The organism is Prochlorococcus marinus XMU1406 (assembly GCF_017696055.1).
GTDB classification, from domain to species: Bacteria; Cyanobacteriota; Cyanobacteriia; order PCC-6307; family Cyanobiaceae; genus Prochlorococcus_A; species Prochlorococcus_A marinus_W.
The window spans coordinates 287,785-341,895 of record NZ_JAAORG010000001.1 but is presented as its reverse complement, the minus strand read 5'-3'; the positions used below and the strand labels follow the sequence as shown (position 1 = coordinate 341,895).

At 33.0% G+C, this 54,111-nt stretch carries 69 protein-coding genes, 4 tRNA genes and 3 rRNA genes (2 of these 76 cut by a window edge); 41 read left to right on the top strand and 35 right to left on the bottom strand.

Features of this window, described 5'->3' with window-relative positions; all coding sequences use genetic code 11:
• From pip to HA149_RS01910, 3 genes are all read right to left on the bottom strand, one after another.
• Nucleotides 1-413: the 5' portion of a prolyl aminopeptidase gene (gene pip, locus HA149_RS01920; protein ID WP_209112523.1), read on the bottom strand. Its footprint begins 538 nt before the window's first position; 413 of the gene's 951 nt are visible here — the first part of the coding sequence; it begins with the start codon at nt 411-413; the stop codon falls past the left edge of the window.
• Nucleotides 414-919: 506 nt separating this feature from the next.
• Nucleotides 920-1,102 (bottom strand): hypothetical protein, encoded by a 183-nt coding sequence (locus HA149_RS01915; protein WP_209112521.1) that lies wholly within the window; start codon nt 1,100-1,102, stop codon nt 920-922.
• Nucleotides 1,103-1,104: 2 nt separating this feature from the next.
• Nucleotides 1,105-1,245 carry a hypothetical protein gene (locus HA149_RS01910; protein WP_209112519.1) on the bottom strand — a complete coding sequence of 47 codons (141 nt, stop codon included), beginning with the start codon at nt 1,243-1,245 and terminating at the stop codon, nt 1,105-1,107.
• A gap of 379 nt (nt 1,246-1,624) precedes the next feature.
• Here HA149_RS01910 and HA149_RS01905 point away from each other — a divergent pair, with 379 nt between their 5' ends.
• Both HA149_RS01905 and HA149_RS01900 read left to right on the top strand, forming a co-directional pair.
• Entirely contained in the window at nt 1,625-1,822 is a 198-nt protein-coding gene (locus HA149_RS01905; protein ID WP_209112517.1) for a hypothetical protein, read from the top strand.
• 29 nt (nt 1,823-1,851) lie between these two features.
• Nucleotides 1,852-2,700 (top strand): CPBP family intramembrane glutamic endopeptidase, encoded by an 849-nt coding sequence (locus HA149_RS01900; protein WP_245154648.1) that lies wholly within the window; start codon nt 1,852-1,854, stop codon nt 2,698-2,700.
• A 256-nt stretch (nt 2,701-2,956) separates the two neighbouring features.
• Here the strand turns inward: HA149_RS01900 and HA149_RS01895 are convergent, their stop codons facing one another.
• Together HA149_RS01895 and arfB are read right to left on the bottom strand one after the other, a co-directional pair.
• The gene (locus tag HA149_RS01895; protein WP_209112512.1) at nt 2,957-3,205 is read right to left on the bottom strand and encodes a DUF1651 domain-containing protein; all 249 of its coding nucleotides are present in this window, start codon (nt 3,203-3,205) and stop codon (nt 2,957-2,959) included.
• Between the two features lie 72 nt (nt 3,206-3,277).
• Nucleotides 3,278-3,706, bottom strand: a complete 429-nt coding sequence (gene arfB, locus HA149_RS01890) for an alternative ribosome rescue aminoacyl-tRNA hydrolase ArfB (RefSeq protein ID WP_209112510.1) — start codon at nt 3,704-3,706, stop codon at nt 3,278-3,280.
• A gap of 203 nt (nt 3,707-3,909) precedes the next feature.
• Here arfB and HA149_RS01885 point away from each other — a divergent pair, with 203 nt between their 5' ends.
• Nucleotides 3,910-4,146, top strand: a complete 237-nt coding sequence (locus tag HA149_RS01885; RefSeq protein WP_209112508.1) for a hypothetical protein — start codon at nt 3,910-3,912, stop codon at nt 4,144-4,146.
• A 229-nt stretch (nt 4,147-4,375) separates the two neighbouring features.
• Nucleotides 4,376-4,720, top strand: a complete 345-nt coding sequence (locus HA149_RS01880) for a hypothetical protein (protein ID WP_209112506.1) — start codon at nt 4,376-4,378, stop codon at nt 4,718-4,720.
• Nucleotides 4,721-4,819: 99 nt separating this feature from the next.
• On the opposite strand, the gene HA149_RS01875 is transcribed toward HA149_RS01880, so the two are convergent.
• From HA149_RS01875 to HA149_RS01865, 3 genes are all read right to left on the bottom strand, one after another.
• A complete protein-coding gene (locus HA149_RS01875; RefSeq protein ID WP_209112504.1) occupies nt 4,820-5,092 on the bottom strand; it encodes a small RNA NsiR4-regulated ssr1528 family protein in 273 nt (90 codons plus the stop codon).
• A gap of 66 nt (nt 5,093-5,158) precedes the next feature.
• A complete protein-coding gene (locus HA149_RS01870) occupies nt 5,159-5,608 on the bottom strand; it encodes a peroxiredoxin (protein ID WP_209112502.1) in 450 nt (149 codons plus the stop codon).
• Between the two features lie 316 nt (nt 5,609-5,924).
• On the bottom strand, nt 5,925-6,164 hold the full coding sequence (locus HA149_RS01865) for a non-structural protein (NS2)-like protein (RefSeq protein ID WP_209112500.1): 240 nt from the start codon (nt 6,162-6,164) through the stop codon (nt 5,925-5,927).
• A 389-nt stretch (nt 6,165-6,553) separates the two neighbouring features.
• Between HA149_RS01865 and HA149_RS01860 the strand changes: the two genes are divergently transcribed.
• Both HA149_RS01860 and HA149_RS01855 read left to right on the top strand, forming a co-directional pair.
• The gene (locus tag HA149_RS01860) at nt 6,554-6,820 is read left to right on the top strand and encodes a TatA/E family twin arginine-targeting protein translocase (protein ID WP_209112498.1); all 267 of its coding nucleotides are present in this window, start codon (nt 6,554-6,556) and stop codon (nt 6,818-6,820) included.
• A 4-nt stretch (nt 6,821-6,824) separates the two neighbouring features.
• Nucleotides 6,825-7,217 (top strand): hypothetical protein, encoded by a 393-nt coding sequence (locus HA149_RS01855; RefSeq protein WP_209112496.1) that lies wholly within the window; start codon nt 6,825-6,827, stop codon nt 7,215-7,217.
• A gap of 6 nt (nt 7,218-7,223) precedes the next feature.
• Here the strand turns inward: HA149_RS01855 and HA149_RS01850 are convergent, their stop codons facing one another.
• Nucleotides 7,224-7,541, bottom strand: a complete 318-nt coding sequence (locus tag HA149_RS01850) for a hypothetical protein (RefSeq protein ID WP_209112494.1) — start codon at nt 7,539-7,541, stop codon at nt 7,224-7,226.
• Between the two features lie 91 nt (nt 7,542-7,632).
• Here HA149_RS01850 and HA149_RS01845 point away from each other — a divergent pair, with 91 nt between their 5' ends.
• Nucleotides 7,633-7,848: a Nif11-like leader peptide family natural product precursor gene (locus tag HA149_RS01845; RefSeq protein ID WP_025957575.1), complete on the top strand. Its 216-nt coding sequence runs from the start codon at nt 7,633-7,635 to the stop codon at nt 7,846-7,848.
• A gap of 1 nt (nt 7,849) precedes the next feature.
• On the opposite strand, the gene HA149_RS01840 is transcribed toward HA149_RS01845, so the two are convergent.
• A complete protein-coding gene (locus tag HA149_RS01840) occupies nt 7,850-8,335 on the bottom strand; it encodes a hypothetical protein (protein WP_209112492.1) in 486 nt (161 codons plus the stop codon).
• A 321-nt stretch (nt 8,336-8,656) separates the two neighbouring features.
• Here HA149_RS01840 and HA149_RS01835 point away from each other — a divergent pair, with 321 nt between their 5' ends.
• The gene (locus HA149_RS01835; protein WP_209112490.1) at nt 8,657-10,186 is read left to right on the top strand and encodes a phytoene desaturase family protein; all 1,530 of its coding nucleotides are present in this window, start codon (nt 8,657-8,659) and stop codon (nt 10,184-10,186) included.
• 114 nt (nt 10,187-10,300) lie between these two features.
• Nucleotides 10,301-10,504, top strand: a complete 204-nt coding sequence (locus HA149_RS01830) for a hypothetical protein (RefSeq protein ID WP_025922916.1) — start codon at nt 10,301-10,303, stop codon at nt 10,502-10,504.
• 11 nt (nt 10,505-10,515) lie between these two features.
• On the opposite strand, the gene HA149_RS01825 is transcribed toward HA149_RS01830, so the two are convergent.
• Together HA149_RS01825 and HA149_RS01820 are read right to left on the bottom strand one after the other, a co-directional pair.
• Nucleotides 10,516-10,806, bottom strand: coding sequence for a TIGR03894 family protein (locus HA149_RS01825; protein WP_209112488.1), 291 nt, complete (start codon nt 10,804-10,806; stop codon nt 10,516-10,518).
• A gap of 89 nt (nt 10,807-10,895) precedes the next feature.
• Nucleotides 10,896-11,102: a hypothetical protein gene (locus HA149_RS01820; RefSeq protein ID WP_209112486.1), complete on the bottom strand. Its 207-nt coding sequence runs from the start codon at nt 11,100-11,102 to the stop codon at nt 10,896-10,898.
• A gap of 299 nt (nt 11,103-11,401) precedes the next feature.
• Here HA149_RS01820 and HA149_RS01815 point away from each other — a divergent pair, with 299 nt between their 5' ends.
• Complete coding sequence (locus HA149_RS01815) at nt 11,402-11,710, top strand: hypothetical protein (RefSeq protein WP_209112484.1); 309 nt, start codon at nt 11,402-11,404, stop codon at nt 11,708-11,710.
• A 274-nt stretch (nt 11,711-11,984) separates the two neighbouring features.
• Here the strand turns inward: HA149_RS01815 and HA149_RS01810 are convergent, their stop codons facing one another.
• The gene (locus tag HA149_RS01810) at nt 11,985-12,125 is read right to left on the bottom strand and encodes a hypothetical protein (RefSeq protein ID WP_209112482.1); all 141 of its coding nucleotides are present in this window, start codon (nt 12,123-12,125) and stop codon (nt 11,985-11,987) included.
• Between the two features lie 156 nt (nt 12,126-12,281).
• On the opposite strand from HA149_RS01810, the gene HA149_RS01805 reads away from it, so the two are divergent.
• Complete coding sequence (locus HA149_RS01805; RefSeq protein WP_209112480.1) at nt 12,282-12,791, top strand: alternative oxidase; 510 nt, start codon at nt 12,282-12,284, stop codon at nt 12,789-12,791.
• Here the strand turns inward: HA149_RS01805 and HA149_RS01800 are convergent.
• On the bottom strand, nt 12,788-13,222 hold the full coding sequence (locus HA149_RS01800) for an NADH-quinone oxidoreductase (RefSeq protein ID WP_209112478.1): 435 nt from the start codon (nt 13,220-13,222) through the stop codon (nt 12,788-12,790). The two genes, HA149_RS01805 and HA149_RS01800, sit on opposite strands and share 4 nt — an antisense overlap.
• Nucleotides 13,223-13,587: 365 nt before the next feature.
• On the opposite strand from HA149_RS01800, the gene HA149_RS01795 reads away from it, so the two are divergent.
• Together HA149_RS01795 and HA149_RS01790 are read left to right on the top strand one after the other, a co-directional pair.
• On the top strand, nt 13,588-13,725 hold the full coding sequence (locus HA149_RS01795; RefSeq protein ID WP_209112476.1) for a hypothetical protein: 138 nt from the start codon (nt 13,588-13,590) through the stop codon (nt 13,723-13,725).
• A gap of 463 nt (nt 13,726-14,188) precedes the next feature.
• A complete protein-coding gene (locus HA149_RS01790; RefSeq protein ID WP_209112474.1) occupies nt 14,189-14,437 on the top strand; it encodes a DUF3104 domain-containing protein in 249 nt (82 codons plus the stop codon).
• 71 nt (nt 14,438-14,508) lie between these two features.
• Here HA149_RS01790 and HA149_RS01785 read toward each other — a convergent pair whose 3' ends face one another.
• A complete protein-coding gene (locus HA149_RS01785) occupies nt 14,509-15,399 on the bottom strand; it encodes a GNAT family N-acetyltransferase (protein WP_209112472.1) in 891 nt (296 codons plus the stop codon).
• Nucleotides 15,400-15,555: 156 nt separating this feature from the next.
• Here HA149_RS01785 and HA149_RS01780 point away from each other — a divergent pair, with 156 nt between their 5' ends.
• The 4 genes from HA149_RS01780 to HA149_RS01765 all read left to right on the top strand — a co-directional run bounded on the left by HA149_RS01780 (nt 15,556) and on the right by HA149_RS01765 (nt 18,954).
• Nucleotides 15,556-16,947: an aldehyde dehydrogenase family protein gene (locus HA149_RS01780; RefSeq protein ID WP_209112470.1), complete on the top strand. Its 1,392-nt coding sequence runs from the start codon at nt 15,556-15,558 to the stop codon at nt 16,945-16,947.
• 72 nt (nt 16,948-17,019) lie between these two features.
• Nucleotides 17,020-17,781: a muramidase family protein gene (locus HA149_RS01775; protein WP_209112467.1), complete on the top strand. Its 762-nt coding sequence runs from the start codon at nt 17,020-17,022 to the stop codon at nt 17,779-17,781.
• 80 nt (nt 17,782-17,861) lie between these two features.
• Nucleotides 17,862-18,071 (top strand): photosystem I reaction center subunit IV, encoded by a 210-nt coding sequence (locus HA149_RS01770; protein ID WP_011817817.1) that lies wholly within the window; start codon nt 17,862-17,864, stop codon nt 18,069-18,071.
• A gap of 4 nt (nt 18,072-18,075) precedes the next feature.
• Entirely contained in the window at nt 18,076-18,954 is an 879-nt protein-coding gene (locus tag HA149_RS01765; RefSeq protein ID WP_209112465.1) for a DNA-formamidopyrimidine glycosylase, read from the top strand.
• Between the two features lie 43 nt (nt 18,955-18,997).
• On the opposite strand, the gene rrf is transcribed toward HA149_RS01765, so the two are convergent.
• The 5 genes from rrf to HA149_RS01740 all read right to left on the bottom strand — a co-directional run bounded on the left by rrf (nt 18,998) and on the right by HA149_RS01740 (nt 24,079).
• Nucleotides 18,998-19,114: ribosomal RNA gene (gene rrf, locus HA149_RS01760) — 5S ribosomal RNA — on the bottom strand.
• A gap of 64 nt (nt 19,115-19,178) precedes the next feature.
• Nucleotides 19,179-22,054, bottom strand: a 23S ribosomal RNA gene (locus tag HA149_RS01755).
• Between the two features lie 256 nt (nt 22,055-22,310).
• Nucleotides 22,311-22,383: transfer RNA gene (locus tag HA149_RS01750), tRNA-Ala, on the bottom strand.
• A gap of 12 nt (nt 22,384-22,395) precedes the next feature.
• Nucleotides 22,396-22,469: transfer RNA gene (locus HA149_RS01745), tRNA-Ile, on the bottom strand.
• A gap of 125 nt (nt 22,470-22,594) precedes the next feature.
• Nucleotides 22,595-24,079: ribosomal RNA gene (locus HA149_RS01740) — 16S ribosomal RNA — on the bottom strand.
• The 16S, 23S and 5S rRNA genes sit together here with 2 tRNA genes alongside, the layout of an rRNA operon.
• A 602-nt stretch (nt 24,080-24,681) precedes the next feature.
• On the opposite strand from HA149_RS01740, the gene HA149_RS01735 reads away from it, so the two are divergent.
• Complete coding sequence (locus HA149_RS01735; protein WP_209112463.1) at nt 24,682-26,121, top strand: glycoside hydrolase 100 family protein; 1,440 nt, start codon at nt 24,682-24,684, stop codon at nt 26,119-26,121.
• 2 nt (nt 26,122-26,123) lie between these two features.
• Here HA149_RS01735 and petD read toward each other — a convergent pair whose 3' ends face one another.
• Together petD and petB are read right to left on the bottom strand one after the other, a co-directional pair.
• On the bottom strand, nt 26,124-26,606 hold the full coding sequence (gene petD, locus HA149_RS01730; RefSeq protein ID WP_002808353.1) for a cytochrome b6-f complex subunit IV: 483 nt from the start codon (nt 26,604-26,606) through the stop codon (nt 26,124-26,126).
• A gap of 33 nt (nt 26,607-26,639) precedes the next feature.
• Nucleotides 26,640-27,296 carry a cytochrome b6 gene (gene petB / locus HA149_RS01725; protein WP_209112461.1) on the bottom strand — a complete coding sequence of 219 codons (657 nt, stop codon included), beginning with the start codon at nt 27,294-27,296 and terminating at the stop codon, nt 26,640-26,642.
• 71 nt (nt 27,297-27,367) lie between these two features.
• On the opposite strand from petB, the gene ctpZ reads away from it, so the two are divergent.
• From ctpZ to HA149_RS01695, 6 genes are all read left to right on the top strand, one after another.
• On the top strand, nt 27,368-28,657 hold the full coding sequence (gene ctpZ, locus HA149_RS01720) for a carboxyl-terminal processing protease CtpZ (protein ID WP_209112459.1): 1,290 nt from the start codon (nt 27,368-27,370) through the stop codon (nt 28,655-28,657).
• 37 nt (nt 28,658-28,694) lie between these two features.
• A complete protein-coding gene (locus HA149_RS01715; RefSeq protein ID WP_209112457.1) occupies nt 28,695-29,951 on the top strand; it encodes an HD domain-containing protein in 1,257 nt (418 codons plus the stop codon).
• Between the two features lie 10 nt (nt 29,952-29,961).
• Nucleotides 29,962-30,624, top strand: coding sequence for a septum site-determining protein MinC (locus tag HA149_RS01710; RefSeq protein WP_209112455.1), 663 nt, complete (start codon nt 29,962-29,964; stop codon nt 30,622-30,624).
• A gap of 110 nt (nt 30,625-30,734) precedes the next feature.
• A complete protein-coding gene (gene minD / locus HA149_RS01705) occupies nt 30,735-31,550 on the top strand; it encodes a septum site-determining protein MinD (protein WP_209112453.1) in 816 nt (271 codons plus the stop codon).
• Nucleotide 31,551: 1 nt separating this feature from the next.
• A complete protein-coding gene (gene minE / locus HA149_RS01700) occupies nt 31,552-31,887 on the top strand; it encodes a cell division topological specificity factor MinE (protein WP_209112451.1) in 336 nt (111 codons plus the stop codon).
• Nucleotides 31,888-31,951: 64 nt separating this feature from the next.
• A tRNA-Thr gene (locus HA149_RS01695) sits at nt 31,952-32,023 on the top strand.
• 178 nt (nt 32,024-32,201) lie between these two features.
• Here the strand turns inward: HA149_RS01695 and HA149_RS01690 are convergent.
• The 4 genes from HA149_RS01690 to HA149_RS01675 all read right to left on the bottom strand — a co-directional run bounded on the left by HA149_RS01690 (nt 32,202) and on the right by HA149_RS01675 (nt 34,305).
• Entirely contained in the window at nt 32,202-32,783 is a 582-nt protein-coding gene (locus HA149_RS01690; protein ID WP_209112449.1) for an L-threonylcarbamoyladenylate synthase, read from the bottom strand.
• 23 nt (nt 32,784-32,806) lie between these two features.
• Nucleotides 32,807-33,676 carry a peptide chain release factor N(5)-glutamine methyltransferase gene (gene prmC, locus HA149_RS01685; RefSeq protein ID WP_209112447.1) on the bottom strand — a complete coding sequence of 290 codons (870 nt, stop codon included), beginning with the start codon at nt 33,674-33,676 and terminating at the stop codon, nt 32,807-32,809.
• A gap of 10 nt (nt 33,677-33,686) precedes the next feature.
• Nucleotides 33,687-33,839, bottom strand: a complete 153-nt coding sequence (gene psbM, locus HA149_RS01680) for a photosystem II reaction center protein PsbM (RefSeq protein WP_209112445.1) — start codon at nt 33,837-33,839, stop codon at nt 33,687-33,689.
• Between the two features lie 103 nt (nt 33,840-33,942).
• Complete coding sequence (locus HA149_RS01675) at nt 33,943-34,305, bottom strand: 2Fe-2S iron-sulfur cluster-binding protein (RefSeq protein WP_209112443.1); 363 nt, start codon at nt 34,303-34,305, stop codon at nt 33,943-33,945.
• Nucleotides 34,306-34,527: 222 nt separating this feature from the next.
• On the opposite strand from HA149_RS01675, the gene psbB reads away from it, so the two are divergent.
• The 7 genes from psbB to HA149_RS01640 all read left to right on the top strand — a co-directional run bounded on the left by psbB (nt 34,528) and on the right by HA149_RS01640 (nt 40,742).
• Nucleotides 34,528-36,051, top strand: a complete 1,524-nt coding sequence (gene psbB, locus HA149_RS01670; protein ID WP_209112441.1) for a photosystem II chlorophyll-binding protein CP47 — start codon at nt 34,528-34,530, stop codon at nt 36,049-36,051.
• Between the two features lie 23 nt (nt 36,052-36,074).
• Nucleotides 36,075-36,173, top strand: a complete 99-nt coding sequence (locus HA149_RS01665) for a photosystem II reaction center protein T (RefSeq protein WP_032527597.1) — start codon at nt 36,075-36,077, stop codon at nt 36,171-36,173.
• A gap of 101 nt (nt 36,174-36,274) precedes the next feature.
• On the top strand, nt 36,275-36,754 hold the full coding sequence (gene nrdR, locus HA149_RS01660; protein WP_209112439.1) for a transcriptional regulator NrdR: 480 nt from the start codon (nt 36,275-36,277) through the stop codon (nt 36,752-36,754).
• Nucleotides 36,755-36,863: 109 nt separating this feature from the next.
• Nucleotides 36,864-37,955 carry a 30S ribosomal protein S1 gene (locus tag HA149_RS01655; protein ID WP_209112437.1) on the top strand — a complete coding sequence of 364 codons (1,092 nt, stop codon included), beginning with the start codon at nt 36,864-36,866 and terminating at the stop codon, nt 37,953-37,955.
• A gap of 138 nt (nt 37,956-38,093) precedes the next feature.
• On the top strand, nt 38,094-39,332 hold the full coding sequence (gene metK / locus HA149_RS01650; RefSeq protein ID WP_209112435.1) for a methionine adenosyltransferase: 1,239 nt from the start codon (nt 38,094-38,096) through the stop codon (nt 39,330-39,332).
• 15 nt (nt 39,333-39,347) lie between these two features.
• Complete coding sequence (locus HA149_RS01645; RefSeq protein WP_209112433.1) at nt 39,348-40,577, top strand: FGGY-family carbohydrate kinase; 1,230 nt, start codon at nt 39,348-39,350, stop codon at nt 40,575-40,577.
• A 92-nt stretch (nt 40,578-40,669) separates the two neighbouring features.
• Nucleotides 40,670-40,742: transfer RNA gene (locus HA149_RS01640), tRNA-Phe, on the top strand.
• An 89-nt stretch (nt 40,743-40,831) separates the two neighbouring features.
• Here HA149_RS01640 and HA149_RS01635 read toward each other — a convergent pair.
• Nucleotides 40,832-41,251 (bottom strand): hypothetical protein, encoded by a 420-nt coding sequence (locus HA149_RS01635; RefSeq protein WP_209112431.1) that lies wholly within the window; start codon nt 41,249-41,251, stop codon nt 40,832-40,834.
• Nucleotides 41,252-41,398: 147 nt separating this feature from the next.
• Here HA149_RS01635 and HA149_RS01630 point away from each other — a divergent pair, with 147 nt between their 5' ends.
• The 3 genes from HA149_RS01630 (at nt 41,399) to HA149_RS01620 (ending at nt 42,857) form a co-directional block, all read left to right on the top strand.
• Nucleotides 41,399-42,034 carry a TVP38/TMEM64 family protein gene (locus HA149_RS01630; RefSeq protein ID WP_209112429.1) on the top strand — a complete coding sequence of 212 codons (636 nt, stop codon included), beginning with the start codon at nt 41,399-41,401 and terminating at the stop codon, nt 42,032-42,034.
• A gap of 117 nt (nt 42,035-42,151) precedes the next feature.
• Nucleotides 42,152-42,331, top strand: coding sequence for a hypothetical protein (locus HA149_RS01625; protein ID WP_011375871.1), 180 nt, complete (start codon nt 42,152-42,154; stop codon nt 42,329-42,331).
• The gene (locus tag HA149_RS01620; RefSeq protein WP_209112427.1) at nt 42,306-42,857 is read left to right on the top strand and encodes a phycobiliprotein lyase; all 552 of its coding nucleotides are present in this window, start codon (nt 42,306-42,308) and stop codon (nt 42,855-42,857) included. Before HA149_RS01625 ends, HA149_RS01620 begins: the two co-directional genes overlap by 26 nt.
• Here HA149_RS01620 and HA149_RS01615 read toward each other — a convergent pair.
• On the bottom strand, nt 42,841-43,353 hold the full coding sequence (locus HA149_RS01615) for an R-phycoerythrin subunit beta (protein ID WP_209112425.1): 513 nt from the start codon (nt 43,351-43,353) through the stop codon (nt 42,841-42,843). The genes HA149_RS01620 and HA149_RS01615 overlap by 17 nt on opposite strands.
• Before the next feature lie 178 nt (nt 43,354-43,531).
• On the opposite strand from HA149_RS01615, the gene HA149_RS01610 reads away from it, so the two are divergent.
• The 3 genes from HA149_RS01610 to HA149_RS01600 are packed head-to-tail and all read left to right on the top strand — an operon-like array spanning nt 43,532 to nt 47,422.
• A complete protein-coding gene (locus HA149_RS01610; protein ID WP_025955192.1) occupies nt 43,532-43,738 on the top strand; it encodes a hypothetical protein in 207 nt (68 codons plus the stop codon).
• A gap of 22 nt (nt 43,739-43,760) precedes the next feature.
• Complete coding sequence (locus tag HA149_RS01605; RefSeq protein ID WP_209112423.1) at nt 43,761-46,169, top strand: UvrD-helicase domain-containing protein; 2,409 nt, start codon at nt 43,761-43,763, stop codon at nt 46,167-46,169.
• A gap of 5 nt (nt 46,170-46,174) precedes the next feature.
• The gene (locus HA149_RS01600; protein ID WP_209112420.1) at nt 46,175-47,422 is read left to right on the top strand and encodes a CCA tRNA nucleotidyltransferase; all 1,248 of its coding nucleotides are present in this window, start codon (nt 46,175-46,177) and stop codon (nt 47,420-47,422) included.
• Here the strand turns inward: HA149_RS01600 and selD are convergent, their stop codons facing one another.
• Nucleotides 47,423-49,594, bottom strand: coding sequence for a selenide, water dikinase SelD (gene selD, locus HA149_RS01595; RefSeq protein WP_209112418.1), 2,172 nt, complete (start codon nt 49,592-49,594; stop codon nt 47,423-47,425).
• 10 nt (nt 49,595-49,604) lie between these two features.
• On the opposite strand from selD, the gene mtnP reads away from it, so the two are divergent.
• Nucleotides 49,605-50,498, top strand: a complete 894-nt coding sequence (gene mtnP, locus HA149_RS01590; protein ID WP_209112416.1) for an S-methyl-5'-thioadenosine phosphorylase — start codon at nt 49,605-49,607, stop codon at nt 50,496-50,498.
• A 43-nt stretch (nt 50,499-50,541) separates the two neighbouring features.
• Here the strand turns inward: mtnP and HA149_RS01585 are convergent, their stop codons facing one another.
• From HA149_RS01585 to HA149_RS01560, 6 genes are all read right to left on the bottom strand, one after another.
• Entirely contained in the window at nt 50,542-50,739 is a 198-nt protein-coding gene (locus HA149_RS01585) for a photosystem II reaction center protein J (RefSeq protein WP_011375864.1), read from the bottom strand.
• A gap of 9 nt (nt 50,740-50,748) precedes the next feature.
• Nucleotides 50,749-50,868: a photosystem II reaction center protein L gene (locus HA149_RS01580; RefSeq protein WP_209112414.1), complete on the bottom strand. Its 120-nt coding sequence runs from the start codon at nt 50,866-50,868 to the stop codon at nt 50,749-50,751.
• 11 nt (nt 50,869-50,879) lie between these two features.
• A complete protein-coding gene (psbF, locus tag HA149_RS01575) occupies nt 50,880-51,026 on the bottom strand; it encodes a cytochrome b559 subunit beta (RefSeq protein ID WP_011375863.1) in 147 nt (48 codons plus the stop codon).
• A 2-nt stretch (nt 51,027-51,028) separates the two neighbouring features.
• Nucleotides 51,029-51,277, bottom strand: coding sequence for a cytochrome b559 subunit alpha (gene psbE / locus HA149_RS01570; protein ID WP_002806020.1), 249 nt, complete (start codon nt 51,275-51,277; stop codon nt 51,029-51,031).
• Between the two features lie 136 nt (nt 51,278-51,413).
• Entirely contained in the window at nt 51,414-52,430 is a 1,017-nt protein-coding gene (locus HA149_RS01565; RefSeq protein ID WP_209112412.1) for a photosynthesis system II assembly factor Ycf48, read from the bottom strand.
• Nucleotides 52,431-52,439: 9 nt separating this feature from the next.
• Nucleotides 52,440-52,868, bottom strand: coding sequence for a rubredoxin (locus HA149_RS01560; protein ID WP_209112410.1), 429 nt, complete (start codon nt 52,866-52,868; stop codon nt 52,440-52,442).
• Between the two features lie 77 nt (nt 52,869-52,945).
• Between HA149_RS01560 and HA149_RS01555 the strand changes: the two genes are divergently transcribed.
• The 3 genes in view from HA149_RS01555 to HA149_RS01545 are tightly spaced (at most 31 nt apart) and all read left to right on the top strand, a layout consistent with a single transcriptional unit that may run on beyond the window.
• Nucleotides 52,946-53,308 carry an NAD(P)H-quinone oxidoreductase subunit 3 gene (locus HA149_RS01555; RefSeq protein WP_011817786.1) on the top strand — a complete coding sequence of 121 codons (363 nt, stop codon included), beginning with the start codon at nt 52,946-52,948 and terminating at the stop codon, nt 53,306-53,308.
• A gap of 31 nt (nt 53,309-53,339) precedes the next feature.
• Nucleotides 53,340-54,047: an NADH dehydrogenase subunit K gene (locus HA149_RS01550; protein ID WP_348535637.1), complete on the top strand. Its 708-nt coding sequence runs from the start codon at nt 53,340-53,342 to the stop codon at nt 54,045-54,047.
• On the top strand, nt 54,047-54,111 hold the beginning of the coding sequence (locus tag HA149_RS01545; RefSeq protein WP_209112406.1) for an NAD(P)H-quinone oxidoreductase subunit J. It continues 466 nt past the right edge of the window; the window shows 65 of its 531 coding nt (coding positions 1-65); the start codon lies at nt 54,047-54,049; its stop codon lies off the right edge, out of view. The genes HA149_RS01550 and HA149_RS01545 overlap by 1 nt, the downstream gene beginning before the upstream one ends.

The window sequence follows — 54,111 nt, the reverse complement described above, 5'->3', positions numbered from 1 at the left end:
AATATTCCTCGCAAAGTTAAGCTCCTAACTCTTGAGGGATTTTTAATTGCATATATAAGTGAAAGTGTTGAGCCCCAAGATCCACCAAACAAATGCCAACTATCTATTTTTAATAGAATCCTTAATTTCTCAATATCATCAACTAAGTGATTAGTCGTATTTTCTTTTAATTCGGAGAAAGGAGTTGAAGAACCGCAACCTCTTTGATCAAATTGAATAATATCGAATTTATCTGGATCAAAGTATCTTCTATATCTAGGTTGACTTCCTCCTCCTGGCCCTCCATGAATAACTAGTATTTTTTTTCCATTTGGATTGCCAGATCTTTCCCAATAAATCCTGTGAATATCACTTACTTGTAAAAAACCCTTTTCACGAACTTCAATTTTAGGAAACAAGACTTGATCTTTCATTGTGCAATATTTTTAAACACTTAATAAATCCATATTATCCAAAAAGAAGTCAAGTTTAGAATTAGATTATTAAAAAAAAGGACTGGTGGTACAGTCCTTTTTGATATTTGATTTCCTTCTAACAGGATATAAAATTACATATTTTAAAGTCTATTTACTCATAAACCTAGAATACGTGAATTCGGGGATTTCTCTCGATAATTTAAGTCCCTATTGTCGCTAGTAATTATAAAGCGAAGTCTTATCAGACTAATTGATTGAACTTGAATTTTCGAATAATCCCATTCTCAGGAATACGCTTCCTATATTTTGGAATTTGCTAAATTTCAGGCGGACTATCAATCATTTAGATTGCCTCCGAACTCAACATTTATAAATTACTCCTTTTTATATTTTCAGTAAATCCGTAAATATGCTGATTTACTTATTTCTTAATTTGTAAGAGGATTTTAATGATCCTTTGTTTTTTATAGATAAATATAAAAGTTAAATTCTATAATACATAGTTATTCAGATTCATAGAGCAAAATAGATTCGATTATTCTTTTATCACTATCAGAAAGTTTATAATCTTCCAATTTCCACTCAACAAATTTTACACACTCATCAATAGAAGGATTCTTATACCGGCACTTACGCCACTCTCTAATCAAATCTGCCAAGGCAAAATTTATTTTTGTAGTAAGCATATTTACCAATCAGGGTAATTAAAATCTCGGCCAATAGGTTCTTCATAAAATTCCCCTTCTTTTATACCTTTATCATATTTTTCAATAATCTTTTTAGAAGAAGCTATTGAGGGAAATAAATCTCCTACATATATTGGCTCCATCGTAATTGATATAATGATTTTAATTATTTATTATTCTATATAAGAATTTAATAAATAGATTATTAATATTCATTATGGATTTCATCAAAAAGAACAAGATCTTAACACTAATGGCATTAATTGCAGTTTTATCATTTGCATTAGAAAAAGTAGGCATAATACACCCTTAAATTAATTAAGTTTATTTTATAAATACTTCCTAATGAAATAAGTAAACAGATAATATTACTGCAAAAATAAGTAATGGAGATAATAATGTAAAAATTAAAGTTGAAAGATTAATCAGCATAAATTTTAAATAAATACACAAATTTAATAAACATCACTTTTAAGCATTTGCAATATGTAAAATTTAAATTATTAGGATATAAAAAAACATTTGATTAAAGAAAGATATAAAGAAGAATATGAAGAGGGCTCTGACTTACTATGGCCTAGTGATAAAGAAGACAAAATAACTCGGCAATTTTATAAAGATTTATCTAATCTTTCAAAAAACATAAATTATAGTAAAAAGAAAAAGCTAAAACTTTTTGAACAAGTAGTTAGAATAATAAAAGACAAAGGCTGGGGTTAATTGATATTCAAACTAAAATGAAAAATGTAATGATACTAATTAGAAGTTTTTTTCTTTTAAGACCAAGATTTTTATCCACTATATTTTTTATTCCTATTCTTTATGGAATTGGCTGGGCTTTATCTCAGCCACTTTTATTGTTTAATTTTGAAAAAGATAATTTATCCTTAATTGGTACTATTATTACTTTCTTACTTTTTATCTTTTTACTCCCATATTGGTTTTATATCAAACGAAATAAATCAAGTGCTTGGATAATTCTTGGGATAACAAGAGACAAATTATTGAAAAACTTTTTCAATTTTTCTCAAGGTATTTTATTTGCTTTAGTTTTAATAATTCTAATTCTGGTACCACTATTGCAAAAAAATTATATTTCTTGGATAGGTGAATTCTCGCCAATAATATTGCTAAATTCTATTGTACTGGGATTAGGTGTTGGATTCGCAGAGGAAATAATTTTTAGAGGCTGGTTACTAGAAGAATTGAAATTTGAATATGGTACAAAAATATCAATAGTTTTACAAGCTATAATTTTTAGCTTTGTTCATAATTTATCAAATGAGATCTTTTGGAACATAGTAGGATTACGTTTGGGATTTATTTTACTTGGGATATTTCTATCATTAGTAAAAATTAGAGATAAAGGTTCTTTATGGAATTGCATAGGAATTCATGGAGGACTAGTGGGAATTTGGTTTTTATTAAATAATGGATTAATAGAATTCAAAGAAAATACGCCTTCTTTTTTAGTAGGGCCTTTTACACAAAATACTCCAAACCCAATCGGAAGCTTTAGTGCAATTTTAATATTACTTTTATTATGTGTTTTTTATACCGTACAATCAAAAAAGATTTTTACTAGACGTTTTAATTAGATATAAATACCGATTGATTTTTGATTAGTAATTGTCAGATTAAAATAAAGCTTAATATTCATATGAACTTTGATGCAGGAATAAGATTTATTGAGTTTTTAATAATTTTTGGAGTTACAAACTATCTAATGATGTTGAGAAGATATGAAAACGACATCAAAAAAAAGAAATATTTGCAACAGGAAAAAATTTCCAGGCTATACCCTAAAGGTTCATTTATTTTCTGAAATTAAAAAAAAGTTTTTGTAGAATTTCCTCACCATTTTTTATTAGTTTTTTGCCAACCTTCATTTAACAATTTTTTCCATAATAATCTCGCTTCTTCAATAACAATTTTTTTTCTAGTTTTCATTAATGGAGGATTTTCTCCATGAATTCCCATAATAATTCCTTCTTCAATAAACATATAATCAACAGATTTATCAGAATAATCTCTATCTTTGTAGAAACGCATCACCCCTACAAAATTAGAGTCAATTAACCAGAAATCATTAGTTGAATTCAATAAACCAAAATAAAATTAAATTTATCACATGCTTTGATTGAAATCTGCGAGGAAAATATTTATTTAGTTTATTCATATTTGATATATTTTTTCTTTTTGTCTACTTTTTTTCAATTCGCCGCGTTTTTTCTTAACCTCAACTCTTTTCTTTTGTGATGCTTTAGTAGGTTGTGTAGATTTTCTTAATTTAAATGGTTTATTTAAAGCATTTTTTATGATTGAACTAAATTTCATTAAAGCTAGCTGCCTATTTAATAATTGATTTCTGTGTTCTTGAACTGCTAAACGCAAGCTATTATTTACTAGTTTGTTTTTCAAGTTTCTTTTAAGAATTTCTTTCTGATAATCATTTAATACTTTGGAATCTTCTAAATCAAAAATAATCTCTACTCTGCTTTCAATTTTATTTACATTTTGCCCTCCAGGACCGGAGGATCTGGAAAATCGCCACTTAATTTCGTTGGATGGGATTACTAATTTTTTAGTAATTTTTAAATCCATTTTTAGTTCTTTTTAATTTAAATTTTTAGAATCATCTCCTTATACTTTAAAACATACCTTAAAATTCGATCGGTAAATACTGGGCGGTTATGTTAGGTAAACCGAAATTCGGTGTATTTGCCGTATCAATATCTTCGGTATTTATCCTTTAATATTCCAAAGAATTATTAGATATTAAATCTGTACTAATTCAAAGGTCACTTATGTATTCAATGTTTGATCTTCTTTTTGAAACACCTTCATATCGCCCTGTATATGTTATTTCCGATAGTGAAATGAAGGAGTTAAAGAAAAACCAACATCAAGAAGAGCTTGATGAAATTACAACACAAAAAGTAAGACTTGAAGATGCTTTTAAAGCCCAACTAAAACATCTTGAAGAGAGAGAAAAAGAAGTAAAAAAACAACTTAAAGTACTCTCAGCCTCAAAAGATAAATAATTTATTTTTATAGAAATTACTTTTTTCAAAGACGGTTAAAAACCGTCTTTTTAAATTCTTCTAGTTTTAAGGTATCTATTAAATCCACAGATTTTAAAAATATTTTCCATAATTAGAAAATGAATAACAATAAAGAAAAAATAAGAATGTTCTTACCCTTTAGTTGGGTAATTTGTGCAGCAATATCTTTTGCTTATATAAATTCACATTTAATAAATACCTAACATAAATGTCTTATCCCTCAAGAGACGAAATACTTGCATCTTCAAAAGGGTGGGTGGCATCTTTTTTAAATTTTCTTCCTGGTTTAGGATCGGGTTACTTATATCAAAGAAGATGGAAACCCTATTTTTTTACCATCACTGCTAGTACTGCATGGTTCGCTTTAGGTATTTTTTTACAAGGTGATTCAGAACCTTCTCAAAATGAACAAATAATTGGGATTTCTGGTCTTTTTTTCATATCAATATTTACAGTTATAGAAGCCAACTTGGCTTTCAAAAAAGCAAGTAATAAAACAAAAGCTGAAAAAGAGAAAATAATATCCTCTAACAAAAAAGGATGGTTTAAATAATTCAAAAAATTAGATCTAAATAAATATTTTGTTTGTTCTAAGTTTTTTTAATTTAATTAAAAATTACCATATATAAATTTTAAGATAATTTAAAAAATTTTAGTTATAAAAAAACAAAATTTCTTTTTCTTTGAGACCTTCCCATCCCGAGTCTATTAATAATTGATTCAATGTTTCTTTATCAAAATGCTTAGAACCCGTTTTGACGCATCTATTTCTCATTGATTTTTTAACACCACTCCTTTGTCTTTTATTCTCCTCATCAATAATTCTATTGTATAGATCAAGCATTTTTTGAGGGATTGGAGTACCGTCAAGATCCACTCCATTTTGAATAGCAAGATCAACAGCCTGCATTCCCATTTTCTTCATATAGTTAAAAAAGCTGAAACTATAATAAAACAAAACATATTAATCTAAAATTATTTGAATAATAATTTATTGATTTTGAATTTCCTTAAGTACTCTAATAGCCTCTTTAATGTGTTCAGGACCATTCAATAAATCTCTAAAAATATGCCTAACTGTTCCTTTGCGATCAATAACATAAGTTACCCTACCATCCATAAAACCTAATACTTTAGGAACTTTAAAAGTTTTCCTAAGAGAGTCATTCGTATCACAAAGTAATGGATATTGTAATTTATTTTTATTAGCAAATGCCAAATGACTTGAGGTACTTCCATTACTTACTCCCCAAACTTGTGCACCTAATACTTTAAATAAGTCATATTTATCTCTAAATCCGCAAACTTCTATAGTGCAACCCGGCGTATCATCTTTTGGATAAAAAAACAAAACAAGGGGATTTTTTAAACCCTTATTTGATCTTTTAACTCCATTTTGATCCATTAAAGAAAATTCTGGAATTTTATCTCCAATCTGCACAATAAATCTTATAAAATTCCATATTAGAGGTTAATATGTTTTTTTTGTGGCCTTGAAGTAAATAACTGATATTAAAGTCAGTTTTTTTGTTTTAAAAGATACTAAAAAATTATTGAAATAAACTAGGGTGAATTTAACTATGGTAAATTTATTAATTCAATAATATGGAATTAATAATTTATATTATTTTATTTCTTATTCTTTTTTTGGGAGTTATTTTTAATTTAAAAATAACTAATTTTAAAAAAGTTAAAGAAATAAGAAACAAAGCTAAAGATTATTCAAAAAAAGAATAATTAAATATATAGTGCTACAATTAAAATTCAATTTTTTCATTTGGAGTAAATACTGAGCAATATTTTTTTACTAGGTCCTTTGGCTGACTAGTGGAAGAATCCGTTAATTTTAATTTTAGTTTTTCTATAGCCTCATTAGCATTAATCTCACCGAGTCGATATCTTGCACACGTATCCAATACTTTAAACATTTTTGTGGTAACGGCTTCAGCTGGATAAATTAGAAAAAATAGGTAAAAAACAACAAATAAGTACTTCATTTTTTTTAAGATAGTAGATATTTAGCAAATAGTTTCAATAATTTAGAAAAAATTAAATTTTAATAGAATAATCTAATTTGAGTTGAATCTAGGATTTCTATAAAATAATAATAAAAGAAATTAAGATAAAATAGCGTTAGTAATAAATAATCTCGGTGAAAATGAGAAAATTAATAGATAAACATAAAACTCTTATTAATTGGTACCAAAAAAAATTCAAATTGAGTGATTATCAATTACTTTGGTTAGTTTTCTTTAAAGGAATATTAATAACAATAATATTTTTCAAAATTTTTTAATTTTAATAAAGCTGTTCCGAGAATGAAATTTTCACATGATTTGACTATATTTAATAGTATATTTCCTAATTAGTTAAATAGTTATCAGCTATGAATATTTTTGGTGTAGGTTTGCCTGAAGTTACTGTAATTCTTATCTTAGCTCTTTTAATTTTTGGTCCAAAAAAGCTTCCAGAATTAGGAAAACAGCTTGGTAAAACTTTGAAAAGTCTAAAAAAAGCGTCGAATGAATTTCAAAATGAAATCGATCAAGTTATAAACGAAGAAGATAAAGATGAATCTCCTAAATCTATAGAAAGCAATCAAAAAAATGAAATTAATCAAGAAAAAATAGATTCAGAAAACAGCAACAACTAATATCTTGGATAGGCCCATAACCCCCGTAGACGAATTTGAAAGAGCATTAGATAAAGCAGCTCTTACTAAAGAAGAATATGAATTAATAGACTACATCCGCTATACAAGTGTTTTTACACAACCTAGTCTTATTAAAGATTTAAAAAGGCCATCAAAACCTCCTCTTTTGTCAGTTCTATGTCAAATTTGCAGAAAAATTGGTTCGGAGATGCCAGATCATTTCAAAAAAGTAATTGAGTGGTCAATTGAAATAAGTGATCACGATACAAAATGGGATGCTCATTTAATTTGCGCAGAAGCATTGAATATAGACAAGATTCCTTTAAGTCCTATTCATGGGACAACTCTATTTGATGTTCTTGTTGTACACAAAGAATTATTTCTTGGATTTGATTAAATTAAATTAATCATCTAAAGGCACGGAATCAGTATCTATAACTTCCGAATCATCATAATTATTTATTTTATTTTCAATCCAGTTATTTATATAACCAACTAAAGGCAATGAACCTCTATAAATAAAAATAGAAGTAGGCAAAGCGCTTAATAAACCGACTAAAGGACTTTTAAAAAGTAATCTTCCGGCTTTAATGTTAAATAAAATAATAAGCGCTGAGGGAACTATAACTTTAACTACTGTTTTGAGCGCCTCGAGCCAACCAACACGATATGTCCACCATATTAAAATTATGCCAACTATGTAGAGGAATAGGTAAGTCATAAAAATAGTATAATGATTATCTATTTATCTTGTTCTTACTAAGAAAAAGATTTTATAAATTTTTTTAACATCAATTAATCAAGTTCTAGTAATGAGTTTTTCTGAAATAAGAAAATTTTTAATTAAGATGCAATCTGATGAAGACTTAAAAAAGCAGGTTACTACATCCTCTACAGCAGATGATGTAGCCCTAATAGGTCAACGCTTAGGTTATGACTTTTCAGGAGATGATCTCTTAAGATTTAATGGACAAAAAGTTGATAAAGTTACCGTAAGAAAGGTAGATCATCCAGGAGAATACCACTAAATTAAGACTTAACCCATATTGCAAGCCCTCCGCCCCTGCCTCGTGCACATAACCAATTACCTTTAGTGCTAATTCCTACAAGTGAGAAAAAAGGCATCTTTTTATCTTCTGGTTTTTTTAGTTCCTTATTAAATATTGGAAGGCTACTAATACAAATTTTCAATTCTTCAAAATAGAAAGCCAATAGAGGTCTGAGCCCTTTTAATTCTGCCCTGCCTGTAAAAGTAATATTTAATAATCCGAAATTAATTGAATTTTTTATTTCATAATTAATTTGATCCTCTTTATTTATACTTTTTAATTCGAGTCTTGCCGACAATACTTGGAGAATTGAACTGGGTATATTTTTGATTTCATCTGACTCCTTTCCCCATACATACTTGAACTTCCATATTCCTAACAATTCCTCATGTACAATTCCGCTACCATTTTTTTGAGAATTTTTTTCTAATAGCTTTATCTCATTAATATCAGGAAAGTTTTTCATAATAGATTTTAATCTAAGAAACAAATACTAAGATAACTTCACAAAAAATGTTCTTAGTTAGAAAATCTCCCAAAAAGATTTCTTTGTTTCAATATATTTCCAAAAAAATAATTTTTTGGCACACATAAGGAACAAGATCTCGTTATTATGTTTACATAAAGTAACTAAATCAATGGATTTTATTTCTAAAAGTCAAGGATACATACCTCTTAAAGCAGTTCCTTACATATTCTTCCTAGCTGTTGTACTAAGTATTACAACTTCAACTAATACATTTGTCTAAAACAAATTAGTTTTCTAGAAGAGTAAAGTAAATATTTAATGGATATGTATGATGTTGTAATAGTTGGTAGTGGAATAGGGGGGTTATGTTGTGGTTCGATTCTCGCTTTATCAGGTAAAAAGGTACTTATATGTGAAGCACATAACCAACCGGGAGGTGTTGCTCACAGTTTCAAAAGAAAAGGTTACACTTTCGAATCAGGTCCTTCATTGTGGAGTGGAATAAGTAAATGGCCGACAACTAATCCTTTAGGGCAAATTCTTAAATTACTTGATGAAGAAGTTGAACTATTTCAATACAAAGGTTGGCAAGTAATTGTCCCAGAAGGCAATTTTAATCTTGATGTGGGGGAAGAACCTTTTAAACAAACAATTAAAACTTTAAGAGGTGAGAAATCTGTTACAGAATGGGAATCATTTATTTCCGGAATAAAACCTCTCAGCCAAATAATAAATGAAATACCTTTACTCTCATTTTCTCCCGAATCAATAAATTTCTTAGATCTAATAAATTTAACCTCAAAATTTTTACCTAATATCAAGCAAATACCAAAAATTAATAAAGGCTTTGGGAATTTAGTAAATAATCATCTAGAGGATCCTTTTCTCAGAAATTGGGTTGATTTATTGAGCTTTTTGATAAGTGGTATGTCAATGCATGATACAAATACAGCTGCGATGGCTACTTTATTTAACGAATGGTTTGAACCAAATTCATACCTTGAATACCCCAAAGGAGGTAGTGAATCTATCGTAAAAGCCTTAATTAATGGATTTAAAAAAAATGGAGGAGAATTAATTCTCTCTTCGAGAGTAAAGACAATTAACTTCAATAAAAATTTAGCCACTGGTATAACTCTTAATAATGGTTCTAGTTATAGGTGTGAATCTGTTGTCACGAATACTGATGTTTGGAATTTAAAAAAGTTAATTCCAAATGAAATTTCAAAAAAATGGAATACAAAAGTTTTGAACCCTAATAAATGTGATTCTTTCCTTCATATACATCTAGGTTTTGATGCTGATGGTCTTGAAAATTTGCCAATACATGCGATACATGTTGATGAGTGGGAAAAAGGTATAACCGCAGAAAGAAATATAGCTGTATTTTCAATCCCATCTGTTTTAGATAAAAATATGGCCCCTAAAGGAAAACATGTTCTTCATGGATATACTCCCGCAAATGAACCTTGGGAAATTTGGGAAAACCTAAATCCAAATAAATTAGAATATAGAAATTTGAAAGAAGAAAGATGTTCAATATTCCTTCATGCAGTGCGAAAATTCATCCCTGACATAGATGAAAGGATTGATTTAAAAATGCTAGGAACCCCAATCACTCATAAAAAATTCACCAATACTTATTGCGGTAGTTACGGCCCTGCATTATCTGCAGCAAAAGGTCTTTTCCCAGGCTGCAAAACTCCAGTGAAAAATTTATTTACTTGCGGTGCAAGTACATTTCCAGGTATTGGAATTCCTGCTGTTTCAGCAAGTGGTGCTTACGCAGCGGAAAAAATTATTGGTAAAAAAGAATTTAAAACTCTTCTTAAGAAAATAAATTTATGAATCAAATTCTTTGTAACTCTACAAATACTTAGTTAAGAAATAAGAATAAAGAAAGCAAAAACATTCAATAATGATAATCTTTATCTGAACATAAACTTAACTTATAGCTCTTATATGTTTTTCTTATCAATTCCTCAAGCCTGGCATTTAGTTGGCACTTGGTCAGAACAACTTCCAAACGAGTCAAATCTTATAGGAATGGGCCAAACAGAATTAATGATGACTTTACATTCAATATTCGTTCCTCTCTTACTTGTAATTTCATATTACCTATTCAATAGACTTAATAAAAACGAATCAAAGAAAATTAAAGGATGATCGTTTAAGGTTTACTTAGCTGAACTTCTTCTAACTACTTTTCTGCCTGACGAAGTATCAACTCCGCTAGAATCTTTAGTTTGTGAATTAGTTTCAACATTATCAACATCACTTTTATCCATTTCTGCGCAAACACCTACTACCATGGCAGCTTGCATTTGATCTGGCAAATCTCCAATAGTTAATAAGGCCTTTAAAACTAATTGAAGTCGAGTTTGCCGATCTATTTCAGGTCTTAGTTTTTTTACGGTATTCCAAAGTTCTTGGGTAACTTCTTTTAAAAGTTCTCGATCTACAGCCAAATTAAATCCTTCTTGTATTTCTACTAATCTAACAAAAAATAGGATCTCGTAAAATAATATTCAATAAAAAGATTGTAATATATATTTTTCTATGCGAATAGAAGTTGCATTTGTTGATGCAATTCATTCTTCTCTTGCAAAAGTTCATCCTTTTCAATCTTTTTTGGAGTAAAAGTTCTATAAAAATTTTTTTTAATCTTTATTGGAGTATTTTCAAACTTTGCATTTTTGCTTATTAGAGAATTCCACTCTTTTGAATTAAAAGTGGCGTAAGGAGAAGATGAAATCACTTTCATATCTTAATAATACATGTGTACTAATATTAGTACATTTTTACTATCTTGCAACAATTGCTTCCACTTATCTTAATTTCAAAGTATCTTTATTAATGGATTTATTTTTTTTATCTAATTTGTAGGAATAATAAGTTTGATAAATGAATTAAAGTATCATATATAACTTATTTATCCTTTTTTTTAGTGTCTTAAAACTTTTCTTGCTAAAAACCTTTTAAAATGATGAATTTGTTGAAATTAACATTGACAAGATATATTTAATAATCCTTCCTATAAAAAGAATAATGAACTAATAAAAAATGCTTCTTAGTAATGCAAATAGACTAAAGATCCAAGGCATAATTAAAAGAATTGCTCAAGATAAAACAATTACATTAGAAGAAAGGATATATGTGGAGAAATTTGCACACCATAATTCGACCATTTCTCTTTGGCTGAAAAAAGCTAACAGCTTCAGAAGAAATGGTACAAAAAATGATGGGGGTATTGATAACCTCTTACAATCATTTGGGATAGATGGACTAGATAAAGAAAATCATTTCAACCCAAATGAAGATGATATATCGGATTGGTTTGGCGGTGCTCCTGGTTGGCTAAGGAGAAGCTAGATTAATTAATTATTCAACTTACCCAAGCTATCTTACACAAATATATACTCATAAAAGATATGAATACCCAAAAAACCCATGGTATAAATTTAATCGGAACTAAATATTTTTTTGAAAAGGTTTTCATATAGATTTTTCTTTTAGATTATTTCATCCTTACTGTTTTTGAGAATAGGTTTAATTGCTCTATTTATAAATTGAAAAATATTCAAAACTTCAAAGATATTAAATCACTTTAAGTAGATAAAAGTTAATCAGCCCTAATAATCACAATCTAAGCAACTTTTTTTTCAATATTCATTGAAAAATTTACTATTTTTGCCTCATCATGATCTGAATCATTCCAATACTTTATAAGTCTTTCTAATTCATCAATCCTCTTTTTAGCATTTGCAATTTTTTCAGTATTTGTCATTTAAAATTTTTATCTATACCAATTAATGCATGAAAAAAAAATATTTCAATGAAAGTAACAATTTTTAGAATATAAACATTAATTTCTATTTAATTTCATAAATATTTTATTGCCCTCATGCGGCTAAGTAATTATACTTAAAGAAAAACGAAATTTATGAAGAAATTAAATTCTTTGATTTTGAATAGTAGTGTTAACTTCTTAGACTTCATATACTCTGGTAGATCTTTGCAAAGATTTTGGGTTTTAGAAGTAATAGCAAGATCACCTTATTTTGCATTTCTTTCAGTTCTACATTTTAAAGAATCCCTAGGAATTAAAAATGAAAAAACAATGATTTTAATGAAAGAACATTTTTATCAAGCTATTAACGAAACTGAGCATCTTAAAGAAATGGAGAGAAGAGGAGGAGATAGGTTCTGGATTGATAGATTTTTTGCGAGACACCTTGTGCTTTTCTATTACTGGATCATGGTTTTTTATTATTTCTTCTCTCCAGCTAATGCTTATGATGTCAACATAAAAATCGAAGAACATGCATTTGAAACTTATTCCAAATATTTAATAGATAATCCAAATGATCAAAAAATAAAAGAAATTGCTCAAGATGAATTAAATCATGTCCAAGAACTTAACGAAGCTTTGTCAATGCTCACTACAGTTTAGAATAGTGATGAGAAATCTATTAGCAATATTGAAAGCATCACCGAAGAAGATATTAATCCTAGGCTAATCATCAATGAGACATAACCTTTTTTTCTAGGCAATTTATAAAAAGATATTCCAATAATTAATATCATTATTATTGAGAAAAAAATTATAATTTTTTCGTTTAATAAATTGAGATGTATAACTAAATTTTTTTCTTCAAAAAATTTGAGAAATTCAGATAAAACTAATTCTTCTTCTATTTTCTTAAAATAGTCAAATGAGCTTATAAAAGCAGTACTTAATAAAGATAATGCAACCAGTGCAGTAACTGGTTTTGTTAACCTGTTAAGTGTTCTGTTAAAACTTACCAATAAAATAAAAATAAATAAAGAAGTAACTAAAGGTATTAAAGGTATAAGAATTATTGAATTTATGAAATTTCCCACGAAAATAATATGTATCTAACTTAAAATTTTATATTATTTCGACGCTTTATTTTATTAAATAAGATTTTTTAAATTCTTAAATGTAATTAGTACCTATTGCATTATGTGTAAATTGATACCAAAATTAAATTAGTATTGAAAAATAAAATGTTAGCCATTTCTGAAATTATTATTGCCAGTGTTATCTTCTTAGGAATTGTATATTGGGAAGTTAAATTCCTATATGCCAAAACTACTGTAGCGAAATAACTTCACTCAAAACAGGAAAATTAAAAACATAGAAAATTTAAATAAAATTTAAGAATTTGAGTTGACAAAAAAAGCTCTAAATATGAGAGAATAAACACAATTATTTAAGCTATCTTATGAGCGAAGTCCAAAATTCTAGTACTAACACAACTCAGGAACAGCAACAGCAACAGCAACAATCCTATTCAGACAACAAAATTAATTCTGCTGAGAGTGAGAGACTTTATCTTGAGATGAAAAAAGCTTGGCTTTAAATCTATTTCGTGTTTGAAATAATATTTCTATAAATTTTTTAAAAGTTTTTTTTAATTTTGAAGTAATCAATACTTTTTTATTTTCTATACCCTCTAAATTTTGTTTAGTCGCGAGAGTAATTTGTTGAGAAAACTTAAGCAGTTAGAGAAAATTAACGGAAGACTAGCAATGGGAGGGTTGATATATTTAGTTTTTACAAAATTAGTTTCCAACCGTGCTGACATATTAGACCAGCTTAAATCTTATTTAATTTAAGAAATGAATTGGAAGTATTATCCAGGAATATTTCTTTCTATATAAGCGTCAGTTAAAGCTAAAATTAACCCCAATAATGTTGAAAATATAGCAATTTCAGTTGATTCCATTTTATTTTTGAATTACCCCTAGTTTGCTAAATAACTCAAAGTTCGGCAACAAAACTAATAACTTACTATAGTACATATATACTGTAAGCTATTTATTGTGAGCTCAGTAACTCCTGAGTTTCTTTTCGTTAGGCCTGGTGATTATGTCGCAATTAAAAAAGAAAATTGCGAAAATACTAATGAAAAGAATAAAAATTATTGGATCGGTCAAGTTATCGACTGTATTGGAGGAGCTAGAAATCCAAATTCATGGACCTTGTTTCAAGTTGCCAATATTGATAATGGAGAGATCACTATAATCAACGCAGATATTGTAGAAAAAATTTTGAAACCTTCTGAAAGTTAAGCTTATGGATAATCAAACAAACTTCCTTCAGTATTACAAAAACAAAAGGCATAATATCGCTTTAAAGGGAATTACCCCAGTTCCAAGCAGGCAAGTCCGTATACCTGATTCATTGGGCAGGGAGGTTGAATGCCTTTATACATTCTGTAAGTTTTTGAAATTTCCTCAAATCCCAAACTTGATAAAAGATAATTTGCATAAGGATTCAGATTAGAGCAATCCAATAAGATTTGGGCATCTAAATCACCAACTAACTCTCTTATTAACAATTCAGCAAGTGGTGGAGTATCTGCTAAAAGAGGTCCGATTCTCCAGCCTTGCTCATTATCCTCCAATACACAAGGTCTTATCCTGCCAAATCCATGGCACATCGCATTATTATCGACAATTGCACTGACATTACCATGAGAATTTTTCAACCAGTCATTTAGAAAATGTGGTCTTGGACTAGGTTCTCTTTGATCATCATAAATTAAGACCGCTTCAGAGGAAATTTTAGTACCCGGGACAACTTTAAAAGAATGAAATTGATCTTTATAGAAATTTCTCAATGGCAAATCTTGAGACCCATTTAATTTCCATCGATTTGTAATGGAAGATTTTCTAAACCCCCACTTTGCGTAATCATTCAATCTATCTGGGGCAGCCTCAAGACCAATACAATCAACATTTTTTAAATATTCGAGGGCATGTTTCCATAATCTCACTCCATAACCATTATTTCGGAATTCTTTTTTAACGATAAATAAACCTATAAAACCATACGAGGAATTATATTTTATACACGCAATAGAACCTATAGGATTATTGTCGAGACAAGCTACCCATACCCCTTGTTTATCTGTATTTCTATAAATTGATACGTCATCCATTCCAGGAGAAAATCCTTCTAACCTTGCCCAGTTTGTGACTTCTGGTATTTCATTTATAGATATCAATCTAATTGAAAATTTTTCCCTCATAGAAACATACTAACCAAGAAATTTTTGAATTTTTAAAGGCAATATTAATAAATTTGATTATTTCTCATAAATCATTCACTTTGATTTAAGTGAATAAAAACCTTAGTTATTTACAATTTATCCTCTGATATATTTAATACTATTCATAGGAATAAAATGAAAATTTCTGATAAATTTCATTTAGAAGACATTAATAGATTAAAAAATACAGTTCTCACTGGTAAAACCGATGATATAAAATGGCGGATCCAACAACTCAATATAGTTTCTAAACTTTTGGATGAAAATAAAAAAGAGATAATAAAATCACTTTTTGTTGATCTAGGTAAATCTGAAATTGAAGGGCTTTCAGAAATCCTTTTAGTGAAAGAAGAAATTTCACTCATAAAAAAGAAACTCAATTCTTGGATGCGACCAAAAAAGATTGATACACCTTTTTATCTATTTCCATCATCCTCCAAAGTTATTTATGAACCTCTTGGGTGTGTCTTAATTCTTGGTCCTTATAATTATCCATTACTTTATGTTTTAAAGCCATTGGTAAATATTTTCTCAGCGGGAAATACTGCAGTTATAAAACCATCAGAGAAATGTCCTGCGACTTCAAAACTTATTAAAAAGCTTACTTCGAAATATTTCTGTAAAGATGTCCTAATGACAATAGAGGGTGACTATAAACGATCCATAAAATTAATTAAACAAAATTTTGACCATATATTTTTTACAGGAAGTACTGAAACTGGAAAATCTATAATGAAATTAGCTTCAAAAAATTTAACTCCATTAACTCTTGAGTTAAGCGGAACAAATCCTGTAATTATTTTAAAAAATGCAAATTTAGAAGTGGCTGCTAAAAGAATTGTTTGGGGCAAATTTTTTAATTCTGGTCAATCCTGCATGGCTCCTAATCATATCTTTGTAGATAAAGAAATTGAAACTTTTTTTATAGAAAAATTAAAGAAATGCATAGTAAGTTTTTATGGAGATAATCCAATTATTTCCGAAAACTTATCAAAATTAGAGAAAAAGCAATTTACATCAACTGTAGAAATTCTAAAACAATATAAAAAAGAAAAAAGAATTTTATTTGGGGGGACTTTTAGTAAAACAAAGTTGAAAATATCTCCTACAATTTTGAGATCTAAATTAAATGAAACAGATATCTTGCAGAAAGAACTATTCAGTTCACTACTGCCAGTAATTGGAATCAATGATAAGGAATCAGCTTTAAAACAGATTAATCAAACATCAAAACCATTAGCAATCTACTTATTTGGAGGCAATAAAAGAATTCATAATCATATTTCAAAAGTAACCAGCTCAGGAACAATTTGTATAAATGATGTGATGTTGCCAGTCCTCATTCCAAATTTACCGTTTGGAGGCGTTGGGCAAAGTGGTATTGGTAAATTTCATGGAGAAGAAGGGTTTCGAAATTTTTCAAATCAAAAATCTATTACTTTTAAAGGTTTTTTACTTGATTCAAATCTGCGGTATCCTCCATACGAAAGAGTAAGAAAATTTTTAAAGTTTATTTTTCAGGTTTAAATTACATAAATTGTTTTCAAAAACCTAGCGATTTTTAATTTAAAGATTATCTTTAAGTAAATAGTGAGTTTTATGAAATTTGCATTTTTAGTAATTGTCATATTTATTAATTTTTTTAATCACTCATTGATAAAATCAGAAGAAAAGATATTTTCAGCAAAAAATAAAGTTGAGAATATTGCTAGAAAAGAATCAATTACTGAAGAAAAAACTGAAATAAAAAAAATTCATATTGTAAAAAGAGGAGATACAATATTAGGCATTGCAAAATACTACTCAATAAATAAAGATTTAATTATTAAATGGAATAACTTAAAAGACGAAAATAATATCTTTGTTGGCCAAAATCTTATTATCTCCGAATCTACTGAAAAGCTTACAAAACAATCAGATTTAATAAATAATTATCATATTGTTCAAACTGGTGAAAATCTGACAGAGATATCAAACAAATATAATTTAAAAGTAATCGATCTGATAGAGATTAATAATCTCAATAATCCTGATTCAATAAAAGTCGGTCAAAAACTCATAATAAGAAAAAATAACATAATTAATTCAGAAAATCATGAAACAACTGAAAATAAAAAAAATAATGACTTACTTGAGTTAGATAAAAAAATTTATGGTCCTTTAATTATCCAAAGTAAATCATATAAAGAAATTAAAGGTAGAAAAGTTTTAAACGTACTAAACCAAGAAAATAAAAAACTGATTATTTCAATCAATTGTAATACAAATGAATTAGATGTAAGAATACCTGGCAAGAAATGGATGGGAAGTAAGCCTGCTAAAGAAGAATTCGAAAATAATTTAATAAATGATTTTTGTTAAAACTTTTAATTAATATGTGTGAATAATTTGTCTAAGAATATTAATGATGAGTTATTCTACAAAAAGTTAAATTAATAGTAATGGCAATTTCAAGAGGAGATCTCGTAAGAGTAAAAAGACCAGAATCATATTGGTACAATGAAATAGGTAAAGTTGCTTCAGTTGATACCTCAGGTATTAAATATAACTGTGTAGTCAGATTCGATAAAGTAAATTACGCTGGGATTAGCGGAACTGATGGTGGAGCAAATACAAATAATTTCGCTGAAAGTGAATTAGAGAAAGCTTAAATAATTGCCTGAATTACCTGAAGTAGAAACTGTTCGTAGAGGTTTAGAGAAAAAACTTAATAACTTTATTATTAAAAAAGTAGAAGTCTGTAGGGATTCAACTGTTGCATTCCCAACAAACAAAAAAGAATTCATTAAAGGACTTCGCAACTCACTTATTTATAAATGGGATAGAAGAGGAAAATATTTAATAGCTGAATTAAAAAAAGTTCAAAATGAGAATGCTCAATTTCCTCTAGAAAATTCGCAAAATAACGGATTTCTTGTAGTTCATTTAAGAATGACAGGATATTTTAAATTTATTGCAAACTCAAGTCATCCTTGTAAACATACAAGAATAAGATTTTTCGATAAAAATAATAATGAGCTTAGGTACATTGACTTAAGAAGTTTTGGTCAAATGTGGTGGATTAATAAAGACCTATCGCGTAACAAAATAATTAAAGGATTAGGTTCATTAGGACCAGAACCATTTTCTAAAGACTTTGATGCAAATTACCTTAAGAAAGTTATTTCAAAAAAAACAAAATCTATAAAAGCAATTTTATTAGATCAAACAATAGTGGCAGGCATAGGTAATATTTATGCTGATGAAAGTTTATACTCTGCTGGCATCGCGCCTTTTAGGGAAGCTCGAACAATAAAGAAGAATGAGTTATTCAAGCTCAAAGAATCAATCGTAACTGTATTAAAAAAAAGTATAGGTTCTGGGGGGACTACATTTAGCGATTTTAGGGACCTAGAAGGAGAGAATGGGAATTTTGGTTTACAAACAAATGTCTATAGGAGAACTGGAAAAGAATGTCGTAAATGCGGAAATTTAATTGAAAGACAAAAAATTACTGGGAGAAGTACCCATTGGTGTCCTCAATGCCAAAAATAAAAAAGGGCTTACTCAAGAAGAGTAAACCCTTTTAAATATTTTTACCTGGCATTGAGCTATTTTCTCAAGGGGCTACCCCCTAAATATTTTCGCCGCTGATGCGTTTCACAACCGAGTTCGAGATGGATCGGAGTGGTTCCACATCGCCATGAACACCAGGATAGTGTGAACCTTGAGAACTGCATAGAAAATTATATAAATTAAAAACAACAAATTAAGTTTATTTGGTCAAGCCCTCGGTCTATTAGTACTCCTCCGCTGCACTTGTTACCAAGCTTCCACGTAGAGCCTATCAACGGGTGTTCTTCCCGTGACCTTACTGGCTTAAGCCATGGCAATACTCATCTTGAGGTGGGCTTCCCACTTAGATGCTTTCAGCGGTTATCCACTCCGCACATGGCTACCCAGCGTTTACCGTTGGCACGATAACTGGCACACCAGAGGTGCGTTCCTCCCGGTCCTCTCGTACTAGGGAGAAATCCTCTCAATATTCCTGCGCATACACCGGATATGGACCGAACTGTCTCACGACGTTCTGAACCCAGCTCGCGTACCGCTTTAATGGGCGAACAGCCCAACCCTTGGGACCGACTTCAGCCCCAGGTTGCGATGAGCCGACATCGAGGTGCCAAACCTCCCCGTCGATGTGAACTCTTGGGGGAGATCAGCCTGTTATCCCTAGAGTAACTTTTATCCGTTGAGCGACGGCCCTTCCACGCAGAACCGTCGGATCACTAAAACCGACTTTCGTCCCTGTTCGACTTGTAGGTCTCACAGTCAAGCTCCCTTCTGCTTTTGCACTCAACGACTGATTTCCAACCAGCCTGAGGGAACCTTTGTGCGCCTCCGTTACCTTTTAGGAGGCGACCGCCCCAGTCAAACTGCCCATCAGATACTGTCCGCTTCCCGGATAACGGGAAAGCGTTAGAACCCTAGCTCTAAAAGAGTGGTATCTCACCGATGACTCAATAGTACCCACAAGCACTATTTCAACGTCTCCCACCTATTCTGCGCATTCAGAGCCCGAGCACAATATCAAACTACAGTAAAGCTTCATAGGGTCTTTCTGTCCGGGTGTATGTAGTCCGCATCTTCACAGACAATTCTATTTCGCCGAGCCTCTCTCCGAGACAGCGCGCAAATCGTTACACCTTTCGTGCGGGTCGGAACTTACCCGACAAGGAATTTCGCTACCTTAGGACCGTTATAGTTACGGCCGCCGTTCACCGGGGCTTCAGTCGCCAGCTTCACTAAAAGCTAACCAGCTTCCTTAACCTTCCGGCACTGGGCAGGTGTCAGCCCCCATACATCGTCTTGCGACTTAGCGGAGACCTGTGTTTTTGGTAAACAGTCGCTTGCGCCTCTTCACTGCGACCAGCTCTCGCTGGCACCCCTTCTCCCGAAGTTACGGGGCCATTTTGCCGAGTTCCTTAGAGAGAGTTATCTCGCGCCCCTCGGTATTCTCTACCACCCCACCTGTGTCGGTTTCGGGTACTGGCATTTGTGTCTTAACGAGTATAGGGCTTTTCTTGGAAGCATGACATCACCAACTTCGCTGCCGTAGCAGCTCGTACTCACGCCTTAGCTCAAGATGTTTTCTCCATCTCTCAAAGCCTCGAACGCTTGAACCAGTAACCAACATCTGGCCTGGCTAGCCTTCTCCGTCCCCCTTCTCAAAACACATCTGGTACAGGAATATTGACCTGTTATCCATCGACTACGCCTTTCGGCCTCGCCTTAGGTCCAGACTAACCCTCCGCGGACGAGCCTGCCGGAGGAACCCTTAGGGTTTCGGGGCATGGGATTCTCACCCATGTTTTCGCTACTCAAGCCGACATTCTCACTTCTATGCTGTCCACGTCCGCTTACGCTAACGCTTCACCCTACATAGAACGCTCCCCTACCATAAATAAATTTATCCGCAGCTTCGGTATAACGCTTAGCCCCGTTCATTTTCGGCGCAGGATCGCTCGACCAGTGAGCTATTACGCACTCCTTTGAGGATGGCTGCTTCTAGGCAAACCTCCTGGTTGTCTGGGCAATCCCACCTCCTTTATCACTTAGCGTTAATTTTGGGACCTTAGCTGGCGGTCTGGGCTGTTTCCCTCTTGACTATGGAGCTTATCCCCCACAGTCTGACTGCCTAGTTACACACAGGGTATTCAGAGTTCATATCGATTTGGTACCGCTTTCGCAGCCCGCACCGAAATGGTTGCTTTACCCCCCTGCTGGAGCACTAGACGCTACGCCTCAACGTATTTCGGGGAGAACCAGCTAGCTCCTGGTTCGATTGGCATTTCACCCCTAACCACAGCTCATCCGCTGAATTTTCAACTTCAGTCGGTTCGGACCTCCACTTGGTATCACCCAAGCTTCATCCTGGCCATGGTTAGATCACCAGGGTTCGGGTCTATAAACACTGACAAACGCCCTATTAAGACTCGCTTTCGCTGTGGCTCCACCATTTCCGGTTTAACCCGCCAGTGCCTATAAGTCGCCGGCTCATTCTTCAACAGGCACACGGTCACCCGATTAGTCGGGCTCCCATTGCTTGTAAGCTCACGGTTTCATGTTCTATTTCACTCCCCTCCCGGGGTTCTTTTCACCTTTCCCTCGCGGTACTGTTTCACTATCGGTCACACAGTAGTACTTAGCCTTACGAGGTGGTCCTCGCAGATTCACACGGAATTCCACGTGCTCCGTGCTACTCGGGATACAGCTAGGTCAACTTGTCTTTCGATTACGGGGCTTTCACCCTCTGTGGCACGCCATTCAAACGTTTCTTCTAGACTTGTTGATCCATATTGCTGTCCCACAACCCCGATAGTCAAGACTATCGGTTTGGGCTGTTCCCCGTTCGCTCGCCGCTACTGAGGGAGTCGTTATTTACTTTCTCTTCCTCCAGCTACTAAGATGTTTCAGTTCGCTGGGTTAGCTCGCACCAACCTATATATTCAGTTGGCCGTACATGGGGTTGCCCCATTCGGAAATTCCCGGATCAAAGTGTGTTTCCAACTCCCCGAGACTTATCGCAGGTAACCACGTCCTTCATCGCCTCTGTGTGCCTAGGTATCCTCCGTGAGCCCTTTGTAGCTTGACCAATAACTTCAAAATTGAAGCATCAGCTTAATAGAATTGTTATTAATGCTTTCGCACAAATAATAAATCTGCATCATTAAAGATGCTTATTGTCTTTAAAAATAATCTATGCAGTTGTCAAGGTTCTCTGAAAACAATGAAAATAATTCAATGAGTCCAGCATCTTAATGATTTCACTAGGAAGCTAGATTCGTTCAGAATTTGATCACAACACACAACATTTCCTTTATATAAATTATGGAAGAGGTGGTAATCAGTGGAGGTAAGCGGACTCGAACCGCTGACATCCTGCTTGCAAAGCAGGCGCTCTACCAACTGAGCTATACCCCCAACATAGAGATATGGGCCATCCTGGACTTGAACCAGGGACCTCACCCTTATCAGGGGTGCGCTCTAACCACCTGAGCTAATGGCCCAGGAAAAATAATGGGTGTGACCTAGAAAAACTTAGGAAATGAAATTCTTAATAAATTAAGAACGTGAGATACCGATCGACCTAAGGTGACAAAATAATAATATTAAACATTTTGTTGTCTCCCTGTTAGGAGGTGATCCAGCCGCACCTTCCGGTACGGCTACCTTGTTACGACTTCACCCCAGTCATTAGCCCCACCTTCGGCGTCCTCCTCCACAAGGGTTGGAGTAACGACTTCGGGCATGGCCAACTTCCATGGTGTGACGGGCGGTGTGTACAAGGCCCGGGAACGTATTCACCGCAGTATGCTGACCTGCGATTACTAGCGATTCCTACTTCACGTAGGCGAGTTGCAGCCTACGATCTGAACTGAGCCACGGTTTATGGGATTTGCTAGCTCTCGCGAGTTTGCTGCCCTTTGTCCGTAGCATTGTAGTACGTGTGTAGCCCAGGGTGTAAGGGGCATGATGACTTGACGTCATCCACACCTTCCTCCGGTTTATCACCGGCGGTCTTTCTAGAGTGCCCAACTAAATGCTGGCAACTAAAAACGTGGGTTGCGCTCGTTGCGGGACTTAACCCAACATCTCACGACACGAGCTGACGACAGCCATGCACCACCTGTCACTGCATTCCCGAAGGCACCCTCAAATTTCTAAGAGGTTCGCAGGATGTCAAACCCTGGTAAGGTTCTTCGCGTTGCATCGAATTAAACCACATACTCCACCGCTTGTGCGGGCCCCCGTCAATTCCTTTGAGTTTCACACTTGCGTGCGTACTCCCCAGGCGGAACACTTAACGCGTTAGCTACGACACCGAAGGGGTCGATTCCCCCGACACCTAGTGTTCATCGTTTACGGCCAGGACTACAGGGGTATCTAATCCCTTTCGCTCCCCTGGCTTTCGTCCATGAGCGTCAGTAATGGCCCAGCAGAGCGCCTTCGCCACTGGTGTTCTTCCCGATATCTACGCATTTCACCGCTACACCGGGAATTCCCTCTGCCCCTACCATACTCAAGCCTTTCAGTTTCCACTGCCATGATGGAGTTAAGCTCCACGCTTTAACAGCAGACTTGAAAAGCCGCCTGCGGACGCTTTACGCCCAATAATTCCGGATAACGCTTGCCACTCCCGTATTACCGCGGCTGCTGGCACGGAATTAGCCGTGGCTTATTCCTCAAGTACCGTCATATCTTCTTCCTTGAGAAAAGAGGTTTACAGCCCAGAGGCCTTCGTCCCTCACGCGGCGTTGCTCCGTCAGGCTTTCGCCCATTGCGGAAAATTCCCCACTGCTGCCTCCCGTAGGAGTCTGGGCCGTGTCTCAGTCCCAGTGTGGCTGATCATCCTCTCAGACCAGCTACTGATCGAAGCCTTGGTGAGCCATTACCTCACCAACTAGCTAATCAGACGCGAGCTCATCCTCAGGCGAAATTCATTTCACCATTAGGCATATGGGGTATTAGCGGTCGTTTCCAACCGTTATCCCCCTCCTGAGGGCAGATTCTCACGCGTTACTCACCCGTCCGCCACTAACCCGAAGGTTCGTTCGACTTGCATGTGTTAAGCACGCCGCCAGCGTTCATCCTGAGCCAGGATCAAACTCTCCGTTGTGTTCAAATCCTTTTGTAGATAAATCTACTCAATTTGAATTGCTTTATCCAAATAAAAACTTTAGTTTATGTATTTAGTTTCAGCCTCCTTAAATTTTAAGGATTACATTGAGTGCACATTAAAAATATTTCTAAAGTGACTTTCCAAGATCTCAGATCCGTTTGCATCAAAGCCAAAAGTTAGCAATTGATGACATTTTTTATATATACTTGACGGGACCTCACACCTTTATTGCATGAACATCGTGAAAAAACTAAAAAAATTTAGTTATTCTTGACGCAATAAAAGCATCAGTTCCTAAGTTTTTAAATTTTCTAGGTGCAGAGTTATACAACAAGTGAATAACTCACTTCGAAGGGAAAACCCTTCTACTGGCTGAAAATAATGATCGGAATCAAATCTCCAAAAGATTCATTCATTTACCAAAAATCAGATTTAAGGTAATTGACTAAATAATGCAAAAAGAATATTTTTGCCCAGAAGAAAATACTAAACCATCCCACTGTAATTTTGCAACCTTTTATACAAAAATTTTTTATTAATTTTTTATTTGTTCAAAGTCTATTTAAACAACTAGGCTTAAATAAAGGGATATAAATGAAATGGCAGAAAGATTTAGTCAAAAAAATTTAAGAGTAAGACCAAGTTCAGATGAAGAGAAAATTGTAACAAATGCAAAAAAACACTTCGAAAAGACTTTGGTTGAAATATCAGGCGAGTTAGTGGGAAGCGTTGCTGCACTGGAACACCCTACAAAAAATAAAAAACTAAATTATGGAGAAATATTTTTAAGAGACAACGTTCCTGTAATGATTTACCTCATTACCCAAAAACGGTACGAAATTGTCAAAAAGTTCTTAAGTGTATGCCTTGAGTTACAAAGCACTAATTACCAAACACGTGGCGTCTTTCCAACTAGTTTCGTTGAAGAGAATGGAAAGCTCATTGGAGACTATGGTCAGAGATCAATAGGCAGAATTACTTCAGCTGATGCAAGTTTATGGTGGCCCATTTTATGTTGGTATTATGTCAACAAAAGCGGCGATCATGCCTTTGGGAAAAGTCAAAGCGTTCAAAGAGGAATTCAACTTCTACTAGATTTAGTTCTACATCCAACATTTGAGGGTACTCCAGTACTTTTTGTTCCAGATTGCGCATTTATGATTGATAGACCTATGGATGTATGGGGCGCACCTCTAGAAGTTGAAGTTTTACTTCATGGATGTTTAAAAAGTTGTATAAACTTAATGGAATTAAGTAGAGCAGATCATGTTAGTAGACTTTTAGACCAAAGATTAATTCTTACAAATCAATGGGTTAAGGATTTAGGTAGTTTTCTTTTAAAACATTATTGGGTTACCAGCCAAACAATGCAAATTTTAAGAAGAAGGCCTACTGAGCAGTATGGTGATGATCAACACTTCAATGAATTTAACGTTCAACCTCAAGTTGTTCCCTCATGGTTACAAGATTGGTTAGAGAATAGAGGTGGTTACTTAATAGGAAATATTAGGACAGGAAGGCCAGACTTTCGATTTTACAGTTTAGGGAATTCTTTAGCATGTATGTTCGATGTACTGCCTCCAGAAGAACAAAGAGCTTTATTTAGATTAGTTTTACATAACAGACAGCATTTGATGGCTCAAATGCCTATGAGAATTTGTCATCCTCATATGGATGTAGAAGAATGGCAAAATAAAACCGGATCGGATCCAAAGAATTGGCCTTGGAGTTACCACAACGGTGGACATTGGCCAAGTTTACTTTGGTTTTTTGGGGCAGCCGTCCTATTGCATCAAAAAAATTATGGTTCTGATGATGTGATTCTCATGGAAGAAATGAAATCTTTAGTAGAGGAATCATATTGGTGTCAACTTAATCAATTGCCTAAGCAAGAATGGGCAGAATATTTTGATGGTCCTACTGGTACTTGGGTTGGACAACAATCAAGAACTTATCAAACATGGACAATTGTTGGTTTTTTGTTAATGAATCATTTCCTAAGAAATGAGTATAACGATATAGATATGTTAAAAATTTAAGCCTAAAATAATCCTAAAGTTAGTGATTTATCAATAGGCAAGCATGCTCCAATACCAAGATATATTGTTAGAAAAGTCCCAAATAAGAAAACAGACATTGCTATTGGTCTCCTAAATGGATTAGAAAATTTATTAACGTTTTCGATAAAGGGTAAAATCATTAATCCAAGTGGAATTAATGTTTGAAGTGCAATTCCCAAAAGCTTATTAGGAACTACCCTAAGTATTTGAAAAACTGGGTATAAGTACCATTCTGGAAGGATTTCTAAAGGGGTAGCGAATGGATTTGCCTTGTCTCCTAGCATTGCAGGATCGAGAACTGCTAGTCCAACTACGCAGGCGATAGTACCTAAAATAACTACTGGGAATATATATAGTAAATCATTTGGCCAAGCAGGCTCACCATAATAATTATGGCCCATACCTTTTGCTAGTTTTGCTCTTAATTTTGGGTCAGATAAATCTGGTTTTTTTAACGTAGACATAAGGAAGTCTTGTAATGAATTAATTATAAAAGTTTATAAGGGTCCTGAAATACCTTGTTTACGAATCATTAAGAAGTGCATCAACATAAAGACTGCTAAAGACCATGGCAAAACAAAAGTATGAAGACTATAAAATCTTGTAAGAGTTGATTGCCCAACACTTTCTCCACCTCTAAGAAGTTCGACCATGAAATCTCCAATTACTGGTATGGCAGCAGGCACACCTGAAACAATTTTGACTGCCCAGTAACCCACTTGATCCCAAGGTAAAGAATATCCAGTTACTCCAAAAGCTACTGTTATGACAGCCATTACAACACCTGTCACCCAAGTTAATTCTCTTGGCCTTTTGAAACCACCGGTAAGATAAACTCTAAAAACATGAAGAATTAACATCAAAACCATCATTGATGCACTCCATCTATGAACAGATCTTATTAACCATCCAAAACTTACATCGGTCATTAAATAACTTACTGAACTATAGGCTTGAGTAACTGTTGGCTTATAGTAAAAAGTCATTGCAAAACCTGTTGCAAATTGAATTAGGAAGCATACTAAAGTTATGCCACCTAAACAATAAAAAATGTTTACGTGAGGGGGTACGTACTTGGAAGTTACGTCGTCAGTTATGTCTTGAATTTCAAGTCTTTCTTGAAACCAGTCATAAACAGATGAAGAATCGGCCATCCAAAAAAAATTTAGCTTTGATATAAAGAGCTTACTTAAAATTCTTATACTTGGTGTTAACACTTAACCCAATGAATTCATCTTTTAACAAACTTTTAACATTCAAAACTTTGATCACTGTATTAATGATCATTGTTTTTTCTACCAATCTTTTTTTGATTGAAAAAGTGTATGCTCTCAGTGATGCCAAGCAATTAGTGCTTGACGCTTGGACCTTGGTGAATGAGGGATTTTATGACCCAGATAAGTTTGAAGAAATACAATGGAAGAGAATTAGACAAAAAACATTACAGAAACAAATTGAAACAACTGAAGAGGCTTATTCTTCAATTGAAAACATGTTAAGACCTCTAGAAGATCCCTATACAAGAATTTTACGTCCAAAAGATTATGAGCTCCTTAAATCAAGTAATTTTGGCAGTGAAATAAATGGTGTAGGGCTCCAATTAGGTGAAGATAATGATAATAACAAAATAAAAGTTATCTCAACTCTTGGCGGATCACCTGCTGAAGAAGCTGGAATAATCAGTGGGGATTTCATAGAGAAAGTGGATGGAATTCCATCCAAAGAATTAGGCCTTGCTAATACAGCCTCTAAGTTAAGAGGTGAATCAGGGACCAAAGTTTTAGTTGAAATATCTTCGGAATCAGGAGAAATCAGGGAAGTCGATTTAGAAAGGAGATCGGTAGATCTTAGGCCAGTTAGAACAAAGAGACTAAGAGACGATTCTCACACAATAGGATATTTAAGAATAACCCAATTCAGCGAAAGCGTACCAAAAAAAGTTGAAGAGGCACTTCAAGAGTTAAAAGAAAAAGAGGTAGAGGGGTTAATCTTGGATCTTAGAAATAATTCAGGGGGGCTAGTAAGTTCAGGAATAGCAGTTGCCGACTCATTATTAAGTGAGAAACCTGTTGTTGAGACAAAAAATAGAAATGGAATCAAAGATGCAATAATTTCTCAAAAAGAAACATCTTATGATGGCCCAATGGTGACTCTTGTTAATAAAGGCACTGCCAGTGCAAGTGAAATACTTGCTGGTTCTTTACAAGATAATGGCAGATCAATTCTTATGGGAGAAAAAACTTATGGGAAAGGTTTAATTCAATCCTTAAAAAGTTTGGGAGAGGAAAGTGGTATTGCTATAACAGTTGCTAGTTACTTAACTCCCAAAGGTAATAATATTCAAGGCCAAGGTATGACGCCCGATAAATTACTTGATCTTCCAGATGCAAGTGAATATGGAAATGCTGACGATAAATGGGTTAGGAATGCAGAACTATTTCTCGAGTCGCTATTAGAAAAAGAAGAAGTTTCAGTTCAAACTATTGAATTAAGTAATGAAGAAATAGAAACTTGATATGTCAAAGAGTTGAATATAAAAAATCTTAAAAGCTATGAGTTTTAAAAGAACTTTTCATGATCCAATTCATAAAGAAATAGTATTTGATGCAGGAAAGCCTGAAGAATTAATGATTATTGAATTAATTGATACAATTGCATTTCAAAGACTAAGAAGAATAAAACAATTAGGATCTGCATCATTACTTTTTCATGGTGCAGAATCAAGTAGATTTACCCACTCAATTGGTGTGTTTTGTATAGCTAGAAAAATATATCAGAGATTAATTGAAAGTGAATCTTCATTTTGTAAAAATAAATTTGTTCTTTATGGAGCAGCTTTATTACATGATTTAGGTCATGGACCTTTAAGCCATACCAGTGAAGAAATATTCGATCATAATCACGAACAATGGTCTCAAAACTTAGTTAAAAATTATTCTCCAATAAATTCAATACTCAAAAAGTATGACAACGAATTACCGGGCCAAATTGGAGAATTATTTCAATCAAAACAACTTTTTTCAAAACCTTTAAAAACATTGATTAGCAGTGAGATAGATTGTGATCGTCTCGATTATCTTTTACGCGACAGTTACAACACAGGTACTAATTATGGCTTAGTAGATTTAGAAAGAATCATTTCGGCTCTTACTTTTTCACCTGATGGAAATATCGGGATCAAACCAAAAGGAGTTATCGCTATTGAGCATTTCCTAGTACTAAGAAACTTGATGTACAGAACAATATACAATCACAGAATAAACGAAATATCAACATGGATTCTGGAAAAAATAGTTTATACAATAAAAAATAATTTTGAAAAGAAAATTTGGTTAGATAATTCTCTACATAAATGGATATTTTCTCCTGAGAAGGTTGATTTTGATGATTTCATAAGAAATGATGATGTAACCTTTTTCTATCACTTGATTAGATGGAAAGATGAATCTTTTGAGCCACTTTCTACACTTTGCAAAATGTTTATTGACAGAGAATTATTAAAGGCATCAGACATAAGTTTTTTAAGTAAAATTAATAGATTAAAAATCTTTGCATTTGCAAGAAAATTATGTGAAAAGAATGGTTTTAATTCGGAAATATTTTGTGGGATTAAGGAAAGGTCTTTTAAAGGTTTTGAATCTAACAATGCGCTAAAAATATGGGACGGAAATTATCAAAGCTCATTAGAAAATAATTCTGCATTAATAAAAACTTTAATGAGATCTGAGGAAAGCTCTTTTATTATTTATCCAGGTATGATCAAAAAAGAAATCACAAATGAAATTTTATTAATTAAAAATAATTCCTAAATTATATTCAATGGAAATCGTTATAAATAACACTAAAAGTAAATTTTTAGAAATTTTTTCTTTGTTAGATTTTGATAATATTCATGAAACTTTTAAAAAATTTTCTTCCATAAAGGGACCTCTGGAAGCAAAAATTTTCTCAACAAATGAATCAATAAGTTCTCATCAATTATCAAAATTAAAGAAATTTTTTGGCAAAATTAATATTTCTTCCCTATGCATTTACTCAAATAACAGAGAAACAATATTAAGTGGAAAGTCTTTAAAAATAAATTCAACTTTTATGAAAGAGCAAGAAATTAAAAATAAATTACTTTTGTTCAATTTAAAAAATAAAGACGATATTTTTTACAAAGGAACAGTACGATCAGGTGACAGAATATCTTCAAATGGAAACCTATGCATTATTGGAGATGTTAATGCAGGAGCAATAGTTTCAGCTAAGAAAAATATTTACGTTTGGGGCAAATTACTAGGGATCGCATTCGCTGGGAAAAATGGAAATAGAAATGCCTCTATCGCATCACTTTATCTAAACCCTTTACAGTTACGCATTGCGGATGTGATAGCCATTGGACCGAAGGAAAAGCCCAAAAATCTTTATCCAGAAATTGCCGTTATAGATAAACAAACGATAATTATCAAACCACACCAAATCGAACCTAAAAATTAATCAATTATTTGAAAAAATTAATTAAAACTAGATAAATTTAAGAATTACTTAATCTTTAAAATATTTAACTTTCTGCAAGTGGCTTTATTATTTGTAAAATCCTTAAAAACGTGGGGAAAAATACTCGCACAATATTAATTTGTTCAGGTAAAGGAGGTGTTGGTAAAACCACTTTAACTGCAAACTTAGGCATAGCTCTTGCTAATAGCGGAGCAACAACTGCTGTTTTAGATGCTGATTTTGGCTTAAGAAATTTAGATCTTCTTCTAGGATTAGAAAATCGCATCATCTATACTGCTCAAGATGTTCTGGATAAGAATTGTCGTCTTGACCAAGCATTGGTAAGGCATAAAAAGGAACCTAATCTTGCTCTTCTACCTGCTGGGGATCCAAGAATGTTGGATTGGATGAAGCCCGAAGATATGAAAAAAATAAGCGAACTGCTTAGTGAGAAATTTGATTTTGTCTTAGTAGATTGTCCTGCTGGTGTAGAAGATGGCTTTAAAAATGCTCTTGCAGCTTGTAAAGAAGCTATTGTTGTAACTAACCCGGAATTATCTGCAGTACGCGACGCCGATAGAGTAATAGGAATTCTTAATACTTCTGACATTGAACCTATCCAGCTTGTAATCAACAGAGTTCGCCCCAACATGATGGCAAGTCAAGAAATGCTATCTATCGATGATGTCCAAGGGATACTTTCTTTGCCTTTGTTAGGAATTGTTTTAGAAGATGAACAGGTAATAATAAGTACAAATAGAGGAGAGCCACTAACACTAACAGATGGTAGATCTCCTGCAAAAAAATGTTATTTGAATGTTTCTCAGAGACTTACTGGAGATGACGTACCAATTATTGATCCAAAAAATGAAGGTAAAAGTCTTAAAGATAAATTCATGAGATTAATGCAAACAAAGGTTTTTTAAAATGATGACCCTCAGAGATCTTATAAACAAGTTACTAGGCAGAGAAACGGCTAGTGCCAACACTGCTAGAGAAAGATTACAACTTGTACTTGCTCATGACAGAGTTGATATGAGTTCTTTAACAACTGATCTTTTGGATAAGATGAGGAATGAAATACTAGATGTTGTTGCAAAATACGTTGAGATTGATTTTGAAGAGGTGGCAGTAAGTTTAGAGACGGAGGACAGAATGACTGCATTAGTAGCAAATTTACCAATCAAAAGAACTGTTACAGGTGAAATAAAGTTTAAAAAAAATGATAAGAATGATAAAAGTGAAAAAGATATCAAAAAGTAATAAATTTTAAAAAGCCCCAAAAAATACTAAGATTGATACACCTTAATTGTAAGATAGTTATTATGCCGGCTTAGCTCAGCGGTAGAGCAGCGCTTTTGTAAAGCGAAGGTCATCAGTTCAAATCTGTTAGCCGGCATTTTGATTTATTTAATTCTGTTCAATATTTTTTGTCGAAAATAAAAAAATCAAACCTAACAGAGCAATGATAGGAAATAATCTAATTTCTAGTACATACTCTAAAAAAGAAGCAAGGGGTTCAAATATCCAATAACTTAAAAATTGAATTAATAAAACCAAAAATAATAACAAAAACATTAATGCAATTCCTTAACTAATACTTCTCCTTCTCTAATCAGCCTCCAATTACCACTTTTCTTCCAGAATATAATAGTACTAGCTTTTCCACTACTTTTCCCCCAGGGGACAGGGCCTAGAATTTCAACAGAAGGGAAGTCTATAGCAATACTTTCATATGTAATTGATCCTTCAAAACCTGAAATATTTGCACTCGAAGTTAACAATGGTCCCGTTTTTCTCATGAGGGATTGGGCCATATGTGAATTTGGAATTCTCAACCCAAGACTAAGATCATTGCTTGTGATGATTGTAGCCTGCTTTTCTGAGGCAGGAATAACCATAGTCAGAGCTCCTGGCCAATATTTTGAAGCTATATTTTCGTAATCCTCTTTTGCTGATTCGTGGACATAATCGATTAATTGTTTGTATTCTGATCCCATAAGAATTAATGGTTTATCTCTATCTCTTTTTTTAAATTCGTAAATAATATTTGAAAATTCTGGCAAGCATCCAATTGCAGGTAATGTGTCAGTTGGGAAAATTATAGGTAAACCACTTTTAAGAGTCTTTAGAGCGGAGTTGCAGTCTATTAAATTCATCTAGATTGTTAACCTATGATAATTTATTTATATCTTCCAATGGTAAACCTACCAATTCCTGAAAGATCTTTCAAAATTTCTATTGATGTAAATTTATTTTTAATAAGTAGTTGTTTTACTTCTTCACTTTGATCAAAATGATTCTCTAAAATCAGCCAACCATTCTCTTTTAAAAATAATGGTGCTTTTTGTATTATTTCCCTAATATGTTTTAAACCATCTTCGCCGCCTAATAAAGCAACTTTAGGTTCGAAATTCTTAACTTCTTTAGGTAATTTTTCATAAGTATCTCTTGGAATATATGGCGGGTTTGAAATAGCGAAGTCTAATTTTCCTTTAAAACTTTCAAGAGGTGACCACCAATTTCCACAATAAAATTTCAAATTTGATTTTTTAGAAGAATTTACAAAATTTTTAATGGCTATTTCTAATGCCTCTTGATTTATGTCAGTTGCTACTCCCTCGCTCAATGGATAAGCCAATGCCAAAGCAATACTAATTGCACCTGATCCAGTTCCTAATTCAGCAAAAAATAATTTTTCTGATTTTTTTCGAAATATATTTAAAACGATATCAACTATGAGCTCTGTTTCTGGTCTGGGAATGAGTACTTTTTTAGTAACTTTGAGTTTTAAGTCTCTCCAAAAAGTTATTCCACAGAGATATTGGATAGGAGTGGAATTTAATAAATGGTCTTTCCAAATAGATTCCAAGAAATCTAAGTCTTTTCTTAAATACAAATTATCTCCAGAATTAATCCTAGATAAATTGAGATCACTATTTGATATTCCGCCTACAGAATCAAGTAAAAGAGCAAAAGATTGATAATCTCCCCCTTTAGAAAGTTGTATTTTTTTCCAAAATAAAAATTCTTTTACAGAAATGCTAGGCATTTATGAAAGTTTAGCTTTTTGGGCCAAGCTTACCTTTACCAGATTCTGAGTAGAAGCTTGATTTTTCGCCATCTTGAGTGGAAATAAATAAACCTATAAGGAATATTGTTGGTACCCCAACAAATAGAAGACTTGCTACGAATCCAAAATTAGTAGTTTCCATTTAAATTAACTATTCTAATAAGTATTAAGACTATAGACATTTAACTTGAACTAAAGTGGAAAAATCAATAAATATTATCAACTGATTAACAGTCTTAAACAATTTAGCGAGGTAATTTTTTATTTTCACTATTTTTTTTAAGTTCTTCTAAGTTTGAAGGAGGAGATTGTGGTTTTGTTAAAATTACTGCAGAGGATTTTATTAAAGTCTGACATGCAAGTCGCCAATTTTCTGGTCTATTTTTAAGTTTTTCTTCTTCAACAGAAGTTTGTGGACTTAAGGAATTATTGCTTCCTCCTTCAACAGAAACAAAACAGGTACTACACTGTCCTGCCCCTCCACAGTTTCCTAAAATACCTTTTAATCCATAAAGTTGTAAGTTCTCTTTCATTACTAGTTCCCTTAAATTTTCACCAGGATTGCATTGAACCTCTAAATCCTCACGGATGAATCTAATAGTTGCCATTTTTTTAGTTATTTTTCTTATTTTGGCGTTTTACTTTGAGAATTGTGACCAAAATATTAACATTTTTTAGCGAAAAATTCCTTGAAAGCCCAGTAATGCAAAGTGATTTACCCAATTTTTGCAAGAAAATAAATTTATTTACAAAAATCCCTGAAAGACTAAAAAACCCTTACTATCGTGATGTTTAGCTGTTTATACAGCATAGTTACTAGAAATTAACCGATGGGATTGCCTTGGTATCGAGTTCACACAGTAGTTATTAATGACCCAGGTCGACTACTTGCTGTGCATCTTATGCATACTGCATTATTAGCCGGCTGGGCCGGCTCAATGGCTCTTTATGAATTAGCCATTTTTGATCCATCTGATGCTGTTCTCAATCCTATGTGGAGACAGGGAATGTACGTTATGCCTTTTATGGCTAGACTTGGTATCACAAGCAGTTGGAACGGATGGGATATAACTGGTGCTACAGGAGTTGATCCCGGATTCTGGAGTTTTGAAGGGGTTGCCGCAGCACACATTGTATTTAGCGGATTATTGATGTTGGCCTCTATATGGCACTGGACTTACTGGGACTTAGATTTATGGGAAGATTCAAGAACAGGTGAGCCAGCTCTCGATCTGCCAAGAATATTTGGAATTCATCTTCTTCTAGCTGGACTTACATGCTTTGGCTTTGGAGCTTTTCACTGCGCAAACGTGGGGATTTGGGTTTCTGACCCTTATGGCTTAACTGGTCACGTAGAACCTGTGGCACCTTCTTGGGGAGTAGAAGGATTTAACCCTTTTAATCCAGGAGGTATAGTAGCGAATCATATTGCGGCAGGACTTATGGGTATTATTGGAGGTATTTTTCATATCACCAATAGACCTGGAGAAAGACTTTATAGAGCATTAAAACTTGGAAGTCTCGAAGGAGTCCTAGCCAGTGCTTTAGCTGCTGTATTATTTGTATCTTTTGTTGTTTCAGGAACAATGTGGTACGGTTCAGCAACAACCCCAGTAGAGCTTTTTGGTCCTACCAGATATCAATGGGATTCAGGCTATTTCAAAACTGAAATTAATAGAAGAGTACAATCTGCTATAGATAATGGTGCCACTAAATCAGAGGCATATGCATCTATTCCAGAGAAATTAGCTTTCTACGATTATGTTGGGAATAGTCCAGCTAAAGGAGGCCTATTTAGAGTTGGAGCTCTTGTTAATGGTGATGGATTACCAACTGGTTGGCAAGGTCACATTGCTTTTCAAGATAAGGAAGGTAACGAATTAGAAGTTAGAAGGATTCCTAATTTCTTTGAAAACTTCCCTGTTATTCTTGAAGACAAAGAAGGTAACGTAAGGGCAGATATTCCATTTAGAAGAGCCGAAGCGAAGTATTCATTTGAACAAACTGGCATCACAGCAACTATCTATGGAGGAGACTTAAATGGTCAAACATTTACTGATCCTGCAGTAGTAAAAAGATTAGCTAGAAAAGCGCAGCTTGGAGAAGCTTTCAAGTTTGACAGAGAAACTTATAAATCTGACGGTGTATTCCGAAGTTCCCCAAGAGCATGGTTTACATATGCACATCTATGTTTCGGATTGCTATTCTTGTTTGGCCACTGGTGGCATGCTTCAAGAACTCTTTACAGAAATTCATTCGCTGGAATTGACGCTGAGATTGGTGACCAAGTTGAATTTGGTTTATTCAAGAAGCTTGGTGACGAATCCACAAGAAGAATCCCAGGAAGGGTTTAATTTAAACTTTATTACTTAATCTTATGGAAGCTTTTGCTTACGTTCTTATTTTAACTCTCGCAGTTGTTACTTTATTCTTTGCTGTCGCCTTTAGAGATCCACCTAAATTCGATAAAAAATGAACTTATAAAAAGACCTCTTTAACAAGGGGTCTTTTTATTTTACTTTTCATAATTAGCATTTTACTCTACTATTAGAGTTACAGTTAATCTAATTTCACTACATGCAGTGTCCAAACTGTCAAAACACAGATAGCAGAGTTTTGGAATCAAGATCTGCCGATACTGGTAAAAGTGTTCGAAGAAGAAGAGAGTGCTTAAATTGCAGCTTTAGATTTACAACTTATGAAAGAGTTGAAACGATGCCAGTTTCAATAATCAAAAAAGACGGTAGCAGAGAATTATTTGATAAACAAAAATTATTTACCGGTATATCAAGAGCTTGCGAAAAGACTAACTTCAGCAGTGAAGCAATTATTAATTTCGTAGATGGAATTGAATCTCAAATCGTTCAAGACTCTAACAAAGATATTAAATCTTCTCAAATCGGAGAATTAATACTTAAAAATCTTAGGAAAGAAAACGAAGTAGCCTATATAAGATATGCCTCAGTTTACAGAAAATTTAATGGGGTAAAAGATTTTATTTCTACTCTTGAATCTCTAAAAGTAAGTTCAAAAAACCAATTAGCTTCAATTTTATAAAATTCAGCATCTTAAAGTGTAGAATAAGTAGCACAAATGTTTTTTGCTATTGGTTTGCAGGCTAGTAGCATTCCTTTCTAACTACCTTAGGTAGTCTGCGACATAACAAATGAACGAAAATTCTTCCCAAACCATTAAAGAAATTCCTGAGGAACAAGAAATTAAAAATTCTTCTGAGTTAAATAACGATTCAGCATCCCAAAATGAGGAAGATTTATCATTCAAGAAGAGCGATATACCTTCAGCAGATTCTTCCTCTAGCAGAACAAATAAAGATTTTGATAATGCAGGATTCACACAAGAGGAATTTGCATCACTTTTGGGTAAGTATGACTATAACTTTAAGCCTGGCGATCTAGTTAAAGGTACTGTTTTTGCTTTAGAGCCCAAAGGGGCCATGATTGATATAGGGGCGAAAACAGCTGCCTTCATGCCTGTTCAGGAGGTTTCAATAAATAGAGTAGAGGGACTGAATGATGTTTTACAACCTTCAGAAAGTAGGGAATTTTTCATAATGAGTGAAGAAAATGAAGATGGCCAATTAGCCCTCTCCATTAGAAGAATTGAATATCAAAGAGCATGGGAAAGGGTTAGACAACTACAAAAAGAAGATGCAACTATATACTCTGAAGTTTTTGCAACAAACAGGGGAGGAGCTCTTGTGAGGGTGGAAGGCTTGCGAGGTTTTATCCCAGGCTCTCATATAAGTGCTAGAAGAATAAAAGATGACTTGGAAGGTGAATATCTACCTTTAAAATTTCTTGAAGTTGATGAAGAGAGAAATAGATTAGTACTAAGTCATAGAAGAGCTTTAGTTGAGAAAAAAATGAACAGACTTGAGGTAGGTGAAGTTGTTGTTGGTTCAGTAAAAGGTATTAAACCTTATGGAGCCTTTATTGATATTGGTGGAGTCAGTGGTCTATTGCACATTTCCGAGATTAGTCATGAACATATTGAGACTCCTCATAATGTTTTAAATGTGAATGATGAAATGAAAGTCATGATAATAGACCTGGATTCGGAAAGAGGACGAATTTCATTATCCACTAAAGCACTTGAACCTGAACCAGGGGATATGTTAACTGACCCTCAAAAAGTTTTTAGTAAAGCTGAAGAAATGGCTGCGAAATACAAGCAAATGTTATTTGAACAAACTGACGATAATGAAGAGACCCCCATAGCTTCAGTTGAAACAGTATAAATTCAATTATTTATTTTTGAACGAATATCTGAACTTAAAGCAGTTTATAGTTGTCTAAGTATTTTTTTTAATTTACAATAATTGATTTGTAACGATAGTCTAATTTAGGATATAGTCTAATTTCAAAATTATTTGTAAATGAGTGATTTCATTTTCACTTCTGAATCCGTAACTGAAGGTCATCCTGACAAGATATGTGATCAAATTAGTGACGCTGTTTTAGATGCTTTATTGACAGAAGATCCAGAAAGCAGAGTTGCATGCGAAACTGTTGTAAATACTGGTCTTTGTTTACTTACTGGAGAAATAACTTCAAAAGCAAAAGTCGATTACATAAAACTTGTTAGAAATGTAATTAAAGAAATTGGATATGAAGGCTATAAAGCAGGTGGTTTTGATGCAAATAGTTGTGCTGTTTTAGTAGCACTTGATGAGCAATCACCAGACATTTCACAAGGAGTAAATGACGCAGATGATGTTAACGATGATTTGGAAGACAATACCGGAGCTGGTGACCAAGGCATAATGTTCGGCTATGCATGCGATGAGACGCCTGAATTAATGCCCTTACCGATAAGCTTAGCTCATAGATTAGCCATTCAACTTGCCAAAGTGAGGCATGAAGAAGTCCTTAGTTATCTACTCCCTGATGGGAAAACTCAAGTAAGCATTGATTACGAAAAAGGTTTACCAGTTTCTATTAATACAATTTTAATTTCAACTCAACATAATCCTGAGATAGATGGGATAACAAATGAAGAAGAAATTCGTCAAAGAATAAAAGAAGATTTATGGAGTCATGTTGTAATTCCTGCTACTGAAGATTTAGAAATCAAACCAAGCATTAGCCAAACAAGATTTCTAGTAAACCCCACTGGGAAATTTGTCGTAGGGGGGCCCCAAGGAGATGCGGGGCTCACTGGCAGAAAAATTATTGTAGATACTTATGGTGGATATGCAAGACACGGAGGAGGGGCATTTTCTGGTAAAGATCCCACAAAAGTAGATAGATCAGCCGCTTATGCCGCACGTTATGTAGCTAAAAGCATAGTTAAGGCGAAATTGGCAAAAAAAGCAGAAGTACAATTAAGTTATGCTATTGGAGTGGCAAAACCAATTTCCATTCTCGTGGAAACTTTTGATACAGGTGTTATTTCACAAGCTAATTTGACTGAGCTAATTAAAGAGCACTTTGATTTAAGACCCGCAGCAATAATAAAAGAATTTAACTTAAGAAACCTACCCAAAAAAATGGGAGGCAAATTTTTTAGAAAGACTGCATCCTATGGACATTTTGGCAGAAGAGATCTTGAGCTCCCATGGGAAAATGTAGAAGAAAAAGCAGCCCAATTAGCTGAGGCTTCCAAGATTTTTTAATAAAATATTTTTTCTATGCCTGAAAATTTTTATGGAGGGTTAGATTTTGGAACCAGTGGTGCAAGAATATCAATAATTAATTTTCATAAGAAATTAGTATATTCAAATTCAGTACCTTATTCATACAGCTTTAAGAATCCAAATTCTTGGATCAATTCTTGTGAGAATCTCTTAGCTAGTTTACCTATTGAGGTGAAAATTAACCTTAATAAATTGGCTATCTCCGGTACCTCAGGAACTTTAACAGCATCAAATTTGCAAGGAGAGCCGCTAGGAGAAGCAATACCTTATGACCAAGCATGTAGCGAAAATAAGATCCTTCTTGAATCACTAACTCCTGAAGAAGATTATCTGCGAACTCCATATAGTAGTCTTGCTAAAGCATTAAAATTAATAGATAAATATGGGACAAATATACTTTTACGACATCAATCTGATTGGATCACTGGTTGGTTTTTAAAAGATTGGACTTATGGAGAAGAAGGTAATAATCTAAAACTTGGTTGGGATCTAAAAAAAGAATCATGGCCAAAAAGCTATCTCAATGCTTCATGGCAAAAATGCCTACCTCAAATAATAAAAAGTGGGGAAATTATTGGAGAAGTGAATTGTGATTTAGCAGAGAGATTTAACTTGAATAAGAAATTAATATTAATCTCAGGCACCACTGACTCTAATGCAAGTGTAATAGCTGCAGGTTTAGGTAAAGAAGATGGTCTCACAGTTTTAGGAACAACTCTTGTAGTTAAGAAAATCATTGATAAACCTATAAAAAAAGAAGGAATTACAAACCATAGATTAAACGGCGATTGGATATGTGGAGGGGCATCAAACGCGGGATGTGGTATCTTATCTCAATTCTTCTCTGATTTAGAAATAAAGGAGCTCAGTCGACAAATAAATCCATCGAAAAAAACTTCTTTAAATCTTTTACCTCTTAATAGTAAAGGAGAGAGATTTCCTGTTAATAATTCTAATTTAGAGCCAATACTTGGTCCAAGGCCAGTAAGCGACTCACTTTATTTACATGCATTATTCGAGGGGCTAGCTAAGATCGAATTGAAAGGATGGGAAAAGCTAGGAGAACTAACAGGTTCACTTCCAAAAAAAATTATTACTATTGGTGGAGGTTCAAAAAACCCACAGTGGAGAAAAATAAGAGAAAAAATTATTAATATACCCATAGTTTCATGCAAAAAAACTACTTCATTTGGTACTGCCTTGTTGGCGATTAATTCAAAATAAAAGTTTTTTTAGAATATTTGATGAAGATATAAAATTTTTAATTAAAAGGGTTTCACAAACTACACATCTTAATTTAGAGTATATAGGTTAGAGCCGGGATAGCTCAGTTGGTAGAGCAGGCGACTGAAAATCGCCGTGTCCCCAGTTCAAATCTGGGTCCTGGCACCTTTAAAACCCTTTCCTAGAGAGGGTTTTATACTTTTAAATCATTGAGAACTAGTTATTTTTTCGTATTTTTTTATAACTTAAAATTTTTAGTTTTCGACTCTGCAGACTTGACCAATAACACCCAAAATCAGTTTATCTCCATTTGGATCTTGCCAATTAGCTAAATCATTGAAATTACTATTTGCTTCATCTATTGAGACATCAACATCTCTAAATGATTTTTCAAAACAATTTATATCCATGGTATAGAGAATATCCTTAGTAATTTCACTTTTTGTTTTGGGAATAAATTTACTCAATACTCTTACAGAACCATCCTCATTCCTTTTTATACTTTGCCTATCCCATAACTGCTCTCCGTATTCACTTTTAGGGACTCCAACCCATTCATGAGGCAAAGCTTCTGATTTTTTTATTGAAATACAAAAGAAAACGATAATCGAAAGGACTAAATTAATGATATTTCTAAAAAATATTGAATTAACTTTATTCATAGAATTAATCATGACTACTTATGGAATACAAAAATTTTTTATTAGTAGGAAATATAAGATTAAAAATTTGTAAAAATTTTTATTGAATAGTATTTCTATTATAGATAGAATCAAATATTAAATTAAGAATTTACTTCCAATAAATTTATTAGAAAAATAATGAATAAAATACAGAAATTTCTCTCAGTAGTTTTTTTTATAGCAATATTTGTAGTATTGATTTATTTCATCCAAAATTATGGGATTGAACCTCTAAGGAATAAAATAGAAAGTATGGGGATTTGGGCTCCTTTTGGAATATTCATACTCAGAGGAGTAAGTATTATTTTACCTGCCCTTCCAAGTTCAGCTTATTCTCTGCTAGCTGGTTCATTACTAGGATTTCAAAAAGGTTACATGACAATAATCTTTTCTGATATCGTTTTTTGCCAAGCTGCTTTCTTTATCGCAAGAAATTATGGTCGGGTTCCTGTACGTAATTTAGTAGGCCCGAAAGCAATGCAAAAGATTGAAAGTTTTAATCAAAACCAGCTAGAAGAAAATTTCTTTCTTATGACAGGTCTACTAATGACTGGCCTTTTTGATTTTCTAAGCTACGCAATTGGTATTGGAGGAACTCGCTGGAAAATATTTACTCCTGCATTAATAATAAGTCTTCTAATCAGTGACTCTATACTAGTAGCAGTAGGAGCTGGAGTTAGCCAGGGAGCAGGATTATTTCTAGGGATTGCTCTATTGGGAATGTTTGCTTTAGCGACTATTTCAGGATTGGCAAAAAATAAAATGCCTAAATAACAAAACAGTTGGTAATTCTGTAAACAAAGAAGAAAGATATGACATTTTCGCAAACAATAACTATATAAATAATGATTCATGCAAGAATAGAGATCGATTAATTTTTAAAGTTATTAGATGACTCCATTTAGACCAACTTCATATGATCGCCCTGGAGAACAAATATCAACTACTCCTTCTGGATTAAAAGTAACTTCTGCAAAGAGATTAATGGTGGATTCAATGGTTAGAATGATACAAAAAGCAGAAAATCATTCCGTAGAAGATAAACTTGACGAAGAATCTAACAATAATTAATCAATTCATTGATAAAAGTATAGGAGAGTGGAAATCTATTAGAAGTACTCACACTTTAGCTTTTCAGGAATTTGAAAACTCAACTAGTAAAATATATATAAAACATATCAACAAAAAAAATAAAAAAGTCGTTGAAATTTTTAAAAATTATAAATTCAGTTTAAACCTAGAGAGCATAGCCATTTCCATAAACTGGCAAGCTATTAGTGATTGGGACAATGAAGATATCAGTGAGGGAGATGAAACTATTCTGATTTTTTTACCCAAAGATGAAAATTCAGGAATTGTTTTAAGAAATAAAGGTTATACAGAATCCTTTATTTCATCATCAACTTATTTTGTTGATGAACAAAATAATTTACACATTAAAACTATTTATAAATCAACAGTTTCCGAAGAAAGAATTTCCTTTTTATCCACTCATATAAGATCCAGATTTTCTACTATTAGAAATCTGGAAAATAACTCAGTTATACAGACTTCACATACTTCAGAGATAAGGAATTTAGCTATTTTAAAAGATTAATTATCCTTTCAAATTGAAACTCTGTTTCAGATATTAATTTAGGAAGAAAGCTTTTGTTTCCACGCATATTTTTAACTGTTGAATTCAAATCAGAGATAGTTGCATCTCGCATTAATTGAAAAACCCTTCTTGCATTTCTTAAAGGCACCCCAAGAGCAAGATAAGTATTTTTAAGATCCTTCAAACAACTTTTTTCTAAAACTGATTCGTCATTAGAAATTAAAAGATAAGCAACAATCCTTAGGATTATTTCTCCATCTCTTAAACAAACGGACATCTTATTAGTTGTATTTAAAGATATTTTTGAATTAAGTGAATCTTGATTTTCGCAAATCATTGCTGTTACAGCGTCTGCTGCGATTGCATGTGAATTATTGGTTATTGAGGTTATTGCATCTAATCTTGAGTTTGCACTATTAATAAATTCTTTTATATTGCTTAAATCATTTAATTTCTTATCGGCTGACAATAGTTGATTATTCTTTGAAACTGACATTCCTGAAGTAAAAATTTAAAGACCGATCTTAAGAATAATACAAAGCTAGTAAAAACAATACAATTTCAAACTTAACGCAACGCTTCTTAATTAATAACTTCATTCCAAAGTGATAGTTGAAATAATTCAAATAAAAATTTTTTTTCCGCTAGTATAAAATTACATTTTTTATAAAGTTTTGGATCAACAGGATTTAAAATTATCAAAGAAACTTATTTCCTCATATAAAAAGAGATTGGAAAAAGAAATTCTAGACAGAAGTATGAAATTAAAGATGCCTCAAAATAAATTTGAAGAAATAATTAATAACAATAATGAACTTATAAATTTAAAAAAAGCGTTAGAAGATCTAGAAACGGAATCTGAATCTCATAGTAAAGTCTGATTTTTGAAAAACCCTTCCAAAAGTGCCTCAAACCAACAATTTTCTTTTTAAGTCCCTAAACAATCAACAACTTCAAGCAGTAAAACATGTTTATGGACCACTATTAGTTGTAGCAGGTGCAGGTAGCGGAAAAACTAAGGCTCTTACTCACAGAATTGCAAACCTTATTGAGGGTAATTCTATAGATCCCTATAACATTCTCGCAGTCACTTTCACTAACAAAGCTGCTAAAGAAATGAAAGCAAGATTAGAGGTTCTTCTAGCCCAAGAATTAGCTTTTAATCAATTTGGTCAGCCTTGGACAACTCTCAAAGAAATTGATCAAAATCAATTAAGAACAAACGTTCACCAAGAGAGGCTTCAGAACCTTTGGATCGGGACTTTCCATTCCTTATTTTCAAGACTTTTGAGATACGATATTGAAAAATATACTGATCCAGAAGGCCTAAAATGGACAAGACAATTTTCAATTTATGATGAAACAGATTCTCAAACATTAGTAAAAGAAATTATCAGTCAAGATATGAATCTTGACCCAAAAAGATATGATCCCAAAAAGATTAAAAGATTAATAAGTAATGCTAAAAATCAATGCTTAACTTCTAATGATCTTTTAGAAAAAGCAGATAATAATTTTGATAAAACAGTTGCAGAAGCCTACAAGAGATATAGGATTTCGCTCTCAAAAAATAATTCTTTAGACTTTGATGATCTTCTACTTTTGCCTGTTTTCTTATTGAGGCAAAATGATATAGTCAGAGATTACTGGCACAAAAGATTTAAACATATTTTAGTTGACGAATATCAAGATACAAATAGAACACAATATGAACTTATAAAATTAATTACGACTGGAAATACTGAACCAAAAAAATTCTTCAATTGGGAAGATCGGTCAATTTTTGTAGTTGGGGATGCTGATCAAAGTATTTATAGTTTCAGAGCTGCTGACTTCAGAATTTTAATTGGTTTTCAAGAAGATTTTAAAACTTCAATCAATGATGATACAAAATCATCTTTAATTAAATTAGAAGAAAATTATAGGTCATCTTCCAATATCCTTGATGCTGCAAACTCACTAATTGAAAACAACTCTGAAAGAATTGACAAAGTTTTAAAGGCTACTAAAGAAAAAGGGGAACTTTTAACGTTACTTAGCTGTGATGATGAAATTTCCGAGGCAGAAGCAATTACCAATAAAATAAAATCACTCAATAACTATAATCAAAACCCAATTTGGAAAAATTTTGCAATTTTATATCGAACCAGAGCTCAGTCTAGAGTATTAGAAGAATCTCTTGTAAGGTGGCGCATTCCTTATACAATTTTTGGAGGATTGCGTTTTTATGATAGAAGAGAAATTAAAGATGCGATAGCATATTTGAAAGTTCTGGTTAATTCTTCAGATAACGTTAGTCTTTTACGAATCATAAATGTTCCTAGAAGAGGGATTGGTAAGACTACTATTCAAAAACTTAATGAACTATCTAATAGGTTAAATATCCCATTATGGGAGGTTCTTAATGATAAGCAAAGTCTTGAAGAAACAATAGGGCGATCATCAAAAGGAATTAATAAATTTACTGAAATTATGAATGATCTACTGTGTTACCTAGAAAATTCAGGTCCCGCTCAACTACTACAACTTATATTAGAAAAAAGTGGTTACTTAAGTGACTTGCTCTCTAGTGGGACTGAAGAATCTGAAGATAGAAGAAATAATTTACAAGAACTAATTAATGCAGCTACTCAATATGAAGAAGAAACAGAAAGTGGAGATGTAGAGGGATTTCTCTCTACAGCAGCCTTAACAACTGATAATGATACGAAGAAAAATAATCCTAACTCTGTAACTCTCATGACTCTGCATAATAGTAAAGGTTTAGAATTTCAAAATGTTTTTATCACTGGGCTAGAACAAGGTCTCTTCCCTAGCCATAGATCAATAGATACTCCCTCACTTCTTGAAGAGGAAAGAAGATTATGCTATGTAGGTATTACTAGAGCTAAAGAAAGAGTTTTCTTAAGTCATGCCAGAGAAAGAAGATTATGGGGTGGCATGCGTGAAGCAACAATTCCTTCAATATTTCTTTCCGAAATACCTGAAGATTTAATGGATGGCGAATTACCACAAACTGGTGGTGCTTCAATTAGAAGAGATTGGCATCTTGATCGTTTAACTAGAGTTGATCGAAACAATCCAAATGAATTTGTTAACAAACCAATAAATGCAGTAAGGAAATTATATTCAGGTCCCAGTAAAGGGAAAAGCTGGATAGTTGGAGATATGCTAATTCACTCAAAGTTTGGGAAAGGTGAAATCATACATATTTTTGGGAGTGGAGAAAAAATATCTTTAGCAGTAAAATTTGGTGATAAAGGAAGTAAAATTCTAGATCCCAGATTAGCTCCAATTCGTTATGTAAGTTAAAACTCATGAACGATATCTCTGATTACATCCAAGGGGAATTAATCAAAACTCCATTTAATCTATATAACCTAATTGCTAAATACATAGAATCTAATAACAATACTAAAGTAGCTTTTGTTGGCGGTTATTTAAGAGATTTATTAATTAGTAAATTCCACAAAAAATCGTTTTCTAAACCTGTAGATATTGATCTTGTTATTGAAGGATCCTCTATTTCTCTTGCAAAATTTATAAAAAAAAATATTGTAAATGTAGATTTATGTTTGATCAAGGAATTTAATTTATACAACACTGTAGAAATAAATATTAATGACTATAAAATTGATATTGCTTCTGCAAGAAAAGAAATTTATTCTGCTCCAGGCTTAAATCCCACAGTAAATAAAAGTACTATTGCGGAGGATCTTAAGAGGAGAGATTTCACTATAAATTCAATAGCCTTCGAGGTCTCGACAAGGAAAATCTATGATCTTTATGGAGGAATTTCTGATATAAAAAGTAAAAGATTGAACTTACTTCACAGTAATAGTATTTCAGATGATCCAAGTAGATTAATTAGATGTGCAAAATATGCTTCAAGGTTAGATTTCAATATTTCAAATAATTCCCTCAAACAATCTCAAGAAACAGTTAGACAATGGCCATGGAAAAGTTCAGAAACTCATAAGAAAATGATTTACCCTCCTGCACTAGGCATACGAATAAGGATGGAACTAGCTGAAATATGCAAACATGATAATTTGACTAATGTGATTTCGATAATTCATAAATGGGAAATTATCTCAATCTTAAATGAAAATATTAAAGTCGATAAAAGATTTTTAAGAGGACTAAATTGGATTAAGAAGTTAAAGGGAAATCATATGCTTTACTTATTAAAAGATTCAGAAGATTTAGAAAAAGCATGTCAAAGATTTTTGGTAAATAATAGTGAGATAAAAATATTAGAAGATTATATAAATATCAAAAAGATATTAAATACAAACCAAAAAAATTTCAATCATTTTTCTCCATCAAGTTGGACAGAATTTATTGAGGACAGAAACCTTAATGATGAGACAGTCAAATTATTAATTTGTGATGGAGGACCATACTGGCGTAAATTGTTTAAGTGGTTATTTATTTACAAATTCATAAAATCAAAAAAAGATGGAGAAACATTAAAAAAAGAAGGATGGGACCCAGGGAAGGAGATGGGAAAGGAAATCAAAAGATTAAGATATTTGGAAATTGACAAATTAAATAGAAATTAATTACATTTTCACAACCTCTCCAACCTTGTACCATTTATCCTTTAGAACATTTTCATATTTACGATTGCAACTAATCAACAAGGGGCCACATGTTTGAGGATCTAATAGTAATGATATTCTCTCGTTAAAAGTCTCTTGATCTAATGAATTTTCGTTTAAAAAATTAATTATTCTTTTTTGCTTATTTACTTTATAAATTTTGTCAAAAATTTCTTTATTAGATTCAAAGAAAGTACTTTTAACATCTTTTCTTATTAAATCAAATACTCCAGGATAAGCTTTAAATGCAAATAAATCTAATAAGACTTTTAGTGGCTCAAGATTATTTCTTTGCCTATATAAATTAGATGATTCAACCATTTCTTTAAGATGTCCAATAAATCCATATCCAGTAATGTCAGTCGCAGCATTGACTAATGATTCTTTAAATTGATTTTGAAAAAGATAAATTTCATCAATCAAATATTGCTGACTCTTTACTAAATTATTAATTACTTCAGAAGAACTACCCAGCATATTAATATTTTGCATTTGACCGGCAAAGTAAATCCCAACGCCCAGAGGTCTAGACATCATGAGAATATCTCCAATATTCATTCCAGATTTAAGCCATGGTTTTGCTCCATTTTTTAAAATACCTTGAACTGTTAAAGAAATATCTATTCCTAATGAATAAGGTTTATTTACTAAACTTCTTGCCTCGAAAGTATGGCCTCCAAGTAATTCACCTCCATGATCCTCAACTGTTGATTTAATACCTTGAAGTGATTGAGAAAAGAGGTGACTCTGAAATTCCCTTTCAACTTTTGGTAATGAAATTAAAGCTTGAGCGGATGAAAGTTTTGCTCCGCATGCCCACAAATCTGAGCAAGCATGCAAAGTAGTAATTTTTGCATTAAGCCAAGGATCACTTACCAAAGCAGGAAATCCATCTACACTTTGCAAAATAATATCTTGACCATTTTGATATATCTCAATTGCATCTTCTGGTGATGAGGCAAAAGAATTTAAATTTGAATTTATTAATGATTTATTCAAAACAAACTGAGGAATTTTAGCAGCACATCCTCTGCAATCATTCAATGAAATATTTGTTTCACTACTTTTCATAATTAGCCTTTTTGATCTGAACTTTTTAATAAAGTTGAGATCAATTTTATGCTTTAAAATCCAAAAAATAAAAGAAGGGCCGAAAACAAAATTGCGATAAATAGCAAAAGCCTTTGGATGATGGCTTGGAAATATATTTACTATTTGCAATCCGATCTTTTGAGGAAACCACTTTTTTAATGATCTCCCTTCTATATCTTTTTTTAAATTTTGTACTAATGTATTTACAACTTTTACTGCAAAAACTCCCGATGCTGGTCTTTTTGCTGAGCCTACAACTGCGCAATCACCGACAGCAAAGATTCCAGAGAAACTTTTTATCTGTAAATTCTGATTTGTAATTATTCTGCCATAAGAATCCGAATCTAATAATTTTTTTTGTGCCCATAACGGAGATGTATTTCCAGTACATAAAAGAATCTTGCCATAATCAAAATTAAGTTTTTCAACTAAATCAATATTGGAATTCTGTAAACTTTTTAGAATTGTATTATTAATTTTTCTTGAATCACACAATAGTTTTAAAGGTCTATCTCCCCATCTTTTTCTCAAAGCATAAGATACTTCAATTGCAGCAAGGCCACTCCCAACAATTACAAATGGAAGTTCATTAACTGAATCAAAAATGTCCTCTTTTAGTATTGAGTCATAAGCCCTTAAAAAAGGTTTAATTGAAAAAGCATTTCGATTTTTAACTAGTGATTCAAATTCTTTTGGAATTATTGTTTGACTTCCATAATTAAGCACCAACTTCGAATAATTAACTGAAGGTCTATTACTTAATACAATTTTCTTTAAATTGAAATCAATATCCTTTACTTCTTCTTCTATAAAAGATACTTTTGCATTTTTTGCTAAAGATTTTATATCAATTAAACTCTCTTCTAAAGTGATTGATTTTGAAATCACCGATGGGAATATAGCCGAATAAACCAAATGAGAATCTCTAGATATAATTGAAACAGGAATTTCTGGCATTAATTTCGGAAACATTATCCATTTCTTCAATAAAGAAACATTTGAGTGTCCTCCTCCAATTAGTACCAGATGATTAAAAGCCATTTACATCACTATGAATAAAGAACATTTATTACCAATTGAAAAATCAAGGTTAGGAGTGATTGGTGGAAGTGGATTTTATTCAATGGATCAAATAGAGTACTTAAGAGAACTAGAAATCAATACTCCCTATGGTAAACCTTCTGATTCAATAAAAGTATATAATCTTGGAAACCTAGAGATAGCATTTATTCCTAGACATGGCAGAACACATAGTTTAAATCCTTCTGAAATTCCTTATAAAGCTAATATTTGGGCTCTAAGATCAATAGGAGTAAGATGGATTATTGCTCCATCAGCAGTTGGTTCATTACAAGAACAGATAAGGCCTCTAGATATAGTGGTTCCAGATCAATTTATAGACCGGACAAAAAATAGACCTGCAACCTTCTTTAACGAGGGAGCTGTGGCTCACGTAACTATGGGAGATCCCTTCTGCACAAATTTATCACGTATATTAAGTGAAATCGGAGAAAAAAATATTCCTGGCGGTAGACAATTACATAGAGGGGGTACCTATCTAGCAATGGAAGGTCCCGCTTTCTCAACTAGAGCAGAATCTAATTTATATAGGAGTTGGGGATGTTCAATAATTGGAATGACGAACCACACAGAAGCAAGATTAGCTAAAGAAGCTGAAATAGCTTACTCCTCCTTATCTATGGTTACTGATTATGATTGCTGGCATCAAACTCATCAAGAAGTTTCTGTAGAGATGGTTTTGGATAATCTTAGATCAAATACTGAAGTGGCTAATAAAATAATATTTGAAGTAGCTAAATTAATTGAAAAAGAAAGACCAAAAAGTAAATCTCATTTTTCATTAAAAGATGGATTGATAACCCAAAAAGAAAATATCCCAAGCTCCACAAAAGAGAAACTAAGAGTATTTACTGATTCTTATTAGGCTTATTTGATATAAGTGATTATCAGGTCAAGGTAAGGATTTGTTAGCCTCCAGCTCCAACCCCTTGGTATGAACCATAGAAAAATATACCTAAAACGAAGATAACTGCAATTCCACCTGCTGTAGCAACAAGCCATAAAGGAAGAGTTCCTTCAGTCCATCTTCTTTCCCATGCAACTGCTGGTCTACCGTCGGGAAGTCTATCTGGAATTCTTCCATCAGGTCCTTTTAATTTACTCATAGTTTTAATTTAATTGAAAAAGTAACTGGAAAATAAAATTCCCAATACAAAGACTGATAGTAAGCCTAAATAAAGGCTTGTACGATTAAGTTCAACTGGAACTTTGTTAGGATTTTGGTTTACTTGCATGATTGTTAAATTTATCGGGCTACGAACTGCATAGCAGCAATGGAACCCAAAAAGAATACTGATGGAATAGCTAAAGCGTGAACTGCTAGCCAACGAACAGTAAATATAGGATAAACGCGGACTTCAGCAGCCTGCATTGGAGCTTGGGAATTAGTCATTGTTATTTTGTTCTTAAATCTAGTTGAGATTTAGCTTCATATCTTTGTGTTACGACAGGCGCTTTAGATTCAGATGATTGGAAATAACTATCCGGACGAGGTGTTCCGAAAGCATCGTAGGCTAAGCCTGTATATACGAATAAGAAGCCTGCTATAAAAATAGCTGGTAATGTTACTGCATGAATAATCCAGTACCTAATACTGGTGATTATTTCAAAGAATGGGCGTTCACCCGTTGAACCTGCGGCCATAATCACAAATGTTTACCCTATGATCTTACAGTGTAAAATCATAAGTTCGCGAAGAAATTAACAGCATGGTTACAGACAGTTGCTAAATATGTAAAAAATTAAGTTTTTTTTTACTATTTACTCAAGTTATTCAAACTTAGCTATTCCATTTAAGGATATAACCGCGCTCGCCAAGTATGAATCCTTTTTGATTATCTAAAGCATCTTTATCAAGAAAAACTATTTTTATGAAGTTTGTTGGCAATGCAGAAGCAATAGGATCTTTATTCCAAGTTTTACCTTGGTCTTTACTTACAATTAAAGTGCCATTACCCCCGCCAGCCCATATATCACCATTTGGATCCCATCCCATATCTAAATAATTGTATCCATTAAGAATAGGTATAATAGGTTTCGACCAGTTTTCTAGATCATTCGTATCTTCATTAAATCTAATTTCGGCTCCTCTAGAAAGCATCCATAAACTTCCTTCTGGATTGAAACCAATACTTTGAACTCTTTTGCTACTCGCTCTTTGATGAGCTGTCCATGCATCACTATCATTTTCCAAAGTAGAAAAGAAATTACCCAGACTACTTACGCTGACATAATCTCCCTCTTTAGTTCTTCTTAAATCTCTTACACCTCCAGAACCAGATGCATCTACAACTTTTGCATTCCATGATTCACCACTATCTGATGTTTCATAGATTGCACCTGCAGTGGTGGCCAACTCTGCAATCCCTGCATCAACAGTCGTTATTAGAAATGGTTGACCTGGTAATTTGTTGCCAAGAGATAAACGAGTCCAATTTTTTCCCGCATCAAGTGTATGCATAACTAATGAGGGCTGACCTATTAACCAGCCCTCTTCACCTTTAAAGTCAATATCTAGCAGACGAAAGTTCTCTTCACTTGGTAAATCTAAATTTCTTTTCTCCCAAGTTTCTCCCCCATCATTAGATTCCATAATAAGTCTATTAGAACCTACTAAAAATCCATTTTTATCATCTATAAAATCAATATCTAAAGCATTAGCTTGGTCCTCAAACTGAATTGTTTTCCAAGGGCTACTATCACTCATCTTAACTCCTGTAGATGAACAACCGCTCAATACAAAACAAAGAAGGCCAGATAAAAGAAGAGTGGGGATACTAGTAATAATTTTTTTCATTTATGTATATTAATGCAAAGAGTATAAAGAAAGAAACATAGCAGCGGCAAAAGCCAGCCCTCCAAAAATCAATATATTTTTTTGTCCAGGAGGTAAACTATTAAAACCAAACCCATAAACTAAATTTTCTTCAAAACCACTAGGTTTAGATTTAGGACCTATATCCTTATAAAAATTTTTACCGGCTCGACAAACAGGGCAAGCAAAGGTGTTCCCATCCAACTCTGAAAAAGGAGTATTTTTGGGTATGTTTAATTTTTTATTTCCTTCAGACGGATCATAAATATACCCACAACTTCTACATTCGAATCTATTATGTTCTAAATTAAGAACAGGTTGTTTAACATTTACTTCTGAGGATTTTTCAGAAAGATTTCCTTTCTCAAAGTCTTCAACTATTTTGTTTTCCTCAGAGGCTGGTTGAATGTTTTCACTCACGGTTTATTATTGTTCTTTAAGAACTTTAAAAGATTTTGCTTAATTAAGCGACTTTTATTCAAAATTAATTTTTTAAGATGTTTTTATTAACTGGCTATGAATACTTTTTAGGTTTCCTCCTAATTGCCGCAGCTGTACCAGTATTAGCTCTAGTTACTAATCTCATCGTTGCCCCAAAAGGCAGAACAGGGGAAAGAAAACTTACCTATGAATCTGGAATGGAGCCTATAGGAGGAGCATGGATTCAATTTAATATTCGTTATTACATGTTTGCCTTGGTTTTCGTTATATTTGATGTTGAGACAGTATTCCTTTATCCTTGGGCTGTTGCCTTCAATAGATTAGGCTTATTAGCTTTTATTGAGGCTTTAATTTTCATTGCAATACTTGTTATCGCTCTGGCATACGCATGGAGAAAAGGCGCTTTAGAATGGAGTTAAAAAATTGAATCCACAATTATCCCCAAAAGCAATAAGAGAAATCCGAGAAGGAACTTGTAATTCTCTTGGTGCACCCCAAGTTACTACAGATTTAAGTGAAAATATTATATTGACAAGTTTAGACGATCTTCATAATTGGGCTAGACTAAGTAGTCTATGGCCTCTCTTGTATGGAACAGCTTGTTGTTTTATAGAATTTGCTGCCCTAATAGGATCTAGATTTGATTTTGATAGATTTGGATTAGTACCTAGAAGCTCTCCTAGGCAAGCAGATTTAATAATAGTTGCAGGAACAGTGACGATGAAGATGGCTCCAGCTCTTGTAAGACTGTATGAACAAATGCCTGAACCAAAATATGTAATTGCCATGGGTGCTTGCACAATCACAGGGGGAATGTTCAGCGCAGATTCTACAACTGCTGTCAGAGGGGTTGATAAATTGATACCAGTTGATCTATACCTACCAGGATGCCCACCAAGACCAGAAGCAATTTTTGATGCTGTAATTAAATTAAGAAAAAAAGTTGGTAATGAATCAATTTTAGAGCGCACAAAAACAGAACAAACTCACAGATACATAACATCTGATCACGAAATGAATCTTGTTTTCTCAGAAAATACAGGTGAATATCTAAACAAAACTTCAGCTAACGTCATTCCCTCCTCTAAAAAAGAAAAAATAACTGAATTACCTGAAAACGCCAAAAAAACTGAAATTATTAATACTTTAGAAGATTAATGGAAAAAGACGGTTTAGCCAAATCCTCAGATACTTCAATAGAAAAAGAAGGGTTTATAAGCCA

What these genes read in the sequence shown, in the direction of transcription:
- HA149_RS01555 (WP_011817786.1), top strand. Translation starts at nt 52,946, where the DNA reads ATGTTTTTATTAACTGGCTATGAATACTTTTTAGGTTTCCTCCTAATT.
- HA149_RS01565 (WP_209112412.1), bottom strand. Translation starts at nt 52,430, where the DNA reads ATGAAAAAAATTATTACTAGTATCCCCACTCTTCTTTTATCTGGCCTT.
- HA149_RS01805 (WP_209112480.1), top strand. Translation starts at nt 12,282, where the DNA reads ATGAAGAAATTAAATTCTTTGATTTTGAATAGTAGTGTTAACTTCTTA.
- HA149_RS01820 (WP_209112486.1), bottom strand. Translation starts at nt 11,102, where the DNA reads ATGAAAGTGATTTCATCTTCTCCTTACGCCACTTTTAATTCAAAAGAG.
- HA149_RS01880 (WP_209112506.1), top strand. Translation starts at nt 4,376, where the DNA reads ATGTCTTATCCCTCAAGAGACGAAATACTTGCATCTTCAAAAGGGTGG.
- ctpZ (WP_209112459.1), top strand. Translation starts at nt 27,368, where the DNA reads ATGAATTCATCTTTTAACAAACTTTTAACATTCAAAACTTTGATCACT.
- HA149_RS01785 (WP_209112472.1), bottom strand. Translation starts at nt 15,399, where the DNA reads ATGAGGGAAAAATTTTCAATTAGATTGATATCTATAAATGAAATACCA.
- metK (WP_209112435.1), top strand. Translation starts at nt 38,094, where the DNA reads ATGAGTGATTTCATTTTCACTTCTGAATCCGTAACTGAAGGTCATCCT.
- HA149_RS01580 (WP_209112414.1), bottom strand. Translation starts at nt 50,868, where the DNA reads ATGCAAGTAAACCAAAATCCTAACAAAGTTCCAGTTGAACTTAATCGT.
- petB (WP_209112461.1), bottom strand. Translation starts at nt 27,296, where the DNA reads ATGGCCGATTCTTCATCTGTTTATGACTGGTTTCAAGAAAGACTTGAA.
- HA149_RS01810 (WP_209112482.1), bottom strand. Translation starts at nt 12,125, where the DNA reads ATGACAAATACTGAAAAAATTGCAAATGCTAAAAAGAGGATTGATGAA.
- HA149_RS01655 (WP_209112437.1), top strand. Translation starts at nt 36,864, where the DNA reads ATGAACGAAAATTCTTCCCAAACCATTAAAGAAATTCCTGAGGAACAA.
- HA149_RS01635 (WP_209112431.1), bottom strand. Translation starts at nt 41,251, where the DNA reads ATGATTAATTCTATGAATAAAGTTAATTCAATATTTTTTAGAAATATC.
- mtnP (WP_209112416.1), top strand. Translation starts at nt 49,605, where the DNA reads ATGAATAAAGAACATTTATTACCAATTGAAAAATCAAGGTTAGGAGTG.
- HA149_RS01615 (WP_209112425.1), bottom strand. Translation starts at nt 43,353, where the DNA reads ATGTCAGTTTCAAAGAATAATCAACTATTGTCAGCCGATAAGAAATTA.
- HA149_RS01875 (WP_209112504.1), bottom strand. Translation starts at nt 5,092, where the DNA reads ATGAAGAAAATGGGAATGCAGGCTGTTGATCTTGCTATTCAAAATGGA.
- prmC (WP_209112447.1), bottom strand. Translation starts at nt 33,676, where the DNA reads ATGCCTAGCATTTCTGTAAAAGAATTTTTATTTTGGAAAAAAATACAA.
- HA149_RS01770 (WP_011817817.1), top strand. Translation starts at nt 17,862, where the DNA reads ATGGCAATTTCAAGAGGAGATCTCGTAAGAGTAAAAAGACCAGAATCA.
- arfB (WP_209112510.1), bottom strand. Translation starts at nt 3,706, where the DNA reads ATGGATTTAAAAATTACTAAAAAATTAGTAATCCCATCCAACGAAATT.
- HA149_RS01735 (WP_209112463.1), top strand. Translation starts at nt 24,682, where the DNA reads ATGGCAGAAAGATTTAGTCAAAAAAATTTAAGAGTAAGACCAAGTTCA.
- HA149_RS01715 (WP_209112457.1), top strand. Translation starts at nt 28,695, where the DNA reads ATGAGTTTTAAAAGAACTTTTCATGATCCAATTCATAAAGAAATAGTA.
- petD (WP_002808353.1), bottom strand. Translation starts at nt 26,606, where the DNA reads ATGTCTACGTTAAAAAAACCAGATTTATCTGACCCAAAATTAAGAGCA.
- HA149_RS01845 (WP_025957575.1), top strand. Translation starts at nt 7,633, where the DNA reads ATGAGTTTTTCTGAAATAAGAAAATTTTTAATTAAGATGCAATCTGAT.
- HA149_RS01795 (WP_209112476.1), top strand. Translation starts at nt 13,588, where the DNA reads ATGAGCGAAGTCCAAAATTCTAGTACTAACACAACTCAGGAACAGCAA.
- HA149_RS01775 (WP_209112467.1), top strand. Translation starts at nt 17,020, where the DNA reads ATGAAATTTGCATTTTTAGTAATTGTCATATTTATTAATTTTTTTAAT.
- HA149_RS01690 (WP_209112449.1), bottom strand. Translation starts at nt 32,783, where the DNA reads ATGAATTTAATAGACTGCAACTCCGCTCTAAAGACTCTTAAAAGTGGT.
- psbF (WP_011375863.1), bottom strand. Translation starts at nt 51,026, where the DNA reads ATGACTAATTCCCAAGCTCCAATGCAGGCTGCTGAAGTCCGCGTTTAT.
- HA149_RS01915 (WP_209112521.1), bottom strand. Translation starts at nt 1,102, where the DNA reads ATGCTTACTACAAAAATAAATTTTGCCTTGGCAGATTTGATTAGAGAG.
- HA149_RS01665 (WP_032527597.1), top strand. Translation starts at nt 36,075, where the DNA reads ATGGAAGCTTTTGCTTACGTTCTTATTTTAACTCTCGCAGTTGTTACT.
- HA149_RS01860 (WP_209112498.1), top strand. Translation starts at nt 6,554, where the DNA reads ATGAATATTTTTGGTGTAGGTTTGCCTGAAGTTACTGTAATTCTTATC.
- HA149_RS01675 (WP_209112443.1), bottom strand. Translation starts at nt 34,305, where the DNA reads ATGGCAACTATTAGATTCATCCGTGAGGATTTAGAGGTTCAATGCAAT.
- minE (WP_209112451.1), top strand. Translation starts at nt 31,552, where the DNA reads ATGATGACCCTCAGAGATCTTATAAACAAGTTACTAGGCAGAGAAACG.
- HA149_RS01835 (WP_209112490.1), top strand. Translation starts at nt 8,657, where the DNA reads ATGGATATGTATGATGTTGTAATAGTTGGTAGTGGAATAGGGGGGTTA.
- psbB (WP_209112441.1), top strand. Translation starts at nt 34,528, where the DNA reads ATGGGATTGCCTTGGTATCGAGTTCACACAGTAGTTATTAATGACCCA.
- nrdR (WP_209112439.1), top strand. Translation starts at nt 36,275, where the DNA reads ATGCAGTGTCCAAACTGTCAAAACACAGATAGCAGAGTTTTGGAATCA.
- HA149_RS01780 (WP_209112470.1), top strand. Translation starts at nt 15,556, where the DNA reads ATGAAAATTTCTGATAAATTTCATTTAGAAGACATTAATAGATTAAAA.
- psbE (WP_002806020.1), bottom strand. Translation starts at nt 51,277, where the DNA reads ATGGCCGCAGGTTCAACGGGTGAACGCCCATTCTTTGAAATAATCACC.
- HA149_RS01850 (WP_209112494.1), bottom strand. Translation starts at nt 7,541, where the DNA reads ATGACTTACCTATTCCTCTACATAGTTGGCATAATTTTAATATGGTGG.
- HA149_RS01900 (WP_245154648.1), top strand. Translation starts at nt 1,852, where the DNA reads ATGATACTAATTAGAAGTTTTTTTCTTTTAAGACCAAGATTTTTATCC.
- HA149_RS01830 (WP_025922916.1), top strand. Translation starts at nt 10,301, where the DNA reads ATGTTTTTCTTATCAATTCCTCAAGCCTGGCATTTAGTTGGCACTTGG.
- HA149_RS01645 (WP_209112433.1), top strand. Translation starts at nt 39,348, where the DNA reads ATGCCTGAAAATTTTTATGGAGGGTTAGATTTTGGAACCAGTGGTGCA.
- HA149_RS01710 (WP_209112455.1), top strand. Translation starts at nt 29,962, where the DNA reads ATGGAAATCGTTATAAATAACACTAAAAGTAAATTTTTAGAAATTTTT.
- HA149_RS01885 (WP_209112508.1), top strand. Translation starts at nt 3,910, where the DNA reads ATGTATTCAATGTTTGATCTTCTTTTTGAAACACCTTCATATCGCCCT.
- HA149_RS01815 (WP_209112484.1), top strand. Translation starts at nt 11,402, where the DNA reads ATGCTTCTTAGTAATGCAAATAGACTAAAGATCCAAGGCATAATTAAA.
- HA149_RS01865 (WP_209112500.1), bottom strand. Translation starts at nt 6,164, where the DNA reads ATGAAGTACTTATTTGTTGTTTTTTACCTATTTTTTCTAATTTATCCA.
- HA149_RS01625 (WP_011375871.1), top strand. Translation starts at nt 42,152, where the DNA reads ATGACTCCATTTAGACCAACTTCATATGATCGCCCTGGAGAACAAATA.
- HA149_RS01630 (WP_209112429.1), top strand. Translation starts at nt 41,399, where the DNA reads ATGAATAAAATACAGAAATTTCTCTCAGTAGTTTTTTTTATAGCAATA.
- HA149_RS01585 (WP_011375864.1), bottom strand. Translation starts at nt 50,739, where the DNA reads ATGAGTAAATTAAAAGGACCTGATGGAAGAATTCCAGATAGACTTCCC.
- selD (WP_209112418.1), bottom strand. Translation starts at nt 49,594, where the DNA reads ATGGCTTTTAATCATCTGGTACTAATTGGAGGAGGACACTCAAATGTT.
- HA149_RS01840 (WP_209112492.1), bottom strand. Translation starts at nt 8,335, where the DNA reads ATGAAAAACTTTCCTGATATTAATGAGATAAAGCTATTAGAAAAAAAT.
- HA149_RS01910 (WP_209112519.1), bottom strand. Translation starts at nt 1,245, where the DNA reads ATGGAGCCAATATATGTAGGAGATTTATTTCCCTCAATAGCTTCTTCT.
- psbM (WP_209112445.1), bottom strand. Translation starts at nt 33,839, where the DNA reads ATGGAAACTACTAATTTTGGATTCGTAGCAAGTCTTCTATTTGTTGGG.
- HA149_RS01600 (WP_209112420.1), top strand. Translation starts at nt 46,175, where the DNA reads ATGAACGATATCTCTGATTACATCCAAGGGGAATTAATCAAAACTCCA.